Source organism: Mucilaginibacter sp. UR6-1 (genome assembly GCF_020880975.1).
GTDB lineage: Bacteria > Bacteroidota > Bacteroidia > Sphingobacteriales > Sphingobacteriaceae > Mucilaginibacter.
Genome location: NZ_JAJIWP010000008.1, coordinates 1 through 57,671, shown reverse-complemented (window position 1 = coordinate 57,671; position 57,671 = coordinate 1). Strand labels below are relative to the sequence as shown.

46 protein-coding genes and 2 tRNA genes (1 of these 48 running past the window's edge) are annotated in these 57,671 nt (G+C 44.3%); 30 read left to right on the top strand and 18 right to left on the bottom strand.

Annotation, left to right across the window (positions count from 1 at the left end; translation table 11 throughout):
- The 6 genes from metE to LJ707_RS19870 all read left to right on the top strand — a co-directional run.
- Positions 1 to 706, top strand: partial view of a 5-methyltetrahydropteroyltriglutamate--homocysteine S-methyltransferase gene (gene metE / locus LJ707_RS19895; protein ID WP_228954447.1) — the 3' end only. Its footprint begins 1,607 nt before the window's first position; the window shows 706 of its 2,313 coding nt (coding positions 1,608-2,313); its start codon lies beyond the left edge, outside the window; the stop codon is at positions 704 to 706.
- Positions 707 to 1,050: 344 nt separating this feature from the next.
- Positions 1,051 to 2,397 carry an acetylxylan esterase gene (locus LJ707_RS19890; protein WP_228954446.1) on the top strand — a complete coding sequence of 449 codons (1,347 nt, stop codon included), beginning with the start codon at positions 1,051 to 1,053 and terminating at the stop codon, positions 2,395 to 2,397.
- A 15-nt stretch (positions 2,398 to 2,412) separates the two neighbouring features.
- On the top strand, positions 2,413 to 3,264 hold the full coding sequence (locus LJ707_RS19885) for a hypothetical protein (RefSeq protein ID WP_228954445.1): 852 nt from the start codon (positions 2,413 to 2,415) through the stop codon (positions 3,262 to 3,264).
- Between the two features lie 12 nt (positions 3,265 to 3,276).
- Positions 3,277 to 4,098, top strand: coding sequence for a hypothetical protein (locus tag LJ707_RS19880; RefSeq protein ID WP_228954443.1), 822 nt, complete (start codon positions 3,277 to 3,279; stop codon positions 4,096 to 4,098).
- Between the two features lie 2 nt (positions 4,099 to 4,100).
- Complete coding sequence (locus tag LJ707_RS19875; protein WP_228954442.1) at positions 4,101 to 5,444, top strand: acetylxylan esterase; 1,344 nt, start codon at positions 4,101 to 4,103, stop codon at positions 5,442 to 5,444.
- A 35-nt stretch (positions 5,445 to 5,479) separates the two neighbouring features.
- Entirely contained in the window at positions 5,480 to 7,813 is a 2,334-nt protein-coding gene (locus LJ707_RS19870) for a tetratricopeptide repeat protein (RefSeq protein WP_228954439.1), read from the top strand.
- 32 nt (positions 7,814 to 7,845) lie between these two features.
- Here the strand turns inward: LJ707_RS19870 and LJ707_RS19865 are convergent, their stop codons facing one another.
- Both LJ707_RS19865 and LJ707_RS19860 read right to left on the bottom strand, forming a co-directional pair.
- Positions 7,846 to 8,064: a hypothetical protein gene (locus tag LJ707_RS19865; RefSeq protein WP_228954436.1), complete on the bottom strand. Its 219-nt coding sequence runs from the start codon at positions 8,062 to 8,064 to the stop codon at positions 7,846 to 7,848.
- A gap of 81 nt (positions 8,065 to 8,145) precedes the next feature.
- A complete protein-coding gene (locus LJ707_RS19860) occupies positions 8,146 to 9,243 on the bottom strand; it encodes a carboxypeptidase-like regulatory domain-containing protein (RefSeq protein WP_228954434.1) in 1,098 nt (365 codons plus the stop codon).
- A gap of 118 nt (positions 9,244 to 9,361) precedes the next feature.
- Between LJ707_RS19860 and LJ707_RS19855 the strand changes: the two genes are divergently transcribed.
- Complete coding sequence (locus LJ707_RS19855) at positions 9,362 to 9,772, top strand: hypothetical protein (RefSeq protein WP_228954432.1); 411 nt, start codon at positions 9,362 to 9,364, stop codon at positions 9,770 to 9,772.
- A 47-nt stretch (positions 9,773 to 9,819) separates the two neighbouring features.
- On the opposite strand, the gene LJ707_RS19850 is transcribed toward LJ707_RS19855, so the two are convergent.
- Positions 9,820 to 10,872, bottom strand: coding sequence for a TerC/Alx family metal homeostasis membrane protein (locus tag LJ707_RS19850; protein WP_228954429.1), 1,053 nt, complete (start codon positions 10,870 to 10,872; stop codon positions 9,820 to 9,822).
- The gene (locus LJ707_RS19845) at positions 10,872 to 11,843 is read right to left on the bottom strand and encodes a polyprenyl synthetase family protein (protein ID WP_228954427.1); all 972 of its coding nucleotides are present in this window, start codon (positions 11,841 to 11,843) and stop codon (positions 10,872 to 10,874) included. The genes LJ707_RS19850 and LJ707_RS19845 overlap by 1 nt, the downstream gene beginning before the upstream one ends.
- Before the next feature lie 285 nt (positions 11,844 to 12,128).
- Here LJ707_RS19845 and LJ707_RS19840 point away from each other — a divergent pair.
- From LJ707_RS19840 to LJ707_RS19825, 4 genes are all read left to right on the top strand, one after another.
- A tRNA-Ser gene (locus tag LJ707_RS19840) sits at positions 12,129 to 12,216 on the top strand.
- A gap of 582 nt (positions 12,217 to 12,798) precedes the next feature.
- On the top strand, positions 12,799 to 13,350 hold the full coding sequence (locus LJ707_RS19835; RefSeq protein WP_228954425.1) for a nuclear transport factor 2 family protein: 552 nt from the start codon (positions 12,799 to 12,801) through the stop codon (positions 13,348 to 13,350).
- A gap of 174 nt (positions 13,351 to 13,524) precedes the next feature.
- Entirely contained in the window at positions 13,525 to 14,292 is a 768-nt protein-coding gene (locus LJ707_RS19830) for an SDR family oxidoreductase (protein WP_228954422.1), read from the top strand.
- 322 nt (positions 14,293 to 14,614) lie between these two features.
- A complete protein-coding gene (locus LJ707_RS19825) occupies positions 14,615 to 15,229 on the top strand; it encodes a Crp/Fnr family transcriptional regulator (RefSeq protein ID WP_228954420.1) in 615 nt (204 codons plus the stop codon).
- Positions 15,230 to 15,471: 242 nt separating this feature from the next.
- Here the strand turns inward: LJ707_RS19825 and LJ707_RS19820 are convergent, their stop codons facing one another.
- The 3 genes from LJ707_RS19820 to LJ707_RS19810 form a co-directional block, all read right to left on the bottom strand.
- Entirely contained in the window at positions 15,472 to 17,883 is a 2,412-nt protein-coding gene (locus tag LJ707_RS19820; protein WP_228954418.1) for a TonB-dependent receptor domain-containing protein, read from the bottom strand.
- Positions 17,884 to 17,955: 72 nt separating this feature from the next.
- Entirely contained in the window at positions 17,956 to 19,200 is a 1,245-nt protein-coding gene (locus tag LJ707_RS19815) for a HAMP domain-containing sensor histidine kinase (protein ID WP_228954416.1), read from the bottom strand.
- Entirely contained in the window at positions 19,200 to 19,874 is a 675-nt protein-coding gene (locus tag LJ707_RS19810) for a response regulator transcription factor (RefSeq protein ID WP_228954413.1), read from the bottom strand. Before LJ707_RS19810 ends, LJ707_RS19815 begins: the two co-directional genes overlap by 1 nt.
- A 133-nt stretch (positions 19,875 to 20,007) precedes the next feature.
- Here LJ707_RS19810 and LJ707_RS19805 point away from each other — a divergent pair, with 133 nt between their 5' ends.
- From LJ707_RS19805 to LJ707_RS19760, 10 genes are all read left to right on the top strand, one after another.
- Entirely contained in the window at positions 20,008 to 21,087 is a 1,080-nt protein-coding gene (locus LJ707_RS19805; protein ID WP_228954411.1) for a DUF4856 domain-containing protein, read from the top strand.
- A 77-nt stretch (positions 21,088 to 21,164) separates the two neighbouring features.
- Positions 21,165 to 22,253, top strand: a complete 1,089-nt coding sequence (locus tag LJ707_RS19800; RefSeq protein ID WP_228954409.1) for an imelysin family protein — start codon at positions 21,165 to 21,167, stop codon at positions 22,251 to 22,253.
- A 12-nt stretch (positions 22,254 to 22,265) separates the two neighbouring features.
- On the top strand, positions 22,266 to 23,618 hold the full coding sequence (locus LJ707_RS19795) for an HTTM domain-containing protein (protein WP_228954407.1): 1,353 nt from the start codon (positions 22,266 to 22,268) through the stop codon (positions 23,616 to 23,618).
- Positions 23,615 to 26,038 (top strand): TonB-dependent receptor domain-containing protein, encoded by a 2,424-nt coding sequence (locus tag LJ707_RS19790; protein WP_228954404.1) that lies wholly within the window; start codon positions 23,615 to 23,617, stop codon positions 26,036 to 26,038. The genes LJ707_RS19795 and LJ707_RS19790 overlap by 4 nt, the downstream gene beginning before the upstream one ends.
- A gap of 78 nt (positions 26,039 to 26,116) precedes the next feature.
- Positions 26,117 to 26,794 (top strand): response regulator transcription factor, encoded by a 678-nt coding sequence (locus LJ707_RS19785; protein ID WP_228954402.1) that lies wholly within the window; start codon positions 26,117 to 26,119, stop codon positions 26,792 to 26,794.
- Positions 26,795 to 27,073: 279 nt separating this feature from the next.
- Positions 27,074 to 27,448 carry a hypothetical protein gene (locus LJ707_RS19780; protein WP_228954400.1) on the top strand — a complete coding sequence of 125 codons (375 nt, stop codon included), beginning with the start codon at positions 27,074 to 27,076 and terminating at the stop codon, positions 27,446 to 27,448.
- Between the two features lie 179 nt (positions 27,449 to 27,627).
- The gene (locus LJ707_RS19775) at positions 27,628 to 28,458 is read left to right on the top strand and encodes an MbnP family protein (RefSeq protein WP_228954398.1); all 831 of its coding nucleotides are present in this window, start codon (positions 27,628 to 27,630) and stop codon (positions 28,456 to 28,458) included.
- 8 nt (positions 28,459 to 28,466) lie between these two features.
- Complete coding sequence (locus tag LJ707_RS19770) at positions 28,467 to 29,519, top strand: cytochrome-c peroxidase (protein ID WP_228954395.1); 1,053 nt, start codon at positions 28,467 to 28,469, stop codon at positions 29,517 to 29,519.
- 13 nt (positions 29,520 to 29,532) lie between these two features.
- Positions 29,533 to 30,453 carry a transporter gene (locus LJ707_RS19765; RefSeq protein ID WP_228954394.1) on the top strand — a complete coding sequence of 307 codons (921 nt, stop codon included), beginning with the start codon at positions 29,533 to 29,535 and terminating at the stop codon, positions 30,451 to 30,453.
- Positions 30,454 to 30,470: 17 nt separating this feature from the next.
- Positions 30,471 to 30,959: a hypothetical protein gene (locus tag LJ707_RS19760; RefSeq protein ID WP_228954393.1), complete on the top strand. Its 489-nt coding sequence runs from the start codon at positions 30,471 to 30,473 to the stop codon at positions 30,957 to 30,959.
- Positions 30,960 to 31,041: 82 nt separating this feature from the next.
- On the opposite strand, the gene LJ707_RS19755 is transcribed toward LJ707_RS19760, so the two are convergent.
- The 5 genes from LJ707_RS19755 to LJ707_RS19735 all read right to left on the bottom strand — a co-directional run bounded on the left by LJ707_RS19755 (position 31,042) and on the right by LJ707_RS19735 (position 34,267).
- The gene (locus LJ707_RS19755; protein ID WP_228954392.1) at positions 31,042 to 32,016 is read right to left on the bottom strand and encodes a VOC family protein; all 975 of its coding nucleotides are present in this window, start codon (positions 32,014 to 32,016) and stop codon (positions 31,042 to 31,044) included.
- Positions 32,017 to 32,026: 10 nt separating this feature from the next.
- Positions 32,027 to 32,443: a nuclear transport factor 2 family protein gene (locus LJ707_RS19750; protein ID WP_228954386.1), complete on the bottom strand. Its 417-nt coding sequence runs from the start codon at positions 32,441 to 32,443 to the stop codon at positions 32,027 to 32,029.
- A gap of 58 nt (positions 32,444 to 32,501) precedes the next feature.
- A complete protein-coding gene (locus LJ707_RS19745) occupies positions 32,502 to 33,359 on the bottom strand; it encodes an SDR family oxidoreductase (RefSeq protein WP_228954379.1) in 858 nt (285 codons plus the stop codon).
- A gap of 174 nt (positions 33,360 to 33,533) precedes the next feature.
- A complete protein-coding gene (locus tag LJ707_RS19740; RefSeq protein ID WP_228954378.1) occupies positions 33,534 to 34,112 on the bottom strand; it encodes a Crp/Fnr family transcriptional regulator in 579 nt (192 codons plus the stop codon).
- 81 nt (positions 34,113 to 34,193) lie between these two features.
- Positions 34,194 to 34,267: transfer RNA gene (locus LJ707_RS19735), tRNA-Met, on the bottom strand.
- Positions 34,268 to 34,390: 123 nt separating this feature from the next.
- Here LJ707_RS19735 and LJ707_RS19730 point away from each other — a divergent pair.
- From LJ707_RS19730 to LJ707_RS19720, 3 genes are all read left to right on the top strand, one after another.
- Entirely contained in the window at positions 34,391 to 34,768 is a 378-nt protein-coding gene (locus LJ707_RS19730) for an START-like domain-containing protein (RefSeq protein ID WP_228954377.1), read from the top strand.
- A 101-nt stretch (positions 34,769 to 34,869) separates the two neighbouring features.
- Positions 34,870 to 36,294 (top strand): LptF/LptG family permease, encoded by a 1,425-nt coding sequence (locus LJ707_RS19725; RefSeq protein ID WP_228954376.1) that lies wholly within the window; start codon positions 34,870 to 34,872, stop codon positions 36,292 to 36,294.
- 91 nt (positions 36,295 to 36,385) lie between these two features.
- Positions 36,386 to 37,591, top strand: coding sequence for a bifunctional 3,4-dihydroxy-2-butanone-4-phosphate synthase/GTP cyclohydrolase II (locus tag LJ707_RS19720; protein WP_228954375.1), 1,206 nt, complete (start codon positions 36,386 to 36,388; stop codon positions 37,589 to 37,591).
- On the opposite strand, the gene LJ707_RS19715 is transcribed toward LJ707_RS19720, so the two are convergent.
- The gene (locus LJ707_RS19715) at positions 37,588 to 42,024 is read right to left on the bottom strand and encodes a translocation/assembly module TamB domain-containing protein (RefSeq protein WP_228954373.1); all 4,437 of its coding nucleotides are present in this window, start codon (positions 42,022 to 42,024) and stop codon (positions 37,588 to 37,590) included. The two genes, LJ707_RS19720 and LJ707_RS19715, sit on opposite strands and share 4 nt — an antisense overlap.
- A gap of 75 nt (positions 42,025 to 42,099) precedes the next feature.
- Between LJ707_RS19715 and tsaD the strand changes: the two genes are divergently transcribed.
- Complete coding sequence (gene tsaD, locus LJ707_RS19710) at positions 42,100 to 43,101, top strand: tRNA (adenosine(37)-N6)-threonylcarbamoyltransferase complex transferase subunit TsaD (RefSeq protein ID WP_228954371.1); 1,002 nt, start codon at positions 42,100 to 42,102, stop codon at positions 43,099 to 43,101.
- A 187-nt stretch (positions 43,102 to 43,288) separates the two neighbouring features.
- Positions 43,289 to 43,459 carry a hypothetical protein gene (locus LJ707_RS19705; RefSeq protein ID WP_228954369.1) on the top strand — a complete coding sequence of 57 codons (171 nt, stop codon included), beginning with the start codon at positions 43,289 to 43,291 and terminating at the stop codon, positions 43,457 to 43,459.
- Positions 43,460 to 43,465: 6 nt separating this feature from the next.
- Here the strand turns inward: LJ707_RS19705 and LJ707_RS19700 are convergent, their stop codons facing one another.
- From LJ707_RS19700 to LJ707_RS19690, 3 genes are read right to left on the bottom strand one after another with little or no spacing between them, the layout of a single operon-like run.
- On the bottom strand, positions 43,466 to 44,362 hold the full coding sequence (locus LJ707_RS19700; RefSeq protein ID WP_228954367.1) for a glutamate--tRNA ligase family protein: 897 nt from the start codon (positions 44,360 to 44,362) through the stop codon (positions 43,466 to 43,468).
- 55 nt (positions 44,363 to 44,417) lie between these two features.
- Positions 44,418 to 45,485 (bottom strand): glycoside hydrolase family 76 protein, encoded by a 1,068-nt coding sequence (locus LJ707_RS19695; RefSeq protein WP_228954365.1) that lies wholly within the window; start codon positions 45,483 to 45,485, stop codon positions 44,418 to 44,420.
- An 18-nt stretch (positions 45,486 to 45,503) separates the two neighbouring features.
- Positions 45,504 to 46,925 carry a glycoside hydrolase family 125 protein gene (locus tag LJ707_RS19690; protein WP_228954363.1) on the bottom strand — a complete coding sequence of 474 codons (1,422 nt, stop codon included), beginning with the start codon at positions 46,923 to 46,925 and terminating at the stop codon, positions 45,504 to 45,506.
- Between the two features lie 448 nt (positions 46,926 to 47,373).
- On the opposite strand from LJ707_RS19690, the gene LJ707_RS19685 reads away from it, so the two are divergent.
- Positions 47,374 to 48,843, top strand: coding sequence for an RICIN domain-containing protein (locus LJ707_RS19685; RefSeq protein WP_228954361.1), 1,470 nt, complete (start codon positions 47,374 to 47,376; stop codon positions 48,841 to 48,843).
- A gap of 75 nt (positions 48,844 to 48,918) precedes the next feature.
- On the opposite strand, the gene LJ707_RS19680 is transcribed toward LJ707_RS19685, so the two are convergent.
- Positions 48,919 to 51,198: a GH92 family glycosyl hydrolase gene (locus LJ707_RS19680; RefSeq protein ID WP_228954359.1), complete on the bottom strand. Its 2,280-nt coding sequence runs from the start codon at positions 51,196 to 51,198 to the stop codon at positions 48,919 to 48,921.
- 387 nt (positions 51,199 to 51,585) lie between these two features.
- Between LJ707_RS19680 and LJ707_RS19675 the strand changes: the two genes are divergently transcribed.
- From LJ707_RS19675 to LJ707_RS19665, 3 genes are all read left to right on the top strand, one after another.
- Positions 51,586 to 54,402 (top strand): outer membrane beta-barrel family protein, encoded by a 2,817-nt coding sequence (locus LJ707_RS19675; RefSeq protein ID WP_228954352.1) that lies wholly within the window; start codon positions 51,586 to 51,588, stop codon positions 54,400 to 54,402.
- A 7-nt stretch (positions 54,403 to 54,409) separates the two neighbouring features.
- Positions 54,410 to 55,192: a GLPGLI family protein gene (locus LJ707_RS19670; protein ID WP_228954350.1), complete on the top strand. Its 783-nt coding sequence runs from the start codon at positions 54,410 to 54,412 to the stop codon at positions 55,190 to 55,192.
- 67 nt (positions 55,193 to 55,259) lie between these two features.
- Positions 55,260 to 56,438, top strand: a complete 1,179-nt coding sequence (locus LJ707_RS19665; protein WP_228954348.1) for a PepSY domain-containing protein — start codon at positions 55,260 to 55,262, stop codon at positions 56,436 to 56,438.
- Here LJ707_RS19665 and LJ707_RS19660 read toward each other — a convergent pair.
- The gene (locus LJ707_RS19660; protein WP_228954345.1) at positions 56,435 to 57,229 is read right to left on the bottom strand and encodes a hypothetical protein; all 795 of its coding nucleotides are present in this window, start codon (positions 57,227 to 57,229) and stop codon (positions 56,435 to 56,437) included. The two genes, LJ707_RS19665 and LJ707_RS19660, sit on opposite strands and share 4 nt — an antisense overlap.
- Between the last annotated feature and the right edge of the window lie 442 nt (positions 57,230 to 57,671).

Below are 57,671 nucleotides of genomic sequence, written 5' to 3'. Positions count from 1 at the left end.
TACCCGCCCGGTGGATATGACCGTTAAGTGGAGCCGCTTTGCCGCGGCGCAAACCGATAAGCTGATGAAAGGGATGCTTACCGGACCGGTAACCATACTGCAATGGTCGTTTGTGCGGGATGACCAGCCACGCGAAATCACCACCAACCAGATAGCCCTGGCAATACGGGATGAGGTAGTTGCGCTTGAACAAAACGGCATAGGCATTATACAGATAGACGAACCGGCTATCCGCGAGGGCTTACCGCTGCGTAAGGCTAACCGCGCCGCTTACCTTGATTGGGCGGTAAAGGCCTTCCGTATATCGGCCAGTGGCGTTGCCGACCAAACGCAGATACATACGCATATGTGCTATAGCGAGTTTAACGATATTATTGAGCACATTGCCGCTATGGATGCCGATGTGATCACTATTGAAACCTCGCGCTCGCAAATGGAGTTGCTGGAAGCATTCGCCAACTTCAAATATCCTAACGAGATAGGGCCGGGCGTTTATGATATACATTCGCCGCGCGTACCAACCACTGCCGAGATGGTGGCCCTGCTTGAAAAAGCCGCCGAATTGTTGCCCGCCCGCAACCTTTGGGTAAACCCCGATTGCGGATTAAAAACCCGCAAATGGCCCGAAACCAAAACAGCACTGCAAAACATGGTAGCCGCCGCGCATGAAGCCAGGCAAAGGGTTAATGCCGAAACAATAGCTTAATATTTTAACGGGCAGGAAAATTTTTCTGCCCGTTTTTGCTCTACCTTAACCATCAACGCTAAAAAGCTACCTCCCTGTGGCCAATGTTAAAACCATCTGTTGGTATTGATTTTGCTTTTTAACAGGTACCGAAAATAACGATTAATTAATACTTAATATTTAAAGCCCATACATGAGCTTAATGTGACTCTGTTTCAAGCGGAACAGTTTCATAATAGCTTTTTGTTAAGGCTCTACAATATGGGGCATTGGGTAATTTTTTCCCTGATTTGGGTAAAATTATTCTTAATTGTTAATTACGGTACCTGATTAAAATACATTGACTATTGAATAATTGAGCCCAAATGAATAAAATTTTAGCTCTTATTTTTGCTTTATGCTTTAGCATATGCGCACCTGTGCTTGCTGTTTGCCAAACCAACGGGCATGAAGAAGCCGCTGAGGAGGAAGGTGAAGTATTTTTGGATATTACATCAAAAAGCAAGAACGCCATTTTCATTGATCCTGCTGATGTAGCTTATAATATCAAGATAAAAAGCACCTATAAAGAAGTACAGGAAGGCAAAGTAAGCTACGAACTTAAAACCGACTATGGCAAACATGTTTTTACTGATTCGGTAAAAGTAAAGATAGGCCCGGGTGGCAGCAAAAAACTAAGTTTTAAGATCCCTGCAAAAACGCCCGGCTTTTACGAGTTGAGTTTTCGTTTCAATCTTTCATTATATGATGATACCGTACGCCGCGTATTTGGTGTAAAGCCCGATCAGATAGTAGCGGAGAATAACCGCCCGGCTGATTTTGTATCGTTCTGGCAAAAAACCCGCGATTCGTTAAGCAAAGTTCCGCCTAAATATCGTGTGCTGGAGCGTAAGGACCTATCGACACCAAAGATCACCGTTTACCTGGTGGAGATGCGCTCATGGAACAACGCGCTGATTCGCGGCTGGCTTACCATACCTAAAAACCGCCCTAAAAAATTGCCGGTGCGTTACCGTGTGCCGGGTTACCTGGTAACCATGGAACCCAGCATGATGGAGGATGACTTTGCGGTATTCTCTATAAACGTGCGCGGTAACGGTAACAGTAAGGATGCCATCAATACCAAAGGCATCCAGTATAACCTCTACAATATTGGCGACAGGAATAACTATGTGTACCGTGCCGTGTATATGGATTGCCTTCGTGGAGTCGATTTTATCGCTTCGCACCCGGATATGGGGTTAGATACCTCTCGCATATCTATTGATGGCGGCAGCCAGGGCGGCGCTTTGGCTATTGTAGTGGCCGCGTTGGATAAACGCATAAAACTGGTAACTACCGAGGTACCGCTGTACAGCGATATCCATAATGCCGTGCGCATATCAAAAGCCATGCACCCAAATACGCAAACCCCGGTGTGGTACATGAATAATTATGTGAGCCAGAAAACCGGCTTTACCGAGCAGCGATTATTCAAAACATGGGATTATTTTGACCCGCTGAACTTTGCAGGCATGGTGCGCTGCCCGGTGCTGATGGGTATTGGTTTGCTTGACGAACTGTGCCCGCCAAGCTGCAGCATTGCCATGTACAACCGGCTGGCCACTCAAAAAAAGGAATTATGGATAACGCCCGACAAAGGCCACGAGGTTGACGGTAACTACTACCGCTTTCAATACCAGTGGCTGCGCGAATATTTTTTACTGCCTTAATAACCCTGAACCGGAATGAAAATTAAGATACAGATACTTTTAAGCGCATTGCTTATAACCTTAGCGCAGGCTATCCCGGCAAGGGCAGGCTGGCCGGTAGGCAAAAGGCATTATGTAATATCAACCACCATATCGTTCTACAAGGCTGATAAGGGTTGGAACAACGCAGGCAAGCTCGAAAATATTGACGGTAGTTTCCAGGCACAATCAATAGGTGTATATGCTGCTTACGGGCTTAGCCGTGGTTTAGATCTGATAGCTACCCTGCCTGCATCGTACCAAACAACTACTAACCAATACGGCACCTTTCACCAAAGTGGCGCGGGCGACTTGCAACTGGGTTTGAGTGGGGTGCTTAAACACTTTAATTACGCTAATTACATTACACTTTACGTAGGTGGCGTAGCCCCGTTGTATAAAAACACCGATATCAAAACATTCGGGCTTGGCAACACGGGCATGGTGGCAAGGCTGTCAAACTCCGGCCCGCTGGGTAAAAAAACGTATTACAATGTCGATCTGGGCGGCGGACAATACTTTGGCAACAACGCGCCCCGCCAGTTAACCTGGGATGGATTGTTGGGCTTTAAGCTGGATGATGCAAATCAGTTAAATTTTGGCTATGGCGGCATCTATTCGCAAAGCGATGATAAGGGACTTACGCTTAACGCTTTCGCTGCGCGCAATTATGCCTATCAGCGTGCTACAGCAGGTTTCGGGCATACTTTTTCAAAGCGCTTTACCATGAATTTAAGCGGCTTTTACATTATTACGGGGCGTAACACCGGCCAGGGTTACGGTGCTTCATTATCAGCATCCATGAAGTTGCCTTACTATGCCAAACATCACGCTAATTATTTAAGATAACAGGTTATCAATATGAAAATACTTTACAAAACAGCTATTGCCTTTATCATCGCGGCGCTACCGGCTACAGTTATGGCAGGTGGCTGGCCGGTAAAAAAGGGCAATTACCTGGTATCGGTAACGGCAAGTTACTTCAGGGCTTCGCAACTTTGGGATAAGGGCGGCAAGCTGGGCAGTTATGACCAGGGTGGCTACTTCGAGTCGCGCTCGCTATCGCTTTATGGCGAATATGGCATCAGCCGCAGGCTTACCGGTGTGGTATCATTACCTTACATCATCAACGAATTTAAACAACGTGATCTGCCCGCCGCAACTTCACAGGGCTTGGGCGATATGGAGTTTGGCGTTAGGTATTACCTCACCAACATCAACTTTAAATATTACTTTGCCATACAGGGTATGGCCATCGCGCCGCTTTACAGCAATACCGGGCTGGGCTTTTCATCAGGCGGGGCCGAGGTGAGGGCCATCGGTTCGGGCAGCGGCAAGATCGGCTCAAAAAATTATTATATGAACCTTGAAGTAGGCGGTCGCCAGTATTTTCAAAACGCGGGGCCGTTCCAGGTACGTTACACCGGTGCTTTCGGCCTGAACTTTGATAAACATAACCAGGTAGCTGTAGGCGTATCAGGCAACTACTCTACCAGTATCAACAAAACGCTCGATCAAAACCTCGTGTTAAATAAGGATTTTTCATATACCCAGGGCTCATTCAGCTATGCTTATATCGTTAATCCTAAGCTGTCGTTTTTCGCGGGAGTTAACCAGTTTTTAGTTGGCCGTTCAACCGGTAAGGGTACTACATTTTCGTTGTCGGTAATTACTAAGTTTTAATAATGTATAAGGTCAGGATACTATTTACGGCTATTTTAATGCTTGGGGCAACGCAGGCTTTTTGTGCCGTGAACAGTTTTTTGCAGCAACAGCAACACGAAGAGCAGGAAGGCCCGGAGCAAGAGGGCGAGTTTACTTTTGAGGCATCGCCCAAAAAGAAAGAAGGCATTTTTCAGCCCGGCGAAAAGGTAGAGTATGAGCTGAAGATCCATAACTCGTACAACGTAGTACAAGAGGGTACGCTAAGCTACCTGGTTACCGATTTGAAGGATAAAGAGCTTGGCTCCAAATCAATGCCGGTAAAGCTGGGCAAACATGCCAATGGCAAATACGCCTTTACCCTACCGCAGCAAAGGGAAGCGGGTTTTTACAAGGTATCATTCATGATCAACGTTACCGAATATGATGACACCCTGCGCCGCGTTTATGGCTTTAACACTAAACAAATAAAATCGACGGCCCAGCGCCCGGTTGATTTTGATGATTTTTGGTCGGATGCCCGCGCGGAGCTCAACGCCGTGAAGCCCAACTTCAAGGTAACAGAGCAGCCCGATATGGCACAGGGCGGCACCAGTGTTTACCTGGTAGAGGCACAATCATTAGGTAACCTGAAGGTACGGGGCTGGCTCACCATGCCTAAAAATATTAAGCCCGGTAAAAAACTACCGGTATGGCTGGTACTACCGGGCTATGGCGGCATTGGTGTTAAGCCGATATTCGGTAATTCTGAACTGGCTATCCTCTCCTTCAACGTACGGGGGCAAGGCAACAGTCGTGACATTGTGCATCCTACTAAAGATGGCTACCTGACCACCGACATCGAGAACAAAAAGAAATACATTTACCGCGGCGCGATAATGGATTGCATACGCGCGGTTGATTTTATATGCTCCCGCCCGGAGTTGGATTCAACCAACATCATCTGTTCGGGCGGTAGTATGGGTGGCTATTTAAGTATTGTTACCTGTAGTTTGGATAAGCGCGTTAAACTATGCTCGGCCAATAACCCGGTTTTTTGCGATTTCAGGGCTTTACAGGGCAACCCCGACTGGCCAATGAGCGCCATAGTTACCTACAGCAAAAATAAATATATCCCGCTTAACAAGCTGCTGGATAACCTGGATTATTACGATCTGAAAAATTTTTCAGGTAATTTGAATTGTAAGGCGCTTATTGGGGTGAGTTTGCTTGATAACCTGGCGCCGCCATATAATGAGTACACCATGCTCAACAATATTAAATCGAACCCTAAGGTGTTTGTTTACCCTGAGCTGGCACATGAGGTACCACCATCATTATTTACTTATTTAAGTAGCTGGATGATGGATGAATTCGGAATTTTTTAAGACTATTGTATCACCTAAACAGGTTTTGCATTTATATGAGATATTGTTTATTGTTGCTGTTATTCGTGTATGCCCCTTTTACCTTCGCTCAAACGAGCGATGCTTATGTGCAGCGCGGTAATACCAAGGCAAACGCAGGTAACCAGCAGGGCGCAATTGAGGAATTTACTAAAGCTATCGAGGTAAATCCGAAGAACGTGAACGCCTACTTTTACCGCGCCAATGCTAATGGTAACATGCAAAACTTTAAAGCGGCGATAGATGATTTTACATCAGTTATAGGCCTGAAGGACAATTACCCTAATGCCTACTTTTATCGCGCCAATGCTAAAAGCAACCTGAAGCAGTTTAAAGAAGCCATTGTTGATTTTGATAAGGCGGTGCTGCAAAACAGCCGCAATGCCGATATATTTCACTACCGCGCCAATGCCAAACTAAACATTGGCGATAATGCCGGCGCCATTACCGATTTTACCCGCGCTATAGGCATTAATCCTAAAAAATACGAGCTGTTCGAATACCGCGGCGTAGCCCGGGCCAACATTCGTGATTACAACGCCGCCGTGGCCGATTATACACAGGCTATTAAATTAAACCCACGTAATGCCGATGTGTACTACTATCGTGCAAACGCAAAAAGTAACCTTGCGGATTTTAAGGGCGCGATAGCTGATTTTGACAAAGCGCTGCAACTTAACCCACGCAATGCCGAAGCATTTTATTATCGCGGTAACGCAAAAAGTAATATAAATGACAATAAGGGCGCCATTGATGATTATAACATGGCCATTAAGCTTAACCCAAAGCTTACCGACCTGTATCATTACCTGGGCAACGCCCGCAGTAATAGCGCCGATAATAAAGGTGCCGTTGCCGATTACACTAAAGCGATTGAACTTAACCCGGTTAATGCTGAGTTGTACTTATACAGGGGCGTAGCCTATAAAAATTTAAGCGAGGCTGATTCGGCAATGGAGGATATTAACCGTGCCATCCGCCTTAACCCTAAATATGCTGAGGCCTACCTGAACCGTGCTTATCTGCATGTGGATAGCCTGCGATACGAGGCTGCGGTGATGGATGCCGATAGCGGCTTGCTTTACAGTCCCAAAAATGATAACCTTTTCGCGCTGCGTGGCAAGGCTAAATATTATATGAAGGATACCACTGCCGCGCTGGAAGATATTAACAAGGCACTGGAGCTGAATCCGCAAAGTGAAACCGCCTATAATACCCGCGCCGATCTGAAGGTGGATATGGGCCAGTATGCCGAAGCGATAAAGGATTACGACAAGATATTGGCCATCAATCCCGGCCGTACCGATATTTATACCAAGCGGGGCGATGCTAAGGCAGGTGCCGGTAATAATAAGGCGGCCATGCTCGATTATGAAAAGGCGCTTGAGCTTAACCCCAAAAATGAACAGGCTATGCTGAACCTTGGCATGGCGAAGGATGAACTAAGCGATTATAACGGCGCATTAAAATTGTACACCGCAGGCATTGCGCTTAATTCTAAAAACAAATTTTTTTACCTGCAGAGGGGCATAACCCGCAGCCATTTGGATGGATCGCGGGTGGCGTTGCTTGATTTTGATAAGGCGATAGCTATTGACAGCAATTTTGCGGAGGCATACGGTAACCGGGGATTGGAAAAACTACGCGATCGTGATAGCGAGGGCGGCTGGATCGATCTGAACCATGCCATACAGCTTAACCCTGCTCCTGAGAATTACCTGCTGCTTGGCGGCGCCAAAATGGAGCAGAAAGAATACCAGGGCGCACTGGATTATTACAGCTTAGCTATTGAAAAAGCCCCACGAAACATTAAGGCCTATATGATGCGGGGTATTGCCAAAAGTTTGCTGGCCGATACCGCCGGTTGTTTTGATGATTTTAATACCGCCTTTAAAATTGAGCCGCAAAACGAAAACATCTACATAGAAAGATCAAAAGCACGCCTAAACCTGCGCGATTCGATAGCCGCTGTAAAAGATTGTAATACCGCTATTGATCTTAACCCGCAAAACGCGTCGGCACATTTGCAACGGGGCGTGGCTAAGTTCGCCTTGAAAGATTCGCGCGGGGCTATACAAGATTATACCGAGGCGCTGCGTTTGCAGGACAATTTGAAATTGGCCTACATTCGCCGCGGTGAAGCAAAGGCGCGCCTGCGTAACTATGCCGATGCTATAGCCGATTATAATACCGCGCTTAATTTTAACGACAGGGATAAGCAGGCTTACTACCTGCGCGGCCTTGCGCGCATAGCCACAAAAGAAAAGGAGAATGGGTGCCTTGACCTGAGCAAATCCGGCGAGCTGGGACTGAAAGAAGCTTACGATGCCATACGCAAGTATTGCAACTAATACTTATCAGCAAAAAACAGAAAAAATTTTAATTAAAATTGCTGACGGCTGCGCTGTATCTGGCGCTTGCGGTCGGTAACGTTTTTGTAGGGGAAAAGGTTATCGGCAATAATAGAGTACAGCAAAACATTTACCGCCGGAATATAAAATACCGCCTGCACATCCGGATGGTCGCGATAAAAAACCACACACAAAATGAGGCTTAAAAAAGCTACCGCCAGATAAAAAATGTACTTACCAAATCGTTTCATTGCTTAGAGGCTGTAAAAATACGTAAAAGCCCTGATAATGAGAAAATAATCCCACCAAATTATATAAAAAAACTATCCCTTTTAATCGTCAATCGGCGGCTCATAATTTACGGGCAATAACTCCGCTATGCGCTGTGTAGCCCAGGTACCTTCGTTTATAACACTATGCGGATCGGTTATTACCCCGTTAAGATCAAAAACCGCGTACTCTTCCCTGATATCAATAATTGATGCCTCATGTTTGGGCGCCTCTTTCAGGTTCATGGCCCATTTATTTTCCTCTGAATTGCGCCTGCGCTTATACATTACATACAGGCAATCTTTAAACTGCAGCGCGAAGAGCGTGCGCTGGTCGGTATGCTTTATATAATCGGTTACGGCCAGCGGTTGCTTTACGAGGTATTGCACCCGGTTAAAGATGCCTTTGCCTTTAGTGGTATCGCGCACCAGCCTCAGCACTTCAAAATGTTCATCAGCAAGGCGGTTGCCAATGGCCGAGCGTAAAAAATGCACCTGCGAGCCCTCATAAACTTTGAGCCTGTTCTTCCTCCATTTCTTTTTTTGCGATGCCGTTCCCTTCATCTCCTGAAACAGGGTTGAACCGGCATAAAAAAGCATCCTGTTCCGGTTGTCACGTACAAACTCCTTGAGCAGGTACTTAATACGATAACCCAACTGCTCGTTCTCAATAATTAAAAAATCATCTGTTGATGCCTTTAATACCAGTTTATTATCGCTGTATTCCAGATCAAGTATCTCCGGGTTAAGTATTTTGCATTTTGATGCCAGTTTTGATGAACCTATAAACTCCCGCTTAAAAGCATCAAACTTGGCAAACCATTCCGCATCAGGCCGTACGTTAACCTCATTCAGTACTATAGACTTTGAAATTAGCTTTATATCTTTCAGATCAATATCGGCACCATCAATAAATACGTTGCCCATGTAAGCCTCATACCCTACTGCCGATATTACAATTTCGTACTTACCGCCCTTAACATTTACCAGACTGAAGCCGCCATTGGCAATGCTGGCCGTACCGATGGTGGTGTTGTTGAGTAACACACTTGCTTTATCAATAGGCTTATTATCAACAGCATTAAGCACCCTGCCTGTAATTTTATACTGGCCTATGCTACTTAAAGGCAACAACAATAAAAGGTACAATAAGGATCGCATTAAACTAAGTTATTAGTTATAAAGATATGCAACAACAGCTTATCTGCAAATATATTTACGCAAAAGGGTTAAACCTTTTGCGGCAAAATTGTTCTTACCCTTATAAAAACATTACAATATGAAAAGAATTTTGACCCTCGCACTGTTGTTCGGCATAGCACTATTTGCCTCATCATGCAAAAAAGAAGTTACCCAGGTTATACAGCCTAACCAAACCGTAGTATTCCCGGTTAGCTCATCAGCATGGCAGTATGACAGTGACCTTAACTCATGGTATGTAAATTTAGATATGCCCGAAATTGATGACTATATTCAAGAAAATGGGGGTGTATTAGTTTACATGAACCGTGAAGGAGATGGCTATGAGCAATTGCCATTTTTATATGACCAGGTAACCTATTCATACGTAACCTTTGCTGGAGGCATCCAGATAACCGCACAATATTATGATGCCAACGGAACTTCGGACACCCCTCCGCGTCCTACCTCATCAACGCTTAAAGTGGTTTTAATTGATTCGGTACGATAAGCATAATACATTATTTGCAAATGCCTTCGCTAACACGGAGGCATTTTTTATTTATGGCTTACTTGCTTTTTAGGGAACATTAGCGATGCCGCAATACTTAACGCCAGTATACCTACAATTACAAAAAGCGAGTGTATGGTATCAAAACCCCACTCCTCAAAATAATGGCCGGCAAGCATTTTTATACCGATAAATACCAGCAGTGCAGCCAAACCCACCTTGAGATAATGAAACTTTTCGATAATGTTCACCAACAAAAAGAACATGGAGCGCAAGCCTAAAATGGCGAATATATTGGAGAAGAAAACGATGTAAGGATCCTTAGTAACCGAAAATATGGCCGGTATGGAATCCACCGCGAATATCACATCGGTAAATTCAATAATCAGCAATACCAAAAACAGTGGTGTAAGCAGGCGTTTACCATCGCGTTTCACAAAAAACCGCCCTCCCTCAAAATGCGGGTGTATGCCAAAATAGCGCGAAGCGAATTTTACTACCTTATGGTTCTGCGGGTCTATCTTTTCATCCTGGTTACGGTTTATAAACATGGTAATACCTGTATAGATCAGGAATACACCGAAGATGTACAGTATCCAATGGAAATTTTCAATAAGCGCCGCACCTAAAAATATAAACACAAAGCGCATTACAATAGCGCCCAGTATACCCCAAACCAGTACTTTATGGTAGTATTTCTCCTCAACGCCAAAGGCCGAGAATATAAGCACCATCACAAAAATATTATCAACCGAGAGGGCATACTCCACCACATAACCGGTTATAAATTCAAGCCCGAGGTTTTTGCGGTACAGTGCAAGGCTGGCATCAAAATCTGCCGGGTTAAGCTTGAGCTTGTGCGCGTTATCAAGGTTCTTTTTTTGTAACTCGGCAAAATTGTCAATACCATGCAACAGGTGCCCGTATTGGGTAATAAGCCAGTAAAAACCCAGCGCCAGTATCACCCACACACCACTCATAATAGCAGCCTGGCGTGCGCTTACAGGCTTGTTCCTTTTGGCGAACATGCCCAGGTCAATAGCGAGCATCAACCCTATAAAAACTATAAAGCCAATAATAAAAACAAGCTCATTTGTCATTATTTGTTCCTTTCGGTAGTGTAGCGTACTAATTGTTCGAGCCCGGTACGCGCCTCACCCTCCGGAAAAGTGCGGAGGATATCAAACGCCCGTTCCTGATATTTTTTCATCTGCGTTTCGGCATATTCAAGTCCGCCGGCCTGTTTAACAAAAGCAATGATCTGCATGATTTTTTCAGGCTCGTCGTTATGATTTTTAACGAGGCTCATCATACGCTTTTTCTGTGCCGGGTCGGTATTTTTTAAGGCGTAGATCAATGGCAGGGTAACCTTTTTTTCTTTAATATCAATGCCAAGAGGTTTGCCTACATCATCGGTACCAAAATCAAACATGTCATCCTTTATCTGGAAAGCGATGCCGATGTTCTCGCCAAAGTCGTGCATTTTTTTAACCACCTCGTCACTCGCCCCGGCAGATGCCGCGCCGCAGGCACAGCAGGCCGCAATAAGCGATGCCGTTTTTTGGCGGATCACCTCGTAATAAACAGGCTCGTCCACATCCATACGGCGCACCTTTTCAACCTGCAGCAACTCGCCCTCGCTCATTTGCTTAACCGCTTCGGATACAATTTTGAGCAGTGTAAAATCGCCGTTATCAATAGAAAGCAACAGGCCTTTTGAGAGCAGGTAATCGCCCACCAAAACGGCTATCTTATTTTTCCATAAGGCGTTGATGGAGAAAAAGCCCCGGCGCTGGTAAGAGTTATCAACCACATCATCATGCACCAGCGTGGCGGTATGCAGCAGTTCAACCAATGCCGCGCCCCGGTGGGTGCTCTCATTTATACCCCCGCAAATACTGGCCGAAAAAAAAACGAACATGGGCCGTATCTGCTTGCCTTTGCGCTTAACTATATAATGCGTTATACGGTCAAGCAATGGCACCGAGCTTTGCATTGATGCTTTAAACTTGGCCTCGAACGCGTCAACATCGGCAGCAATGGGCTTTTTAATTTCGTTAATGCCGGGCATTTAAACTTGGTACAGATTGATTATTACTGACAGCAACAGGCTATCATCAGGCAAACATAAGCTAAAAATAAGCGATATGCACAAGGCTGTAAAAAAATTTAGATTGTGATTAAACTTTTGCACCTGCCCAGCATCTAACAACCAGAACGTAGATATAGTGGGTTTAGATTAGTTTTACTTTTATGTTTATTAGAGCGTAGCGAGATCGGTGTAATGGCCCGGTTTCGCTTTTTTGTTTAAAGATGCCTATAATGTATTACCTTTGCTGCCCCACAAGCATAAAAAGGAGAGGTGTCTGAGTGGTCGAAAGAGCACGCCTGGAAAGTGTGTATACGTCAAAAGCGTATCGAGGGTTCAAATCCCTCCCTCTCCGCTGATTTACATACCAAAATTCACTAAAAACCTGCAAATCAAAAATTTGCAGGTTTTCGTATTTTACTAAATTGATTCTTTTTTACGCTTTTTCGTGTAAAATGGTAATTAATTCATTAAAATACTGATCATCAAATAGTTAAAAAAATCAATATCTTGTCAGATGATGGCCGAAAGCTAATTTTGTTTAATCATTTAGTGAGTTACTATAAAGACAATTTGAATTGTTCTTTTCTACTTAAAAAGTCTAAGAAACTATTTATCCGTCCCTAAGCAACCGGCCGTTTAATTGTCCTTGCTCTCTATCTGTCGCCCGACAGAGGGGGCTCGAACCAAAACCTACCCGGACCAGATCGACCCGTGATAGTTAGTTTAACTGTAAAACGCGCCCACGCCTGAATTTTCAGTGTCTTTTAAAAAGCTAAACCACTATTTTTTAGATAGTTGTTTTCGTTAAAATTTTGATTGTTTAATGCACGTGTCAAAGATTTATTGACTTTAATCACATCGCTTTATTAACAAATATCAATCTCCCGCTCAGGCATCGAAGCTAATTTTGTCTTAAGTATAAAATTTAAAGAAAATGAAAAAAACAATGTTCATATCTGGTGTAGCTGTCCTATTGATAGCCGCCAGCAATCTAAATGTAAAGGGTGCTATTGTTGCCAATGTTAATCGCAACAGTTCACATATCAATTGCAGCATAAGTACCGCTGCACAGGCAGGCGTTCAGGATTCTGCAGCAATTAAAGCGGTAAACCACTTCTTTGACAGATTCAAATCCGGCGCCACACCTGAAGAATTAGCGGGCCTTTTTGCCGAAAATGGCGAACTGTCTATTCCAGGCGATACAAAGACTGTTCCCTGGATCGGTAAAAGGACAGGAAGAAAAGGGATCGCAGATAGCTTTAGGCTTCTTAAGGCAAATATTAAGCCTGTAAAATTAAATTTCACCGATATGTTAAGCAAAGGCGACAGGGTTGTAATTCTTGGCAATCTGGAATCCAAGATGATCAAAAACGGCAAAGTGATGAAATCGGATTTCTGTATTGATATTGTTGTGAAGGACGGACTCCTGACTTACTACCACATATTAGAGGATTCTTTCGAGGTATCTAATAAAGCTAAATTGTAAATACCTGCGTTCGGAAGTGGAGTTACACTCCCTTCTTGTTATACCAATACTGATATAACTGATTTCGGTTTTATCAGTATTAATTGACATTTATCACGCTGTATTTTTAACAAATCTCCTTTATCCCGGAGCGTGGAATGTCTCACTTTTGGTACGAAATAAATAATCAGGAAAATGAAATTAAAGAACAAAGTAGCCATTGTTACCGGTGGTAACAGCGGCATAGGATTTGGCATTGCAGAAGCCTTGATGAACGAAGGCGCAGTAGGCGCTATTACTGGAAGAAACCAGGCAACGTTAGACAGCTCGGGTAAAGAGCTTGGATCAGGATTCATCAGTATTAAGGCTGACGTAACCAACCTTGAGGAACTGGAAAATATATTCAGTAAGACCGCTGATAAATTCGGCAAGATCGACATCCTGGTCGTAAATGCGGGCGGAATAGTCGACGGTGTACCTATGCCAGGTATAGACGAAGTGACCGAAGAAAGCTATGACCGATACATGAATCTCAATTTGAAAAGCGCTTACTTTACGGTAAAAAAAGCGCTTCCGCATTTAAACGACGGAGCTTCGATCATACTGATCGGTTCAAGCGCCGCACATCGCGCAGCACCTGGTATGACCATCTATGCCGCTGCAAAAGCCGCTGTTATCTCTTTGGCAAAGGGATTGTCTCTCGACCTTTTGTCGAGAAAAATCAGGGTAAATGCACTTTCACCCGGCTCTATCGATACGCCTGTTTTTGGCAAAATTGTTCCTGAAGACAAGGTCGATTTTGTTAAACATCTATGGATAGACATCACACCAGTTGGCAGGCAGGGAACACCTTCAGATATCGGGAAAGCTGCTGTATTCCTGGCCTCGGATGATTCAGCCTTTATCGTCGGCACGGAAATTCTTTCTGATGGCGGATTGACCAACATCAGCTTGATGAAGTAGTAATAAAAGCGGGAGGAAGGAAACTACTTCCCGCTGCCTTTTATACGATGGAAAATAATAAGGCAACCATATCGGTCTTTTTGAAAAATGAAAAGCTGTATTTGACATTTTGTTGGCTGACAGGTTCGGCCCAGAATTCAATTAATTGTCCGGGTACTTTGTTGCGCGCATTGCATCATTGTTAATCGTGATAGCATTCAGGCAGATCAGTACTCATAGCGATGTCAAAGGATAGCTGCTGCCAGTCATTTTTAGAACATTTTCGTCCCAGCTCATCACAAAACCGGAGGCTTTTGAATAGCTTTGTTAAAAGCTATTTTAGATGTTCGACATTTTCATAAAATATCTTCAGGAAAAAGGAGGCTTTAGTCAAACCGAAACAGACACGATTCAAGGCGTTTCGGTAACGAAAAAGGTCCGCAAGGGTCAATATTTATTAGAAGAGGGGCAGGTCAGCAATTTTAGTGCTTTTGTTGTAAAGGGAAGCTTTCGGCTGTTCAGGGTTGGAGATGATGGGCAGGAACATATCATGAAATTTGCCATAGAGAACTGGTGGATCTCCGATTACACCAGTTTCATGAGTGGCCAGCCTTCCAATTGCTATATCGAGGCCCTGGAAAACAGCGAACTGATCATATTCACTAAAGAGAAATGGGAATATCTTATCGGTACAATTCCGGCTTTTAAACAGATGATCGAACATTTAACTGCCAGGAACTTCGAAGCGCATCAGAACCGGATCTACAGCAATATCAGCGAAACAGGGGAATTGAGATATGAAAATTTTGTTGCAGCATATCCAACCCTCTACAATCGTGTACCGTTATACATGATCGCATCGTTTCTTGGTTTAACAAGGGAAACACTTAGTCGTATCAGAAAGCAGTCTGTTAGAAAGCAGCCTCCGGTTACGCAACATCTTACAAAGCAACGATGATTACCAGCCTGAATATTTCCTGAAATTGTATAATCTTCTACTGATCAGTCCTCGTAATAATCTGTAAACACAATCATGCCAAAATTCAGGCTAAGAAAAAACAGTGAGTCTATAGGTAGTCAACTTTTTAAACCCGCCGTAAATTATTATACATCAATGTAATAATTGGATAGGTTTGAATCTATCCATCTCCGCTTACCTCCAAATAAAAAATTTGTCAGCAAATTAAACTGCTATCCCTATTAAAATTTATAACTATACCCCAGCCTGAAAACCTGGGTTTCATAATAATCATTGGTTATTAAACGAAAGCCATTGCCGTTTACTTCACGCTTTATATTTAACGTATTCAGCAGGTCGGTTGCGTTAAGGAATACTTCTCCCCTGCCTTTTTGTATCTGCTTCTTTAAGCCAAAATCAAGCGAAAAGCGTGAACCAATTTTTCCTTGCGGAATAATATCCGGTGCCAGATACATAGCTGTTAACTGTGCTTCAAGTTTTTGGGCAAATTTGAGCATGCCGTTAAATTTTACGTTGCCCGAAGTGAGCCTTTGCAAAGCCGATGTAAAAGTGGTTGGCACAGGGTATTTATTCTCAACCGTAAAGGCGTTAATGGTGTTACGGTAAATATTAACGTTAGTGTTAAAGGTAAACCATGGCGCAAGTTGCTGCTGAAATATCAGTTCGGTACCGGTATTGTAACTTCGTCCGGCGTTTTGAAAAATATTGTAGATGATCAGCTCGCCGGGTACCTGCGTAGCTATGCGGGTAATCGTAGCATCAGCAATGCGGTGATATGCTGCCGAATAAAAATACCCCTTACCCCATTGTGTTTTGTACCCTAACTCAAACGAACTGGTAAATTGCGGACGAAGCGCCGGGTTACCCACTTTTAATACCTCAGGCTCATCATATTTAGGGAAAATGCGGATATCTACCTCATTCGGCCGGTCTACACGGCGATTGTAGAATATGGATAGCTTATTATCACTGTTAAACTTATAGGCCAGCCTAAAACTCGGGAATGGCTGTGTGTATGAATAGCCATCGCTTTTATAAGTGTTATGACCGGGGTTAACCTCATAATCTACCTTTACATATTCCACACGTAAGCCTGCTTCCAGTTCAAGTTTTTCGCTTTCGAACACATAATTGCCGTAAACCGCCGGTATGGTTTCCTTATATTCGGCCCAGCCACCTGCATCAATGTCTATGGGCGAGTTCAGCCCCGGGAAAAACTGCATATTGGCAGGGATATTCCGCTTTCGTAGTTTTATGCCACCCTCTATCCGGCCATATTTTAACGGACGGATATAATCAAGTGTCAAATCAAACACCTGCTCGTCAGACAGTAGCTTGAACGAATCTTCACCTGTATAATCGGGCATAATATTGGTAAAAAAATACTTCTCGTCTTCACGGTGAAAAGTGTAATTGAACCCTGCATTCAGCACATGGCCCGGCTGTGTAAATTTATGTTGATATGATGCCGTTGCCGTAGCGGTATATTTAACCTCATCCTCTAAAAACTGCCACAGGCGGCGGCGTTCAGAAAGATCGGCATTGAAGTATGGTATATCCCCCCTGTCAATTATTTTTTCGCGGTTAAACAATCCTGAAACGGTGAGTGTGTTTTGGTCATTCATATTCCAGTCTACCCCGGTTTTAACGGTAGCATATGATGTATTGCGGTTACGTTTTATTTGCTGGCGAACAATGTCGCCACTGTCATAAATACGTTCGCCAAACTCGTTCCGGTTCAGCGTTTCGGTATACAGCCAGTCGCCCTGGAAAAAAATGTTCACTTTATTTTTACGATAGTTTAGCGATACCGAAGGATTGAATTTGGGCGTACGCTTATATTGCGGACGGATGCCGGGCAGATTTGCCTGCTTTTCCCACAACGCACCTAAGCCGCCGGTAAAACCTACTTTACCATTAAAACCCTGCTGCTTATTTTTTTTGTAGATGATGTTGATGATACCTGCATTGCCGTTCGAATCAAACTTTGCTGATGGGTTGTTAATGATTTCGATACGCTCAACAGCGGATGCAGGGATATTGTCAAGCCCGGTTTGGTTGCCAAAACCGGTAAGCGCGGTTTGCTTACCATCAACCAATACGGCTACCTTGTCGCTGCCTCGAAGTTCAATTTTCCCGTCTTGAGTGGTGGTAACACCCGGCAGATTTTTCATAGCCTGTAGTACCGAGCCACCAATTTGGCTTACATTATCAGCAACCGAATAGGTTTTTTTATCCATTTTGCTGTGCAGTCCCTCGGCCTGCTGTGCAGTGATCTGCACTTCTTTTAGCTGTCGTGTATCAGGCTGAAACGCTATAGCGCCCAAATCTAAAAACGGGCTAAGGTTACCCATCAACACCTGCTTTGTTTTGGTTTGATATCCCATAGATGATATCACGAGGATGTATTTTCCCGGTGTAACATCGGCCATGGTAAACCGCCCCTCATCATTGCTAACGGTGCCTGTTTTAAATGTGCTGTCTTTGTCGGTTTTAAGTACAATGCTAACAAAAGGCACCCCTGTTTTAGTATCGGGTTCAGTAATTTGCCCTGATAGCGTAACTGCTGTGCTTTGCGCCTTTACCATAAATGGCATAATCAGTAGCACTACTACATATCGTATTTGCAGCATAATTTTTATTGTTATGCAGGCAAAGTTGAAATACGATTTAAAAGATTTTCTTAACCGATACTAAAGGAATTCTTAATTATTATTGAACCACACCGTGAAGTTATGCCTGCCCCCGGTGTATTGATAAGTCACCCTCCATTTATGTACAAGACATATCTGGTTAATTATCGAGAGCCCAAGGCCAACACCTGCCGATGGCTGATGATTTTTTTTGAACCTGGCAAACAGCTCCTTTTCGGCGAAGGGTAGCGGTTCGCCTTCATTGGTAAAGTTAAGCTTGTCGCTGTCAAGCACTATAGCTACAAACCCCTCGCGGTTGGCGTGTTTTAGTATGTTTGATAAAAAGTTTGCTATCAGGATATCAAATAAGTGCGGACTTGCCTTAACTGATATTTTTTGAATATCCTGCTGAAGCTTTAACCCCCGGCTTTCAAAAAGTTCTTCAAGCTGAACAATTTGCCCGGTAAGTATGGCCGATACCGGTAATGCCTGCTGATCTGGAAAATTATCGTGCGTAAGCTTGGCAAGCAATAACAGGCCCTTATTTACTTTGCTTAGCCTGTCTAAAGCCTGTTTCGCGTCACTTACGTAGTTTACAGCCTCATTTGTTAAAGGCAGTTGGCTCATACCCTCCAGTCTTGCACGGATAATGCTTATAGGCGTTTGTAATTCGTGCGAAGCGTTTTCGGTAAATTCTTGCAAACCCGTGTATTCTTTCCGGTTGCGGTCGGCATATTCATGCAGTACGGCGTTCAATTGCTCAAACTCATCAATGTCCGATTTTTCCAATGCCAAATCGGTACGGGCTTGCACCGAGTGCTCTTTTAATATGGATAAATTATTAAGGAATGGCCGCCATATATTTTTGCTGATAAAGTAATTAACCACAATACCCGCGGTAACCAACAAAAATGTTAGCCCTAAAAATATTAAACTGATGGTTTTGAGATACTCGTTCCAGCCTATATAGGTGGTCATTACCTTAATGTTGTAAGGCTTATTGTTGATTATCTTAGTTTCGCTCAGATAATAATAACCTTCATGCTCATCCTGCAGATGATCATAAATAAGGGTATCCTTAAAAACTGATGGAGCTATCGTTTTGGCCGATAGTTCTTTTAACTCAACCAGTGGAAAAATAACCTGGTGCCCTTTTTCAACTTCCTGCGAAATCATGTCAACCTGCAGTTCAAGCTGTTCACGTATTTCTGAAGATATATTATCTCTTAAAACCAGGTAAAAGATAGCACCCGTAGCAAGCAGTATAGATAGGCTGAGCCACAGGTAATGCAAACTGGTTTTAACAATAAGTTTCATTAACAGCTAAATTTATAACCCATGCCGTAAACGGTTTTAATATAATCGTGCTGGGCGGCCTGGTTAAGTTTTTTACGTAGATTGGTAAGGTGTACATATACCGCGTCAAAGTTATCTGCCTGGTCAAAATTATCGCCCCAAATATGCTCCGCAATTGCCGACTTGCTCACCACCCGGTTTTTGTTCACTACAAAGTACATCAATAACTGGTATTCTTTTTTTGTAAGCTGTATCTCTTCATCTTTATAATACAACTCTTTCAACTGCGGGTCTATCATAAAGTCGGCAAACTTTAAATTTTCCGAGGTTTTCAGGGTTTTACGGCGATAAATGGCGTTTACCCTCGCGCTTAGTTCCTCTACGTAAAAAGGCTTGGTGAGGTAATCATCAGCGCCTGAGTTAAGCCCCTCAAGTTTATCATTAAGCGAATTATTTGCGGTAAGTATAATAATACCTGTTTCCGGCGATTTATTTAGTATCAACGGTATAAGGTCAAGGCCCGAGCCGTCGGGTAACTTAACATCAAGTACTGCTATATCATAAGCATATGTTTCAACCTTACCCAATGACTGAAAAAATGTTGTGGCCTGTTCACACACATATCCCTGTGATGAAAAATAGACTGTCATTTCTTCCATCAGCACGGGTTCGTCTTCAACAAATAATATTTTCATATAAGGGCTGCATTTAAAAAAAGTGAAATAAAACATCATTTCTTAAGAATTTCTTTAGAAAGTGATTTCATATTTGCCACCAGTTAGCACTATTTAGACTTATTAAAAATAACAACTGAACACCGCAAAGATCATGAAAAATTATTTACACTACCCATTGGCTATATTAGCTGTTGCAATACTGGCAACAGCTTGTTCAAAAGATGAAAGTGAGGATACTATACCGCAATACGATGTACCTGCTACTTACAACTTTGAGGGCGCCAACTACCTTACATCTACCCAAAGGGTTAAAATGGCTTTAGAGTTGAACGCATATTTAGGTTCAGCCAATACAACTGACATTACTGCTGCAAAAGCAAACGACTATTTTAACAATACCAACGCGCCGTTTGCTGACGCTACTTTAAATACATCGGGCATTAACCTGGCTGCAAAAACCGCTAATGGCGATACCTTTAAAGGCTATTTTACACAACGTGCTGCAAACAGTCTTGTAAGAGCAACCCCTGCGGCCCCCGGTGTAGCCGGTTTTTACGGCAACAGGCTGGTAGATGGTAAGGGAATTGAATTTAATCAGGCCGTGGCAAAAGGTATGATGGGTGCGCTTTTCTTTAAAGAAGCGGTTAACATCCTGAACAACGTTGCCAATGCCGATAACAACACCGTTACTAATGGTACTACTGCAATGCAGCGCCAATGGGACGAAGCATTCGGTTACCTGAGCGTGCCAAACGATTATGATACTGCAAAGGTTTATGCCAATACTGATCCTATCCGCCCGCTTTTATGGGGTGGTTACCTTGCCGAACGCGGTAAAGGTATACAAGCAGGCGGCGTTATTTTTAATGCATTTTTAAAAGGCCGTGCAGCAATTGGCGCTAAAGATTATGTAGTAGTTAAAGAGCAGGCTGCAATTATCCAGGATAAATGGGAACAGCTTATTGCTGCCGCGGCTTTGGCTTACACCACTATTCCTACACAATCAGTAAACGTTGGCAACCTGGCTACCCAGTTCCATGCTTTGTCTGAAGGTTTTGGTTTTATCTCTTGCTTTGAATACCGTTCGGCACGTACTAAACTGTCAAATGCCGACTTCCAAACGCTTAAAACCATTATTGGTACTGACTTTTATATACTGATAAATGAGCCGGGCTTTGCCAAACTTGTTCAGGCTCAAAATATTCTGAAAGCCACTTACGGCTTACAATAACAATTTTTTTGTATAAAAAGCTCCTGGTAGTACGCCAGGAGCTTTCATTGTTTAATATACCTTTTAATAATTTCATCATGAAAACAGATCGTATCAAGGCTGGCCTTTTAATAACAGTTTTGGCAGCTACCTTTTTCATTATTGCCTGCTCAAAAAAATCAGGAACAGATAACGGCCCGGTTGCTACAAATTTTGATAAGGGCGCAATGCTCACCAATTACGCCGATAACCTTATTATACCGGCTTATACCGATCTGCAAACACAAATAGCCGCACTTGAAACCGCTGCCAATACTTTTTTGGCTACACCGAATGCGGACAACCAACTGACATTAAAAGTTGCTTTTAGAAGTGCTTACCTACAATACCAACATGTATCGGTAAACCAATTTGGCCCGGCAGAGAGTGTTTTGCTGAATAATTTTTTAAACACCTTCCCTACTGATAATGCTGTAATTGACGGCAACATAACCAAGGGTACCTATAATCTTGCACAAAACTCGTCTATAGACCAGCAGGGTTTCCCGGCACTTGATTATGTTTTGTTTTCGCCGGGCGCGGTAGCTAAATTTAATGGCACCGAGGCTGCAAAGCGTAAAAAATATACCGAAGACCTGCTTGCCCGCATGAAAACACTGACAAAAACTGTGCTTGACAACTGGAACAACACCTATCGTGCGCAGTTTACAGGCAATACCCGTTCAGATGCTGGTAGTCCGATAGCCTTCCTTATTAACCAGTTTGCTTTTGAAATGGACCAGATGAAAGGCCCGCGTATAGGCTGGCCATTTGGCAAACAATCAGGCGGTACACAGTTTCCTGAAAATACCGAAGGGTACAATGCGGGCATATCTGTGGCGCTGGCGGTTGAAAACCTTACCAACTTAAAACGCATGTTTACCGGCAACAACAGCGGTAAAGGCACGTCTGACTATCTGGTTGCTCTAAATCAAAAGCCGCTTAATGATGATGTGTTAAGCCAGTTTGATAAAGCCATCAATAGCTTAAAAGCCATTCCCGACCCGCTATCGACCGCGCTTACCAATAACAAAACAGAAATTGAAGCGGCATACCGCGAGGTGCAGTTATTGCTTACATTGATAAAAACTGATGTGGCATCAGCAACAGGTGTGCGCATTACTTACCAGGATACCGACGGTGATTAAACATTAAACATAATGCCGCTTATCAGTTTTTTCACCCGTTTTCAACGCCCTGTATCCATTGCACCACTGGTAATATTCAGGGTGCTTTTTGGCTTGATGATGCTGGCCGGGACATTACGTTTCTGGCTTAACGGCTGGATAACCGACCTGTACGTTAAACCAAAGTTTTACTTTACCTACTGGGGTTTTGAATGGGTACGCCCGCTTGGCGATACGGGTATGCACCTGCTGTTCTTATGCGTAGGCGTATCAGCATTACTTATTGCCACCGGACTGTTTTATCGTATTGCGGCCGTACTGTTCTTTTTATCATTTACTTACATCGAGCTTATTGATGTTACCAACTATCTTAACCATTATTACTTCATCAGCCTTACGGCTTTGCTGATGATTTTTCTGCCCGCCAACAGGTATTTTTCGGTTGATGTAAAACTGTGGCCAAGTATTAAAAAAGCTTATGTACCCTTGTGGGCGATAGGCGCTATAAGGCTGCAAATAGGTATCATCTACTTTTTTGCCGGATTGGCAAAACTTAATGCCGACTGGCTGCTGAACGCCATGCCCATGAAACTGTGGCTGCCTGCCAAAAGCCACCTGCCTGTTATAGGCAACCTGATGTATCAAAGCTGGGTGGCCTACTTTTTTAGCTGGTTTGGCGCGGTGTATGATCTCCTGATAGCTTTTTTCTTAACAAACTATCGTACCCGACCTGTAGCTTATGTATTTGTTTTAGGATTTCACCTGGCAACCGCCTTGTTTTTCCCGGGTATAGGCATGTTTCCTTATGTGATGATAATTTGCAGCTTTGCCTTCTTTAGTTCGGCTTTGCAGCAAAGGCTGCTTAACCGCATTGGCAATACAAGCTTTTTACCAGCCAGCACCTTTAATAGCTACCATGTTCCGGTCCGTTTAAAAAGTGTTTTAACCGGTGCTGCCATAGTATATTTTACATTGCAGGTTGTTGTTCCCCTGCGGTTTTTGCTTTACCCGGGCAATTTATTTTGGTATGAAGAAGGATACCGCTTTTCGTGGCGGGTTATGCTGATGGAAAAATCAGGCAATACCTTTTTTTATGTAAAGGAACCATCTACAAAAAAAGCCTATGAGGTAAATAATGCCGAATTTTTAACACCCCTGCAAGAAAAAATGATGAGCACACAGCCCGATATGATGCTGCGTTATGCCCATTACCTTGCCGGAGTTTACGCGCAACGCGGCATAAAAAAACCGGCAGTTTATGCTGAATGTTATGTAGCCCTTAACGGCCGCCGCTCAACCCTTTTTACCGATACTACTATTGATTTATCCAGGCAGCCGCTAAGCTGGCAGCACTACAACTGGATATTACCCTATGTTAAAAAATGAAAAATAAGCTTTTGTCAAAAACACTTCTTTTTATACTACTGAACGTTAATTGCTATTACGCATTTGCACAAGATTTTACGATTAACGGCATCGTAAAACAAAACGGTGAAGTTGCGGCGAGTGCTGCCATTACATTAAACCCTGCCAACCGCACTACTTCAGTAAATGAGCGTGGCTACTTTGAATTTAAAGGTGTAGCTGCCGGCAGTTATGAGCTTGTTATTAAATACATTGGCGCAAAAGAATATCATGAAAACATCAAGGTATATAAAGATATCACCTTAAACATCAGCCTGTCAAACGCTGATAGTAAATTGCTGAACGAGGTAAGCGTTAACGACAGCAGCCAGCGTATGGCATCGGGCAATTTACGGCAGGTTGAAGGAACAGCCATTTATGCCGGTAAAAAAACAGAGGTAATAAATGTGGGCAATCTTAATGTCAACCTGGCAACAAATAATACCCGCCAAATATACAGCCGGGTAGCAGGTATAAACATTATTGAATATGATGGCGGAGGCCTGCAATTAGGCATTGGCGGGCGTGGCTTAAACCCAAGCCGTGTATCAAACTTCAATACCCGGCAAAATGGTTACGATATAAGCGCCGACGCGCTGGGCTATCCCGAAAGTTATTACACGCCGCCTGCCGAAGCGCTGGAGCGTATCGAGATCATCCGTGGAGCGGCAAGCCTGCAGTACGGCACACAATTTGGCGGCCTCATTAATTTCCAACTAAAAAAAGGCCCGGCAAACAAGGCATTTGAATTTACCAGCAGACAAACGGCAGGTTCGTTCGGCTTCTTTAACACGTTTAACAGCGTAGGCGGAACGGTTAAAAAACTAAATTACTATGCCTACTATCAATACAAACGCGGCGACGGCTGGCGGCCAAACAGTCATTTCGACCAGCACGGCGCATATATACATCTCGATTACCAGCTAACACCCAAACTAAAAGTAACCGGCGAATATACCTTTATGAATTACCTGGCCCAACTGGCCGGCGGTTTAACCGATGCTGATTTTGCAGTTGATCCATCACAGTCAGTCCGTTCACGCAACTGGTTTAAAGTGAATTGGAACCTTGCTAATATCACCTTTGACTATCAGCTTAACCAAAGCACAAAAATTAACTGGCGTACCTATAATTTACGGGGCGGCAGAGAGGCGCTGGGTATATTAAATTATATAGACAGGCCCGATCCGGGCGGCCCGCGCGATCTGCTTGACGATACTTTTAAAAATTATGGCTCAGAGTTACGCTTACTGCACCAGTACAAACTGGCCGGCAAACAGGTAAGCACTTTTTTGCTTGGTGCGCGGGTGTATAAAGGTTTAACGCTGCGTAACCAGGGCAATGCCGATGACGGCAGCGGCCCAACGTTTAATTATACAGGCGATTTTCCCAGCGGTTCGGGTTATCGTTTCCCGGGTACCAACGTGGCGTTGTTTACCGAGAATATTTTTCAACTCACAGAAAAATGGAGTGTAACACCGGGTGCCCGTTTCGAATATATTTCAACCAAAGCCGATGGTTATTATACCGTACGCTCAAGCCCTTATGATGATTTTTACTACATACAGCGGCCCGAGCATAAAACCAATAACCGCTCTTTTGTTTTCTTCGGCCTGGGTACATCTTACAAGCCGGTTAACGGTATGGAGGTGTATGCTAACATCTCGCAAAACTACCGCAGTGTAAACTTTAATGATATCAGGGTGATCAACCCGAATGCAAGAGTTGACTCATTACTTACCGACGAAAAAGGCTACACCGCTGACGCGGGCATACGTGGTACAATAGGCGAATGGATGCGGTATGACCTTAGCGTATTCTACCTTAAATATAATCGGCGCATTGGCTCAGTTAATACCAAAAGCCCGGATGGGCTTGAAACCTATCGCCTGCGTAAAAACATCGGCGACAGCAGGAACATCGGTTTTGAAAGTTTAATTGAGGCGGATATTTTAAAAGCTGTTACCCAGGGCGCAAGCAAGTACAGACTATCCATATACACCAATTTTGCCCTGATAGATGCCCGCTACATAAACAGCCTGGATGCTTCTGTACATAAAGATAATTTAGTGGAATTTGTGCCGCCGGTACTTTTTCGCACCGGATTGTCATTTGGTAACGAGAGGTTTGATATTACTTACCAATTTTCGCATGTCGGCAAGCAATATTCCGACGCGACAAATGCCGAGTTTTCACCGCGCGCTATTGATGGCATTGTACCCGCCTACCAGGTAATGGACCTCAGCGCGAGTTATACCTGGAGATGGTTCAAGCTTTCGGGAAGCGTAAATAACCTTGCCAATAAAAAGTATTTTACACGCCGTGCCGATGGTTACCCCGGCCCGGGCATTTTACCGTCTGACCCAAGAGGATATTACCTGACCCTGCAATTCAAATATTAACAAAAATAATGTAGCAAGGCAACCATGTATAAAAATCTGTCGTACGGTTTATAGGAGGCATGCTTCCTGTTAGCCTATATGAAGATACTTATTGTTGATAGTGAGTTACTACCGGCCAGAAGGATGGCCGGTTTTTTTGTGAACAAAGGCTTTATTTGTGAGCATGCTACCGATTACAACGCCGCTTCGAGAAAAATTGATGCCTACCTGTATGACATTGTTATTTTAGACACTGATATAAACAACGGCCGGGGAATACAACTCATAACTCAAATTACTAATAAAGATGCAGGAACAGGTATCATCGTTTCAACAATGCGCCAATCATTACCGGAAAAGCTGGAGTGTTTTGAGCTTGGTGCCGACGACTACCTGGTAAAACCGCCTGTTATTGAAGAACTTTACGCACGTGTAAAAGCACTTTACAGGCGCCGGGTTTTTAGAGGAGCCAAACATATCCGGTTTGATGATTTTGCCATTGATACCCAGCAAAAAAAGCTCACGTACCACAATCGCGAAATTGAGCTTACGCCTAAAGAGTATCAGCTACTGGCATACTTTGTGGCTAACCGTAACAAAGTGCTTAACAAGTTGGCCATTGCCGAATATATATGGGGAGACCATGCCGATCAAATTGATTCATTTGATGCCGTGTATGTGCACTTAACTAATCTCCGTAAAAAACTAAACCGTGGTAAAGGCCATGACTATATCAAGACTATTTATGGCACCGGCTATAAATTTGTTGTAAATTGATATAGGTAATATTGAATATAAACTATAATAAGCACTAAGTGCTGCAAACAGTGCAGATAGATAGTCCGCCTTATTTAATTAGTTATAACGGCCAATATATAGCTCTAATCTAAGTCAATGCTGCAGGCCTCTACGTTGGCTAATAAGCAACCAAAATGCAGCAAAAAATACGCCGGTAGTTTTTAATAAGCTTTTTAGCTTTCTCGCCATAAACAATATACTCAGCAATTTGCATATTCAACTTGTTTTCATAAATGCTTTATACCTACCTTTGCGGCAATGTTAAACCGGTGTTTGGCCATAATGCTGCTCATTGCCTTGGTAAGTTCCAACTTCTCCAGGTTTTTTGTGTATGCCGGTTTTCAGGTAAATCAAAATTACATAGCATCCACCCTGTGCGAGAACAAAGCACGCCCCTGGATGAACTGTAACGGCCGCTGTTACCTCATGAAAAAGCTGAAACAGGCCGAGGAAAAAGAAAAAAAACAGGAACGCGAAGACAAGCGTAACCAATACCAGGAAGCGCTGCCTGCATCACCTGCTTTGTTCTCACTGCTAAAAAAACCTGTTCAACGCAAAGCATTTCCACACCTGCCGCCCCCCGGTACGGTTGACAGGCCGTTATCTATTTTCCAGCCCCCTAAAATAGCCTGATCTGTTTTAAGCCATTGAATTCCTGTGTAAAGGATTTACAAGGCAAGCTACATGCCGGAGGTGCTAACCTACGTTTGCCCAGCCGTGTACATAGCGCATTATTTCGTGCATTAAACAATCAACATTTTTAATTGAATGGCGGGGCTTATATGCCTGCGCCAGGGCTATTTATATATTCCATGAAAAAAATTTTATTCGCAGTGGCCGCAATGGCCATATTTGCCTCTTGCAGCAAAAACAATGATAACATTGAACCTGACTATAACGAAAACAACCTTGCCACACTTTCGGTAGAGTTTGATAACATAGTAGGTGAGCGTACACTGGTGCTCAACAATACAGCAAGCCCTTACACCAACGCCGCGGGCGAAAAGTTTACCATCTCTAAAGTGCAATACTTTATCAGCAACATTAAGGTGAGTAAGGCCGATGGTACTACCTATACCGTAAACCAGGACAGCAGCTATTTTTTAATTAACGGTGCCGACAAAGCCACCCGTTTTGCCACAGTAAAAGTGCCCGAGGGAGATTATACCAAACTTACCTTTACCGTAGGTGTTGACAGTTTGCGCAGCACCATGGATATCAGTAAACGCACCGGCGTGCTCGATCCATCAGGCAGCATGGAGGATGGCATGTACTGGGGCTGGAACTCCGGCTACATCTTTTTTAAGATGGAGGGCAACTCGGATGTTATCTCAAACGATACTAATGGCGACCCAACCGGCAAAAAGCAGTTCAAATATCACATTGGTGGTTTTGGCGGTTACTCGGCACCAACCATCAACAATATTAAAACCGTTACGGTTGACCTGACTACCGGAGGTATAGCCCGCGTACGTAAAGATCGCGAGAGCAATATACATATGCTGGTTGACCTGGTTAAGGTATTTAACGGCACCAACAGCTTTAGTATAGCGGCGCACCCAAGCGTAATGTTTGGCGATTTCAGCACCAGCATTGCCGGTAATTTTGCCGGTATGTTTAAGCATGACCATACCGAAAACTAAGCATCGCCATGAAAAAAAGAGCATTATGGATAGTGCTGCTGTGTTTCGGGGTGATGCTTTATGCCTGTAAAAAAGAAGACGCGATAAAAGATACCGTTAATGAATTCCTGGGCTTTAAAAAGCCCGGGAATTTTCCGGAACCTGAGTACAAGCTGGCCAATAACCCGGTTACCGAAGCCGGATTTATATTAGGCCGCACCCTGTTTTATGAGCCCCGGCTATCGCGCAACAATACCATTTCATGCGGATCATGCCACATACAATCATCGGCATTTACACAGCATGGGCACGATGTAAGCCATGGTATTGATGACAGGCTGGGTACACGTAACTCGCCACCCATCATGAACCTGGCCTGGAACAAGGCCTTTATGTGGGGCGGCGGTATCTTCGATCTCGACCTGCAACCCATAGCACCCATTACCACGCATGAGGAGATGGACGAGAGCGTGGAAAATGTAATGGCGAAACTACGCCTGGTAAATAAATATCCTGCCTTGTTCAAGGCAGCTTTCGGTACGGAGGAGATTACTACCGCACGGTTTATGAAGGCATTGTCGCAATTTATGGTGATGTGCATCAGCGCTAACTCAAAGTATGATAAGGTGATGCGCAAGGAGGACGGTATGAGTTTTACTGCCGATGAACAGGCTGGCTACGAACTTTTTAAAGCCAAATGCGCAAGTTGCCACAGCGAACCCCTGTTTACCGATGGCTCATTTCGCAATAACGGCCTCGCGCCAAGTCCGGTTAATGACCAGGGTTTATATAACGCCACGTTACAGGCAACGGACCGTTATAAGTTTAAGGTGCCGAGTTTACGCAACCTTACCTATACCGCCCCCTACATGCACGATGGCCGTTTTCTGACCTTGAACGGCGTGTTTGACCATTATACCGGCGAGGTGCAGGCAACGCCAAATCTCGACCCCCTGTTGCAGCAGGCTGACGGCAACCGTGGCATCGCCCTTTCAACAGACGAGCGCGGCAAACTAACGGCATTCCTGAAAACGCTGGACGATGTGGATTTTATAAACCGCAAGGACCTGTCAGAACAATAAAAGAAAGATTTATATGAAAAAATATATCATCATTATACTGTTAAGCGCGCTTAGTTTCCCGGCGCTGCCCTGCGATATATGCGGCTGCGGCGTGGGCAGTTATTACTTAGGCATACTGCCCGAGTATAACAAGCGCTTTATAGGCCTGCGCTATCAGCATAAAACGCTGGTTACGCACCTCGGCCCTTTTGGCGAACGCTCTCCCCTTACATCCGACGAAACTTACCAAACCATGGAGGTTTGGGGCGGCTGGAACATCGGTAAAAAATTCCGTGTACTGGCCTTTGTACCCTACAATTTTAACGAGCGTACGGCACAAACCGGCGATGGTTATAAGGATGGCCTGGGCGATGTTGCCGTAATGGGCTATTACAACCTGCTGAGCAAGCGCGGTATGGTTGGTGAACAACTCATTGTACACTCGTTATGGGTGGGTGCCGGCATAAAAGCGCCTACCGGTAAGTATGAGCCTACCGAGCGTACCCCGGGCAGCGAATCGCCCAACAACTTTCAGTTGGGTACCGCCAGTACCGATTTTACACTCAATGCAGCCTATGATGTGCGGCTGATGGATCTGGGCTTAAATGTTAACGCCAATTACAAGATCAACACAGCCAATAAGTACGATTACCGTTACGGCAATAAATTCACGGCCAATGCACTGCTATACTATAAGTTTCGCTTTTTTAAAAAGCTAACCGTTGCCCCCAACGCGGGTGTACTTTATGAAACATCGCAGCAGGATGTGGAAGATAAAAAATATACGGTTGATGTTTCGGGCGGGCATGTGCTTTCGGTAGTTGGCGGCCTGGAAGCTAACTATGGCCGCTACTCCGCAGGGGCCAACTACCAGGATGTAGCCACACAGCAATTAGCCAATAACCGTGTAAACGCGGGCAACAGGTTAATGGTACATTTATCTGTCGCATTTTGATCAATTAAATAGAACGCATGAAAAATTTAAAAATAATAATACCGGTACTCAGCACATTGCTGATGCAGGCGTGCCAGCAAGAGGTAAGCTATAAACAAGTGCGCGACGAAGTAATTACCGTGCACGATAAACTGATGGCCGATGATGAAAAACTAATGAGTAACAAAATGAAGCTGGATACCCTTGCAACGCCGGCTTACCTGCTTACCGTTAAAACCGAAAAGCCCGAAACGGATACAGCCGCGCTGCACCATGAGGTTGATAAACTCAGGACTGAATTAACCCTGGCGGGAAACCGAATGAGCGAATGGATGCAAAAATTTGAACCCGAGCAGGATGGCAGATCAAATGCCGAAGCGGTGGCTTATTTTGAAGGCGAGAAGCAAAAAGTAATTAAGCTGGATAGTTTATACCGCTCGCTGTTACAACAATCAGGCACTTATCTTAAAACGTTCAACCTAAAAGCCGATACGGCGATGAAAGGGCATCACCACATGAAGATGTAACAAGCTTCAGCTATATAAAACAATGGACGATCTGATTTGAAGGTCGTCCATTGTTATTTTAAGAAGTTTATTAAGGCTATTTTTATTTACCATCAACAAACACGTATAGCTTTTTAATTTTGCCGTGCTGTATAACAAACATATCCATACCCGTTACAACGTTTGGTTTAGATGCCGAACCGAATTGCCAGTAAAGGCGTGCAATATTATGATGAATGTCAACAGGTTTTCGTAGCTTGAATTGATACGTGGGGTCTTTTTGTTGCAAGCCTTTTACAAAGCGCTCAACATCCGCGTAACCATTGGCAACAAAGTGGCGGTCAATCATTTCAATATCAGCCGCGTAAGCGGTGGTTAGCAATACTTTACGCTTGCTATCACTTTTTTCGTTCCAGATTAATAAGTGCTTTTGAACTAAAGTTTTAACACCGTCTGCCGAAGTTGTATCGGCACTTGCTGTAAAATTTTTAGGTGACCATAATAAAGTACCGGGATTTGTTTTTTCATAACCTTTTCCTTCCGGATAAGAAACCAATTCCATTTTTGAGCCCCAGGGTGTTTCAAAATATACCCATGTTTCGCCTGCAGTATCTCCGGATGGCATTGTAAAGGGATCGCCAAGCACTTTTATGCCTTTAGCTTTCAGGTAAGCTACCGCTGTTTTTATATCGGGCGTGTAAAAGGCTATATGTGTTGCCCCGGCATCATCGCCGCCCGGCTGCTGGCTGCTGCCCTTGTTGGCATCGAACCAAAAAAGTTCAATATTAGCGCCAGTACCCGCGCGCACCATTTTTATGGTTACAGGCCCGGTACCAGCCTGCATATGGTTTGTATTTTTCCAGGCACTATCTAACGGCACCGGGCCTATTTGTGTAACCGGCTTAAAGCCCATAACATCAGTAAAAAACTGTATGGCCTGCTTTAAGTCGGGCACGTTAATGCCTATATGGTCAACACCAGCTACCTGCAGTGATTGCGCTATTGTGGTTTGCATTGAAGTGAAAATAGCCAGAGCTGTTATTACCGCCCTTAAACCGGCTTTTATATAAGATTTCATTTTTTAATAATTATTTAGTGTTAAGATCCTGAATACCGTTGGGGTATAAACTTTTGGCAACGGCTGCCATGTTCATGGCTTCGCGAATAAGTTTTATCTTCCCGTTTTCGGCAACCAGCTTGCCCATGTAGTTTTGATGATAAGGGCGGCCTGTTTTGGCAGCTATAACATCTACCTCGTACTCGGCAAAAACCTGGCTTGGCGTATCAATATGTATTTTGATGTTTTTGAAGCTAAACCCCGGGAATGATTGCGGCAGGTTTTTAAAAAAGCCATGCAATACTTGTTTGCCTTCCCAGCGCCATGGCATATTAACGCTTTCCAGATAAGGTAATTCAATAGCCCCATCTTCGGCAAACAGATCAATAAGCTTGTCGGCATTGCCAATATTTTCAAGATAAGTCAGTAACAGTTCTTTAGCAGTCATGATATTGTGTTATTAATTGCTGTGAATAAGCACCCGTTTGCACGGGTGCCTGAAAAAATTAATTGCTGTAAGCAGCCAGCCATTTTGCCTTAATATCGGCACGGGCCTGTATAAACTCTTTGTCCGTTCCCTGGGCAATGGCATCCAGCGGAAAGCGCAGCGGGCGGGTTGATTTTTTCATGTTAACCAGTTCAAGTATGCCATCGGCAATAGTTTGCGGATCCATGTTGAACTGCTCCATTTTACCGAACAGCGCGCTGCCCAAGGCATTGAATCTATCGGTCGCGGCATCGCCATAAGCGGCAATTATATCGGCCTTATCAGCATTTATACCGGTTTTAACGCCTGTATTCATCTCTGTTGGGTACACCCCGGGCTGAATGCTTACATTTTCGATACCGAATTCGGCAAGTTCATCCTGGGCACCTTCGGTTATGCTTTCAACTACAAACTTTGATGCCAGGTAAGGTACCATGAACGGAAGCGTGTGGCCGCTTGCGCCCGAGGTAAGGTTGATGATAAGGCCATTCCTTTCTTTACGCATGGCGGGCAATACAGCCTGGTAGGTACGCAATACTCCGTAAACGTTTACCTCGAACATCCGGCGTACCTGATCAAGCGAGTAAGCCTCAAGTAAACCAAAGCCGCTAACAGCCGCGTTGTTAATAAGTACATCAATTTTGCCGTATTTGGTTAATACGCTTTCAAAAGCCTGTTTTACCGAATCGTCACTGGTAATATCTATTTCAACTACCTCTATATTGGCTATTGCAGCCAGCTCCTGCGCGGCGACGGCATTTTTGCCGTTAACGTTGCGCATACCCGCTATAACTGAATGGCCTGCATTTGCTAAAGTGATGGCGGTAAGTTTGCCAAATCCTGTACTTGTACCAGTGATGAAAATGTTTTTTGACATGATTTCTATTTTTTAAGTTTTGTAATGTTTTGTTTGAACATTACAAAGGTGCAGCACTGGCCAAACCTGCACATTGATATGGAATAAGAAAGGAATTGATATAGATCAAGTAAATTACCCTGCGGTATGCATCACAAAAAAAGGAGCCCTTGTGAGCTCCTTTAATGTAATTTATTATTTACGTGCCGTTTGTGTACGTATGCGGCTTAGGGTTTCGGGTGTCATGCCGAGGTATGAGGCAATCATGCTTTGGGGAATGCGCATGGCAAAGCCCGGGTATTTTTTAACAAAGTTGATATACTTTTCTTCGGCGGTGTAGCTTAAAGCGGCTTGTATGCGGTTTTGCGCGGTAACAAAACTCTTTTGCAAAATGGCATTCACCATATTGTTAAACGCCGGTATCTGCCGGCAAATCAGCTCAAAATTAGGATGGGTGAACAGCACCAGCTCCGTATCTTCAATAGCATCAATATTAAAACGTGAGGGCTCGCCGGATAGCAGGCTTTCACGGTCGCCCGTCCACCAGTTCTCAATACTGAAACTGATAACATGCTCGTTGCCTTTTTCATCAACAGAGTAAGTGCGCACACAGCCCCGGGTTATAAAAGCATCATATTTCCAAACATCACCATCCTGTAACAAATATTGTTTTTTGCGGAGTTTTTTAATAACAGCTAATGACCGGATATAATGTGCCTCATCAGGCGTGAGCATTATTTTGCTATCAATATATTGCTGGAAAACTTCATACATATATGGCTTAAAGTTAGCAAACTGATATAAAAGCCCACAAAAAAAGCCTCAAATCTTTCGAGTTGAGGCTTTTAACTTATGTAGCGGGGAGCAGGATCGAACTGCCGACCTTAGGGTTATGAATCCTACGCTCTAACCATCTGAGCTACCCCGCCATAATTATTTAATTGTGCGCCTTTGTAAAAAGGTTTGCAAATATAGTAGAAAATAGTTTTCTTTAGAAAAATTGTTCAACTTTTACAGCCGGCACCTTATCCAGCTGTGCTACAACCCTGATTATGCCCGACAAGAAGAAATTCAACCTGGAATATGAGATCAAATCATCTCCACGAATCTTATACAGTTTTTTAAGCGAACCCAATGGTCTTTCGCAATGGTTTGCTGACGATGTTAACGTGCGCGATCAGATATACACCTTTACCTGGGACGACGAGCAGCACCGTGCAAAACTGGTTAATGCCAAAGAGAATAAACTGGTACGCTTTAAGTGGCTTGATGATGAGCCTTACTATTTTGAGCTTGAAGTAGTGCAGGATGAACTGACCAACGATGTTGCCCTGGCCATTACTGATTTTGCTGCCGAGGATGCTATTGCCGAGCGAAGGCTGATATGGGATAATCAGATAGATTACCTCATTAGCGTACTTGGGGCTTAACATACCGCATAGCTATACTACTAAGCATTTTATAACGTTTACTTTGCACAACAGGCACAGGTACGCCCGCCTGCGGAATTTTATTTCCTTATTTTTGCAGTGTGAAAAAGATCCACCTACTATTACTTAAATCGTTCATCAGGCCGTTCGTGGTTACATTTTTTATTGTAATGTTCGTGCTGCTGATGCTTTTTTTGTTTAAGTATATTGATGACCTGGTAGGCAAAGGCTTTGAGTGGTATATTATTGCCGAGTTAATGATGTATGCCTCGGCTACCAACGTGGCCATGGCCTTGCCGCTATCGGTACTGCTCTCCTCCATCATGACGTATGGCGCCCTGGGCGAAAACTATGAGCTGGTAGCCATTAAATCGGCAGGCATATCCTTACGCCGGGCCATGTACCCCATGTTCATCGTGGTGGCCATACTGGCTATAAGCGCTTTTATATTTTCAGATTATATGCTGCCGGTGGCCAACCTTAAATACTACTCGCTGTTGTATGACGTTCGCCAGCAAAAATCAGCCAAGTTACTGCCCGAAGGCGTTTTTACCAATAACTTTCCGGGTGCTGCCATACGCGTAATGCGTAAGGGCAAGGACGGGCAAACGCTGCATGATATCATCATCTATAAAAAAGATGATCAAACCAATAACATAAGCGTTATGCTGGCAAAAGAAGGCAGCATGTACCGCACCCCCGGCGATAAATTTTTAGTGCTGAAATTAAAAGACGGCATCAGCTATGCTGAAAAACGCAGCGACAATGGTTTTGACCCCAGGCAGGTACTGGTAAGGCAACGGTTTAAGGAAACTGAGATCAAGCTTGATATGTCGAGCTTCGCTATAAAACGCACCAACCAGGATGAGTTCCGCTCAGCTTTTGTGATGATGAACCTCAAACAGTTGCGCCACTATCGCGATTCTACAGAAAAACAGATGGATAGCACGGTTACCCAAACCTATCAAATGATATCGCCATATGTAAAGTATTTTACGCTGCCTAAAAAGTCCGCCTCGGTTAAGCATTATGTTACGCCAAAAAACAATGATGTGATGGACGGGCTTGATATTAACGAGCGCATCAGCACCGTATCAGCCGCCATGAGCGAGGTACGCTCTATACAGGATATGATAAAGCAGCGCGAAACCAATTCCAAGGAAACCCTGAAAAGCATCCGCCGTTCCGTTGTTGAGTATCAAAAAAAGTTCACGCTATCCGTTGCCTGTTTGGTTCTGTTCCTTATCGGCGCGCCGCTGGGGGCCATCATCCGCAAGGGTGGCCTGGGCATGCCGGTGGTTATTTCGGTAGTGTTCTTTTTGTTGTACCACATTATATCAACCATTGGCGAAAAAGGCGTTAAGGATGGTGCCATCCCTCCTTTTATCGGTATGTGGATAGCCATCTTCGTACTCTCGCCGGTAGGTATGTTCTTGTCATACAAAGCCGCTACCGATTCGGCGTTATTTGATATGGAGGCTTATAAACGCTTTTTCAATCGTATATTTAAACGAAAGGCAGCCTAAGCTACGCAGCCACGGTATATTTTACACAATGCCGACCCTATTGATACGTCCTTAATGTAACTTTGTTACTGTACACTGAATCTTTTAAAAGATGCTTAATACCATACCCGAAGCCATTGAAGCACTTAAAAATGGCGAGATAATTATAGTTGTTGATGATGAGGACCGCGAAAACGAAGGCGACTTTTTAACCGCCGCCCGCAATGCCACGCCCGAGGCCATCAATTTTATGGCACGTTATGGCCGCGGCCTGATCTGCGCCCCTATAACCGCCAGCCGCGCGCAGGAACTGGAGCTTGACCTGATGGTTACCCGCAACACTACCTCGCACGAAACTAATTTTACCGTATCGGTTGATTTGTTGGGGCATGGCTGTACCACGGGTATTTCAGCATCCGACCGTTCAAAAACCTGCCTGGCATTAATTGACCCAACCATAAAGGCTGCCGATTTGGGCAGACCCGGACACATATTCCCGCTGATAGCTAAAGATGGCGGCGTGCTGCGCCGTGCCGGCCATACCGAAGCTACGGTTGACCTGGCCGTAATGGCAGGCTTTGAACCCGCGGGCGTTATTTGCGAGATAATGACCGAGGACGGCGAAATGGCCCGTGTGCCTGAGCTGATGAAGATAGCCGAGGAATTTAAACTGAAAATAATTTCGATAAAAGATCTGATCGCCTATCGCCTGAGTACCGAAACTTTGGTAACCAAAGAAATATCAGTAAAAATGCCTACCCAATGGGGTGATTTTGATATGATAGCCTATACCCAGGTTGATACCGGCGAAAACCACATGGCCTTAATAAAAGGCACCTGGGAACCTGACGAACCGATATTGGTACGCGTGCATAGCTCATGCGTAACCGGCGATATATTCGGCTCGTGCCGCTGCGATTGCGGCCCGCAACTGCATAAAGCTATGGAGATGATAGAGCGTGAAGGCAAAGGCGTTATTATTTATATGAACCAGGAGGGCCGCGGTATTGGCCTCATCAACAAGCTCAAAGCATATCACTTACAGGAGAACGGGCTTGATACCGTTGAAGCCAACCTTGAGCTGGGTTTCAAGATGGATCACCGCGATTATGGTATCGGCGCGCAGATCATCCGCAGCCTGGGTATTACAAAAATGCGCCTGATGAGCAACAATCCTAAAAAACGCGCGGGCTTAATTGGCTACGGACTTGAAGTGGTTGAAAATGTACCTATTGAAATACCGGCCAACAAGCATAACGAGCATTACCTGCGTACCAAAAGAGATAAGATGGATCACGCCATTATGCGCGATCATTAATCTTCATCATCCCTTAACTTATAATTTATAACAGGCGCCGGTGTCGGGTTTACCGGTGCCGGCGTTGTTGCTGGTATACTGCGCCTTCCTCGTCTGAATATATTGCGCAAAAACTCACCTACACTGTCAAAATCGCGCTGGTAAACCAAACCAATACCGTTTACATACTGCACATCAAGCGGGTTAAAGGTACTCAAGGCTGTACCGCTTAACACCCTGTATGAGTAGCGGGCAGTAAGGTTACCATCCTTACGTATGCGGTATAGTGCCTCAAAATCCTTGGTAAGGTTGCTAAAGTTGGCGTTAAACAGGTTGGTATTGTTATAAAACAGGTTATTACTGCCCGTATTGGTAAATAAACTTCCGTTAAGTATCAGCCTGTCGCTAAACAAACGGATGGATGCACTCGCTTCGTTGAATGAGCGTATGTTAATATCAATATTTTTAATGTTTGATTGCGAAATAAAGCTGTTTAACTGGTTAAAGGCAAACTCGCTCACCGCATCACTCGCGGTGCTTAATACCTGCTCATTAAGGTTACCGCCGCCTGTACCGGCCGTAAAGTTACGGCGCACAATAATGCTCAGCGCTTGCTGGCTGCGGTTGGTATTGTCTGACAGGTAGGTGGCTACATCCTCCTTAATGGTTGGCTCGGTCGGGAAGGTAAAATCAAAATCAATAGTTGGCAGTAACAGTGATTTGGTAAGCAGCAATTGCGCCTGTACCAGTACCTGCTGGTTACCCCGTGGCGATGTAAAGCCCGCCGCGGTATATAATGGCGCAATGTTGGTACGCACCTCATATATAGCGTTCAGGTTGATTTCGGCATTGGCGGGGTCGCCAGTCCAACGGATGGTACCGCCCTGGTTCACCTGGAAATTTTTACTGATAAAGTTCTTAGCCGTAAACTCAAACTTACCTGATGAGATTAGAAAATCACCAAACATCTCAAAATCGCCCAGGCTATTAATATTCAGTTTAAGGTTACGTGTTACCCCGTTACCTTCCAGCTTACCGTAATCAGTAACAATTTTTACGGTTGTGCCTTCATCGGCTGTAAGGTCAAAGTTCAGGGTAACGCCATTAAATTTCTTTGATATATCCTCGGCTTCCTTTTTAGTAGTATCGCTATGGCTAACAAACCTTATAAAATCATAATCACTGGCGGTGGATGATGCGTTAAGCGGAATATTAAATACCGTACCCGTTTGTGTGGCGGCCTTAATATCTATCTTCATATTATCAATAGGCCCGGTAAAGCTAAAGTCGCCGCTGCCGTAGGCCGTACCATAATACAGGTGATTATCCTTAAACGTAGTATTAAGCGCAAGCAGGTTAGTAGCTTCAATTTTTATGTCGAGCGTAGGGTTTGATATATTGTTCAGGTCAACCGAGCCATTAACTACACCCTGCCCTTTTCTGTTATCCTTCAACACCATCTTATTGATCTTCACCACGCTGTTCTCCACCTCAAGCCTGTCATTCAGCGTGTAAGGCGTTTTCAGGTAGTTTACCGTCATGCCTGTATTATTGAGGGTTATAAAGCCATTAAGCTGCGGCTTTTGCAGCGAGCCGGTGAGCTTAATACTGGTTGATAGCGTACCTTTAACATCTGATACCAGGTTACTTATGAACGGCGTGAATATGATCGCTTCGGTCTGGTTCATGTTAATATCAAAATCAAGCGCGTTCTCATCATCTTTCAACAGTGAGTAAGCGCCTTCAATATCCATTGTTTCCAGGCCGCGGTTCAGTATATTCAATCTCACAATAGCTTTTTTACGCTCATTATCCAGGTTTGAGATGATCTTTACATTACCTACCTGTGTATTGTTCATTACCAGCGTATCAATACCCAGGTCGGCATCCATACCCGGCGATTTTAATATCGAACTTAATATCACCTCGCCATTAAGTGCACCGCGTAAGGCTATGCCCGATGGTTTGGTAAGCGGGTTAAGCGTACCCATCCTGAATTGTTTAAATATCACGTTGAGCTTATCTTCAGACTTGTCAGATATAAAGCCATCAATACTTACCATCTGCTCGCCATTGCTCAACTCAAAGTTTGATATCTGCGTTTTGCCATTCAAAAACCTGATGCGCACCTGCTCCTCCAGTTTCCATTGCTCCCTGTCCAAAATAACATCTGATGGCAGCAGTTTTAACTTGGCCGTGGTATCCCGTCCAAACTCAACCAGGCCGTAAAGATCGAGCTGGTTGGTGGCATTCTTGTCAGACAGCTTGATGTTGAAATTCAGGCTGTCGCGATTCAGGAAGTTGGTTATATTCACATCCTTTACATACAAACTGTCGCTCAGGTCAACCTTACTTAATGATATGTTGGCGTTGAGGTATTGGGCGGCCGTGTTCTCGTCAATGATCAGGTCGTGCAGGATGATCTTATTATATTGGATGGTTTTGATGTATCCCGTAAGCGTGGCTGTTTGATCGGCTGAATTAAATTTACCGATCAATGTACCCTGGTCAGGAATTTTAAGGCCGGGCATAAACACCGCCAGCAGCGGATCAACATCCTTTAGCTTAAAATTAAAATCAAAGTCCTGAGATTTGAATGGCTTTATATCCGTTTTTAACGATGGAATGTATTTTTTTACGATGCTCTTAAAATAATCGGGCAGGGTTGACAGGCTGTAATTACCCGTGATACTACCATTTGCCGCGTCTGATTGAAATTCCAGCAGCCTTTGCCTGCCGCTGCCACTGGCCGCCAGGTAAAGCGAGTCAACCACGTAATTTGTACGTGGATTAACTAAGCGTGTGTTTGCCAGAAAGATATTACCGCTGATGTTATCGAGGTTAGTGCCCGAAAAATCAGCATCAAGCGTAGTACTTACGGTGATGGTATCCTTCATCAGGTTCAGCTTATTGAGGTGTGCATTCTCAACGCTGGCTGTAAAATCATACACCGGCAATTTCGGTTTCATATCAATGGTACCATCCAGAGATAGCTTGATATTACGGTCGTTTATCTTCAGTAAACCATCTATAAATTTACGTTTAAATGTGCCGTTAAACGCTATATTACTATAAGTATATCCTTTAAACTGAAAGGTTTTCAGTTTGGCATTCGCAGCGATATTCAGGTTCTTTAACTCATCGCCGCTGCCTTTTACCTGCGCTGTAAATGAGGTACGGCCAATGGTATTGTTATCTATCAGCGTACCCAGCGCAAATTGGTTGGTGGTAAGCTTGCCGCTGTATGATGGTATGCCGTTTTTACCTATTTTTAAGTTTATATCCGTATCAAAACGGCCAAGCCTGGTCTTAAATGTTCCGTAGGCCACAAAATCATTTTGCAGGCCGCTAAAGTTACCGCTAAAGTTTACGTTACCAAACTTGCCTACAATGGCCGGTATCATTTGCCTGGTGCTGCCTGTAAAGCGTTTAACCAGGTAATCCAGGTCCTTTTTATTGGTGGCTATCTGTTCAATATCCATATCCATAAAGGTGTTCTCCCAATCGGGCAAACCCTTCATCCTGAAATTGCCTTTTATATAAGTGCTTTGCCCGGCTGTAACCAGCAGGTTTGATGCCCGCAGGTTATTAACCCTGCCGCGTATGCGCCCGTTTACGCCAAGCTCAAACTGGGTTTTGTCTAAACTGCTGGTAAAGTAAGCCACATCTTTTGATGACAGGTGCGCGTTCTTAAAATCGGCATCCATGTTTACGCGGCGCTCAAAATCGCTAAAATCATCAAAGGAGTTAAAGCTCATTTTAAAATGATCGCGCAGGGAGGAATTAGGCGTTTGCAAAAAAAGCTGCTGCAGCAAAATCTGGTTGGTATCAACCGTGGTTTGCGCGGTAAGGTTCTTCAAATAAAAACCACTCTTCTCCTTAAAGGTAAGTTTGTATACCGATGCCTTGAACAGGTGGTTCTTTAGATCGAGGTTACGTACCACTGTGCTGAACGCCCGCACATCAACATCATCAAAGTTAACGCCCTTCACCAGCGAATCGTTCAATTGATTTTTGTACCTGAAACGCAGGTTATTTATGCCAATGCGCTCAAAATTAAGCGTCCAGGGTTTACTTGCTTTTTTGGTGGTATCGCCCGAGCTGAAATAATCAATAATAAACTTCAGGTTAGTTGTACTGTCGCGCTGTTTTTTCAGGTAGAACGAGCCGTTATCCAACTGTACCGAGGTAAAATCAATATACCGCTGTTTTATGCTGTTAAATATGGAGAAGCCATTGATCTCTACCGTTAGCTTTGGTGTACTTAGCAAAGTATCCTTTTGCTTATCCAGCACATAAAGCCCCTCCAGTACTACAGACGAGAAAGGTTTAATATAAAGGCTTTTTATATCAATTTTTGTATTTAATTCTTTTGACAGGTAAGCAGTGGCCTTTTTTGCGGCCCATGTTTGTACAGGTTTGTATTGAAAAGCCAACAATAGGATGCTAACCATTAATACAATCAGCAATACTATGCTTAGCGTTATTTTGAGTACTTTTTTAATAACTTTGCTTTTTAAAAGATAATTGTGCCTGTAATTTTAGCCATAGAGTCCTCGTGCGACGAAACCTCGGCAGCAGTATGCGCTGACGGTAACATCCTAAGCAATATTATTGCCAATCAAACCATACATGAAGCTTACGGAGGCGTTGTGCCCGAGCTTGCCTCGCGTGTGCATCAGCAAAATATCGTTCCCGCTGTTCAACAGGCATTATTAAACGCAAAAGTAAGCAAAAATGATATTGATGCGGTGGCTTTTACACGCGGCCCCGGACTTTTAGGCTCACTTTTAGTTGGCGTATCATTCGCCAAGGCTTTTGCGCTGGCAAAAAACATCCCGCTGATAGAGGTTAACCACATGCAGGCGCATGTTTTGGCCCATTTTATTGGCGATAATAAACCGGCATTCCCTTTTCTGTGCCTTACCGTTTCGGGCGGGCATACGCAAATTGTGCTGGTGAAGGATTATTTTGACATGGAGATCATCGGCCAAACGCTTGACGATGCCGCCGGTGAAGCCATGGATAAAACGAGCAAGATATTAGGCCTGCCTTATCCCGGCGGCCCGCTGATTGACAGACATGCCCGCAACGGTAACCCCGATGCGTACAAATTCCCCGAGCCGCAGATACCGGGTTTTGATTTTAGCTTTAGCGGATTAAAAACCTCTATCCTGTACTTCATCCGGGATAATGTTGCCGCCAACCCCAATTTTATTGAGGAAAACATAAATGATATATGCGCCTCGGTTGAAAAACGAATTGCCACCATTTTACTGAACAAGCTACGTAAAGCTGCCGAGCAGTATGGCATTACCGATATTGCCTTAGCAGGTGGTGTATCAGCCAATACCGGCTTGCGCCAGGGCTTACAGCAATTAGGCGAAAAACTGGGCTGGCGTACCTTTATCCCCAAAATGGAATACTGTACTGACAATGCCGCCATGATAGCCATTGCCGGTTACCATAAATACCTGAAAGGTGAATTTATTGGGCAGGATGTGGCGCCATTAGCGCGGATGCCGTTTTAAGGAAGTCAGGAAGTCGGAAAGACCGAAAGTCAGGAAGAAGAAATACCCGTATGGGACAAGTCTGAAGCACAACTTTCGGACTCGCGGACTTTCCCGACTTTCGGACTTGCAGACTAAAAAAAATCTATATTTGCAAACACTTCCGGACTTACGGTTTTTGCCTGACTGCCGGACTCAATACAAAAACATGAGTATCCCTTCGCTTATATTCTGGTTAATATTTGTTATACCGCTGGTAGTTTTGTTAATATGGATAATGCGCCAGGATAAACGCCGCGGTGTAGCAGGCCTGCTGATTCTGCTTGTTATAGTAGCCGTTGGTGTGATTTACATGTACCTGAAAACCGGCGGACAGTAAACTAATTTACCCCCGTCTTAATTTAAGTTTTTCATATAGCTGCCGCCATTCACTCACCGGCTCTTTTATTCCGGCTTGCTTGGCGATAGTGTTTAATACTTGCACGGTTGATAGCCCTTGCTCGCGCAAATATTTGATAGAAGCAGCGCCTGCTGATTTAGATAGTTTGGCACCATCGCTGCCTAACAATAAGGGGTGATGATGAAAGGTGACCTCACCAAAAGGCAAACCCAACCTTTGCGACAGGTACAATTGCGCCAGTGTTGATGCCCACAAGTCCTGCCCACGCACAATGAGGTCAACGCCAAAATGCACATCATCTACAACTGATGATAACTGGTAAGCCGGATAACCATCTTTTTTGCGTACTACAAAATCAGTCATTTCAGTGGGCAGGTACCCGGTAATATTACCGTTCAGGGTTTTTACGCTGATAGTTGCCCGTTCGGTTTTGAAACGCCAGCTTACATCGGGTGCATCCAACGGAATATTTTTATAGCGACAGGTACCAGGATAAGCCGCATGCCCTTTTAACTGCGACCGGCTGCAATTGCAGGCAAATACCTGTCCGCTTTGCCGTAGTTGCCCTAAAGCGTCATGATACTTATCCAGCCTTAATATTTGCGACCATTGCTCCTGATAATCCTGCAAATCCAGCGGCCCCTGCTGCCAGGGTATATCTAAAAATTGCAGGATATCGAAAACATCCTGCACGTAGCGCTTATCGGCACGGTCACGATCCATATCATCAATACGCAAAAGTATTTGGGCGCCGGTTTCGGCAGCCAAACCGACGGTAATAATAAACGATAACGCATTGCCCACATGCAGATAGCCGCTGGGCGTGGGTGCTATACGTGTACGTTTATAAACCGGTGGTGCATCCATAAAAAAGCCATTCATCCTAACCTTAATATATGGCTGGCTGAATGGCTAATATAGTAATTTAAGCAATTCGCTATTTGAGGCTGGCCAGCCTGCCGTAGATCTCGATCATTGCGGCCTGGTCAATTAACGCTTTTTCTTTACGCTTGCCTACCAGGTTACCCTCGCGTTCGGTATTCCAGATGGCGTTGGCATCGTCAATAATAAATTGCAGGCGGGTTTTATCCTTTTCCACCTTGTACAGCTCCATGTAACCACGTATCAGCACCGCGTTGAACCAGTAATTGCCCGGCAAACGTCCGTTACGAAAAAAATGCGCTTTTGATGCATCGGCAATACGCTTGGCCTCGGTCAAATATTTCTGATCCTTAGTAATGTTATATAGCAGCACGTTAGCCTGCAGCATGGTACCCGCGTTATAAGTATAAGTGGCTTTATCTACATTTAACGATGGTATCTTGATGTTATCATAAAATACCCCCGATGGTGCCTGCAGGTTTTTATTTGTCCAGTTGTAGATCAGCATCGCCGTATCCAGGTACTTTTTCTCTTTGGTTATCTTATACAATTGCAGGGCGATCAATACCGCCGGGCCGTTTGAGCAGGTATTTTTGGTGGTACGCTCATCCTCTTTCCAGTACAAACCGCCGCCGGCTTTATCATCATACGCCGTTAACTGAAAGCGATGGATCAGCTTGCCCAGCTCCAGGTATTTTTGGGTTTTAGTACGGTTATAAGCATCTAAAGCGGCAATACCTATCCATTGGTTGTCATCGTAAAAACGAGAATCCTTCTCATCATGCACCACCATAGCCTGGTAACCCGGCGCGGGTGGCGTAGCACGGTAATATTGCTGGATAGCCGCCAATACCGTATCAATACGATGTTTTTTGGGCTCCAGTTTATCCATTTCATCGGCACCCTGCACCAGCGCGCAAAGCGGCCACAGGTACGAGTGGCGCTTTTTTGATTCGGGCTTGGTATCCTCATAATATAAACCGGCGGCAGCATCATGTAAATGCTGCTGCACACCGCTGTATAAAGTATTGATACGTTGCTGATACTCGGCCCTGGTTTGCGCGCCTGCCTTAAAGGCGAACGCGCTACACAGGCCTATAGCTACTATTATTCTTAATTTCATAGGCTGATGATTTTGCGGTTAGGCCTGCAAAAGCTGCGGCTTGGTTTGATAGGTTTCCCACAATAACTCGCCAAACAGCGTATTTGCCCACGCAAACCACGCGCGACTAAACTTTTTAGGATTATCCTTATGAAAAGTTTCGTGCATAAAGCCGGTATCGCCATGGGTTCTTTTCAGCACCTGTATACACTCTTTAATTTCGGCATCATCATTACTTGTAAGCGCGCGCATAATGATCGCCATTGGCCATATCATATCCTTACCTACGTGCGGCCCGCCAATACCTTCGGCCGCGGTACCTTTGTAGAAGAAAGGATTATCCAGCGAAAGGATCATCTTACGGGTATTGATATATACTGGATCGGTATTCGGCATAGCGCCAAGATATGGCAGTGACAGCAGGCTTGGTACGTTGGCATCATCCATCAGGTTATAGCTGCCATAGCCGTTCACCTCAAAGGCATACACCTTACCATATTTAGGTACATCGATAACGGCATGCTCTTTTAAAGCAGCGTCAACCTCGGTAGCCAGGGCCGTTAATTGCGATGCCAAAGCATCATCTTTTAACAACGTTTTAACCATCTCGGCAGCTTGTTTAAGGCTGGTAACCGCGAAAAAGTTTGACGGGATGAGAAATGAATATACCGTAGCATCATCGCTCGGCCTGAAGGCTGAACAAATTAAACCTACAGGTTTAACAGGGTAGCCGTAACCGCTCATCGGCACCGTATCGGTAGCAAACTGGGTGGTACGCTGAAAATGGTATGGTCCGTCGCCATCCTTGCGCTGCTGCTCAATAAATGTTTTCAGTATGGTTTCGATAGATTTTTTCCAGGTAGCATCAAACGGCTTGGTATCGCCGGTTAATTTCCAGTACTGGTACGCCAGCCTGATGGGGTAACAAAGCGAGTCGATCTCCCATTTACGCTCGTGCAGGCCGGGTTTCATATCAGTATGATCTGTTTTCCATTCGCCTACCTTTGCCGCGTCATCATAAAACGCGTTGGCATATGGGTCGCGCAGTACGTTTGTTGCCTGGCGGTTAATTACCCCGGCAATCAGGTCCTGCAACGCTTTATCTTTTTTGATCAGGTGAAAGTACGGCCAAACCTGCGCGCTGCTGTCACGCAGCCACATGGCATCAATATCGCCGGTAATTACATAAGTATCCGGGCGGCCATCCTTTTGTTTGTAAGTAACCGTTGTATCTAATGTGTTCGGGAAACAGTTTTCAAACAGCCAGCCCAGCTCCTTATCTTTTACTTTTTGTTTAAACTCCTTAATGGCCGCCTCTACTGCTTTGCTGGTAAAGTTACGCTTGGCCGCCGCCACCCGCACAACCGGGTAATCAGCCAGTGAGCCCGCAACTGATAGCTTGCCGGCCAATACGCCCGCACCTAACATAGCGGTGCTGGCAATGAATTTTCTTCTTTCCATAGTTTAATTTATTCCGATACCGGGCTTAAGGCCCGCTTATTTGATTTATATTTTGGCATCAGCATAACGTTAATATTTGGTACAATTGTACACGCCCTTATCAACATAAACGTTTTAGCAAACCGCAAATACTTTCCATTATCAGTATGGCACATTAGCGCCGGTTAAATAAAAGACAGGTACAGAAACAGGTTACTAATTGGCTGATATATTTGTGCCGGCCTAAAACTAATGAAAATACATAGTTAAATGCAAACAAAAATACCCCCGGGCAAGGCCTTTCTATGTAACTTATACATTATCAAATAAAGTATCCGGATCGCTATTTTATCCGTTACTCCCTTGAATTCTATCCGTTTACCCCTCACCTGCATTAAAAAAAAACACCGATTTTCGTATCAATTATAGATCTACTAACCAATAGTTCATCACTTCTTAACCTTAAATTATGAAAAGAAAGACACTTATGTTGCTTGGCTTACTGGCTTTGCTATGGTCAAGCTGTTCAAAAGAGAAACAAGCAGACATTAAACCGCCCGAAAACCACACGGATACGCAAACGCTGGCCGTTGGCGCGGCCTCCATAGCCGGTGTTAACTGGGCTGATGGGCGCGATAACTTTGTGGATGGATGGGTGATCCCTTCGGGCCTTGACGCTGGCGACAGTTATACTACGGTTTCTGACAAGGCGAACGCTATTTTAACCGGCTTTCAAACCAATATGCCCGGTGTAAATACCGTTAGGCTACCTATCAATCCGCCAAGTGTGCTTGAGTCATGGTGGGGCTCATACACCGGCGCTATTGACCGCGCCCTCAACAAAAACATGAAGGTAATACTGGCCTGCTGGGAAGCAGCCTCATCCCGCGACGGTATTATTGATAATACCACCCAGTTTTGGGATATGTGGCAAACCGTGGTTACCAAATACCAGGGCAACGCCAATGTGTATTTTGAGGTATTTAACGAGCCGCACGGTTACACCCAGGCACAGCTTACCACCATTTACGCCGAATGGCTTACCCGTTACCCCAATGTTCCGCGTAACAGGATTTTGCTTGGCGGTACCGGTTACTCCGAAAATGTGACCGGTATTGGAGCCGACAGCCGCTTTACCAATTGCCTGCTCTCGCTGCACAACTATGCCTTTTGGGCTACCCGCACACTCAGCGGCTGGGAATCCGACTGGCGCAGCCGCTTTGGCAGCTATGCCAGCCGCACCGTGGTAACTGAATACGGTGCCGCCATGACTACCAGCAAAAATTATACCGGTGCCGTAGGCAGCGATAACGAGATAGCTTATATAGTTGGCTCAACAAACGTTTTCAGAGCTGATGGCATTGCCAGCGTTTACTGGCCCGGCCTGCGCGATGGCGACAGTTACAGCATACAAACCCGTGGCGGCAGTGGTACCAACATTACGCTTACTACCACCAATGCATCAGGTTTGGTGCGTATACGTTATGGCTGGGGTGAGGGCAGCACCTTTAACTCAACAGCCTACTACCGTATTAATAACCGTAACAGCGGCAAGGCGCTCGACGTTAACGGCGGCTCAACCAGCAACGGTGCCAACATTATACAATGGCCATGGAATGGCGGCAACAACCAGCAGTGGCAAATTATTGATAATGGCGGCGGTTATTACCGTATCATCAACCGCAATAGCGGTAAGGCGCTTGAAGTTAACGGCGGATCGACCACCAATGGCGCGGGTATTACACAATCAACCTGGAGCGGAAGCAACAGCCAGCAATGGCAGGTGGTTGATAATGGCGGCGGCTATTACCGCATCATCAACCGCAACAGCGGCCAGGCGCTTGATGTTAACGGCAGCTCAACCGCTGACGGTGCAAACATTATTCAATGGCCGTGGAATGGCGGCAACAACCAGCAATGGCAAATTGTGCAGCAGTAAAAAAGTTGACAGATAGCATAAAAAGGGGCTGTATTTTTCAATACAGCCCCTTTTTTATATCATAATAATCAGCTATTACTTCTCAGTATCCGACAACGAGTACGGTGCATCTGCCGCGCCTGTACCACGTGTTTTGTTTGGCTGTGCCGACATGTTAAAGTTAATAACACCACCTTTTTGCAGTGCCGTGTGGCTTAACCAGTTATGGGTGTATGGTTTTCCATCAACTGTAACGGTATTAACGTAGCGGGTTGCTTTGCTGTTATTAGCGGCGTTAATAGTAACAGTTTTGCCATTCTCCAGCTTTAATGTTACCTTTTTAAACAGTGGCGAACCAATAACATACTGATTAACCGCCGGGCATACCGGGTAGAAACCCATTGCCGAGAATACATACCATGCCGATGTTTGGCCGTTATCCTCATCACCGCAGTAACCATCAGGGGTTGGTTTGTACAGCTTATCCATTACCTCACGTACGTGGTACTGGCTCTTCCACGGCTCGGCAGCGTAATTGTACAGGTAAGTCATGTGTTGTATGGGCTGGTTACCATGCGCGTACTGGCCCATGTTCACAATCTGCATCTCGCGGATCTCGTGGATAACACCGCCATAGTAGCTGTCATCAAATACCGGTGGCATGATGAACACCGAATCCAACTTGTTAGCGAATTGCTTGTTGCCGCCATACAGGTTTATCAAACCTTTAATATCATGAAAAACGCTCCAGGTATAGTGCCAGCTATTACCTTCGGTAAAGGCATCACCCCATTTAAGCGGGCTGAATGGCGAAGCAAACGTACCATCCTGGTTTTTACCGCGCATAAAACCTGTTGATTTATCAAACAGGTTGCGGTAATTACGGCTGCGTTTTTTGTAGATAGCGATCTCCGACTCAGGTTTGCCTAACGCTTTACCCAGGCTGTAGATGGCAAAGTCATCATAAGCGTACTCTAATGTACGGGCAGCGTTCTCGTTTATCTTAACATCGTAAGGTACATAGCCTAAGTCGTTATAATACTTAACACCACGACGACCGATTGATGAATTCTTAGCATCCTCGTTATTAGCGCCATGTATCACGGCATCCCAAAGGGTATTGATATCATAACCACGGCCACCTTTTATATAGGCATCAGCAACTACCGAGGCTGAGTTATTACCGATCATAATATCGGCATAACCCGGGCTTGACCACTCAGGCAACCAGCCGCCTTCCTTGTAATCACTGATCAGGCCTTGCTGCATCTCTTTGTTGATAGATGGGTAAACCAGGTTCAGGAATGGATATAATGCCCTAAAGGTATCCCAAAAACCGGTACCTGCGAATTTGTAACCAGGCTCGGTTTTGCCGGTGTGCGGGCTGTAGTGAACAATTTTGTTGTTCGCGTCAATCTCGTACAATTTGTTCGGGAAGAACAGCATGCGGTATAAGCACGAGTAAAAAGTACGTTGCTGCTCGTCGGTACCACCTTCAACCGTTAAACGGCCAAGGGTTTTATTCCAGATGGTGTGCGCTTTTTCTTTAGTTTGATCAAAGCTGTCACCTGCAAGCTCACGTTTAAGGTTCAAATCAGCCTGCTCAATGCTCACAAATGATGAAGCTACACGCAGGTTCACTTTTTCGCCTTTTACGGTTTTGAAACCAATAACGGCCAGCGCGTGTTTATCATCAACCTCAAGGCCGTTGTTCTCTACAGTATCTTTGTAAGTTTTGGCAACAGTTATCGGTTTATCTACATAAATAACAAAAAAGTTTTTAAAGTTTTTAAGCGGGCCGCGCGCATATTTGGTTGAGTAACCTACTATCTTTTTTTGCTCCGGATATACTTTGATGTATGAGCCACGATCCAGCGCGTCAATCACAATAAATGACTCATCACTCTTAGGGTAAGTGAAACGAAACTGCGCCGCACGCTCGGTAGGGGTGATCTCGGTAGCTATATCATGATCAGCCAGGTAAACGCTGTAGTAATAAGGTTTGGTAACCTCGGCCTTGTGCGAGAACCAACTGGCCCTTGCATCCTGGTTTACCTTGCCTTTGCCTACAACCGGCATTATGGCAAACTGGCCATAATCATTCATCCATGGTGATGGCTGGTGGGTTTGTTTAAAGCCGCGTATCTTGTGCGCATCGTAGGTGTACATCCACCCGTCGCCCATTTTACCGGTTTGTGCCGACCAAAAGTTCATGCCCCATGGCACAGCTATAGCCGGATAAGTATTACCGTTCGACAGATCGTACTGCGAATCGGTACCCATCAGCGGGTTCACCAGGGCGGCCAAGTCAGTTTGCTGACCGTACGACCTGAAGATGATGGTTAATAAAAAAGTAATAGTTAATAATTTTTTCATTTGGTTGGTTTTGTATGGGTTTTTCCAAAGCTGCTAATATATGGCTTTTTGATTTTGCTAAAAGGTATTATCAAATTTTTTACGCTTGATAATAAACAGTATAGCTTTTTTGAATTTACGCTACAATTGCCTGCTTTAGCAAAATGCCGTTATAAGGCGTTATGGCTAATTTTTATCCAATTTTTTAACATACAGAACGTAAGGTATTTGCAGCTTAACCGCCGGTTTATTTTTTAATTATTGTAACACAATACTTTATAATACTGTCTTATCTACGGCTATTACGTAACAATACTGTTAAAAAGTGTTAAAAAAAGTTAATAGCCAACAACTCCGTTTTTATTACCTAAAAATTTAGTTATCATTGCTCAAACCTATACTCTTTATATGAAGTACACAATTACGGCTCTTGTTATGTTACTGATAAGCAGCCTGTCGGTGTTCGCACAAACACCATCCCCCACCAATTACACGGCAAAAGGTATTGTTGCTGATACCGCGTCAAATGTAAAGCTCGAGAACGCGTCAGTAAGTATCCTTCAGGCTAAGGACTCAGTACTGGTTACGTATGCCCGTGCCGCGCAGGATGGCTCGTTCCACTTTCCCAAACTGGCCGCAGGCAGTTACATACTGCTGGTAGCTTACCCTGAGTATGCCGACTATGTGGAGCAGTTTAAACTGGAAGGCACTAAAACAGATTACAATTTTAATACGGTAAAGCTCAGCCTAAAGTCAAGATTGTTGCAGGAAGTAATGGTTAAGGGCACCGCGGCACAAATCAAGATAAAAGGCGACACTACCGAATACGATGCCAAAACCTATAGCATACAACCCAACGCCAAGGTTGAAGACCTGCTAAAACAACTGCAAGGCATACAGGTTGATAAGGACGGCAAGATAACCGCCCAGGGCGAAACCGTAAGCAAGGTATTGGTTGATGGCGAAGAGTTTTTTGGCGATGACCCTACCCTGGTTACTAAAAACCTGCGTGCCGATATGGTTGACAAGGTGCAGCTTTACGATAAAAAGAGCGACCAGGCTACGTTTACAGGTATTGATGACGGCCAAAAAACCAAGACACTCAACATTAAACTTAAAGAGGATAAAAAAAGCGGATCGTTCGGCAAGGCGCAGGCGGCCGTAGGTACGCGCGGTTTTAACCAAAGCGAACTGATGTTCAATACCTTTAAAGGCAAGCAAAAATTTTCGGCATACGGCACGCTGAGCAATACCGGCAAAACCGGGCTTGGGTGGACTGATAACGATAAATACGGCGGCGGATCAGACAATGTTACCTATGGGGATGATGGCAGTGTATCCATCTTTTTTAGCGGCGGCGGTGATGATCTGGACTCATTTGATGGCCGTTACAGCGGCCAGGGCTTGCCGACAGCCCGTACCGGTGGTTTGCATTATGATACCAAGTGGAATGATGATAAGGAATCTATCAATGGCAATTATAAAATTGGTTCGATCGAGGTTGAAGGCACCAACAATTCCATCAATGTTAACAACCTATCGCCAACGCTTAGCCAAACCACGCTTTCCGATCAGAAATTCGATAACTACCTGTTCAGACAAAAACTCGATGGTACTTATAACCTGAAAATTGATACCACATCAAACCTTAAACTAACCTTTGGCGGTACGTTAAAAGAAAGCGATACCCGCCAAAACTTCAACTCTGTGAGCAGACGTAACGATACCTTACAGAACGATAACGTGCGTGAACTAACCACTGATGGCAGCCAAAAACTATTCAACGCGTCTATCTTTTACAACAAAAAGTTAAAGAAAAAAGGCCGTACTTTCTCAGTAAACATAGCACCATCGGTAACCCGTAACAATGCCGACGGCTTCCTGAAATCAATTATTAATTATTACGACAGAACCGGCGCGCTTGACAGTACGACCAATATTGACCAGTATAAGGTAAATGACCTGGAAAGCGTGGTGCTGAATTCAAACATCACCTATACCGAGCCCATCACCAAAGATTTTTCGGTTGTGGTTAATTATGGTGTAAATATTAATAACGCTACTGCCAACAGGCGCACATTTGAACAAACGCTTGGCAACGGCAGTTACAACCGCCAGATAGACTCATTAAGCAGTGATTTTAAACTAAATCAGCTATCAAACCAGGCGGGGGCAATGTTTAACTATAAAAAAGGCAAAACCACGTTAAACTTTGGTACACGCGCTGCAATTGTGAATTTTGAACAGGTTAACCGCATTAACAACATGCGGTTTGACAGGAACTTTACCAACTGGTTTCCGCAGGCTACCTGGCAATATCGTTTTTCGCAGCAAAAATCGCTCAGGTTATCATACAATGGTAACACCACTCAGCCAACTATTGATCAGGTACAACCTATCCGCATCAATAATGACCCTTTGAACATTACCCTGGGTAACCCTGATCTTGATCCTTCATTCACCCATCGCTTTAATTTTAGCGCCAACTCATACAAAGTACTGGCCGATGAATGGATGAATTTGTACGGATCGTACTCATTAACTACTAACCCTATAGTTACCAATGTACTTACCGATACCATAACCGGCAGAAGCGTTATCCAATCATTTAATCTACCAAACCGTAAAACCAACAATTTTTACGGCGGGCTGTGGTATAACCGTAAAATTTTCTGGGGCTTAAATGCCGGTTTGAACGGAAATATTAACGGCCAGACTTATTACAACATGGTGAATAATCAGGAGAATCGTACCAAAGCTTACTCGTATTCTTTAGGCGTATCACTATCTAAATATGCTACTAAAAAATACGATGTAAGGGTTGATTTCCGTCCGTCATACAATACCAATGAAACATCATTGAACCCCGATCTGAACAGCAATGGCAGAGCCTATAACTTATCGGGTAGTTTTAACGTTTATCTGCCTTTTAAATTTCAAGTCGGCTCGGATATAGAGCATGAGTACCAGGCAGCAACACAAACATTCGCCGATCCGTTTCGCCGTACTATATGGAATGCGTCAATCGCAAAAACTTTTATGAAACAGGATAATCTGCGACTATCATTAACTGTAAACGATTTGCTAAACCAAAACACCGGTTTCAGCCGTAGCGCCAATAATAACGTTATCTACCAAAATACTTACACCACCATACGCAGGTATTTTATGTTCTCAATTAGTTATGATTTTAACCACATGGGCGGCGGCGTTGCCAAAAACTAATATCACAATGAAAACCATATATAAAAAACTTACAGCACTTACCGTGCTCATTATATTAAGTGCTGGCAGCTTGTATGCGCAAAACAAACACTTTACCAAATCGGGTACCATCGAGTTTGAAAAATCGGCCAATATGTACGCGCTCATCCGCAAGGAGATCAACCCGCAAAACGAGAGCTACATGAACGGCATGTATGATGCCTATAAAAAAAATAACCCCCAATTTAAAAAGCTTAAAAGCACTTTAACCTTTGGTGATAACAAAACGCTTTTTACACCCATCCCCGAAGAAAACAACCCGCAGTATTGGGGCAACCGCGCTATTGTAGGGCAAAATAATACTGTATTTACTGATTTGAGCACCAGCAAAATTATTGCTCAGAAAAAAGTATTTGAAGAAACTTTTTTATTGAAAGACAGTACCCGCCAGATAAAATGGAAAATAACCAGCGAAACCCGCAACATTGCCGGTTATGAATGCCGCCGCGCCAATGCCCTGGTAATGGATTCTATTTATGTGGTAGCTTTTTATACTGATGAGATACCGGTTTCCGGCGGCCCCGAATCATTCACCGGTTTACCGGGCATGATATTGGGTGTAGCCCTTCCGCATGATAACGTAACCTGGTTTGCTACCAAGGTAACTGATACCAGTGTACCTGCCGCAGCATTAAACGCCCCGGCTAAAGGCAAAACGGTTGACCGTAAAACCTTTGTGAACACTGTAAAAAGCGCCATGAAGGATTGGGGTGAATACGCGCAAGGCGTGTTAAAAGCGGTTATGCTGTAAAGAATTTATTTGTAATCAATCTTAATAAAGATATTTTTCGCATTTTTGTCATTCAATTGTACTTGTAATGGCAGCGAAAAAAAACTTTAAATACTGGATCGGAAGACTTCACCTTTGGCTCGGCCTTGCGTCGGGCCTTTTGGTTTGTTTTTTGGGCATAACTGGCTGCATACTTGCCTTTGAGCGAGAGATTGAAAATGTTACGCAGCCTTATCGCTTTGCCGCCGTACAAAACAAACCAGTACTGCCACCATCAAAATTGCGTGAGATAGCTAATAAACAATACCCGGGTAAGGAGCCGCATAGCATCAACTACGAGCCCGGCAAAGCCGCAATGGCAGTTTATTACGGATATGAGCCATCGTATTACCTGATTGTTTTTATGAACCCTTATACCGGAGAGGTATTGAAGGCTAAAGACATGAACCAGGATTTTTTCAGGATAGTGATTGACGGGCATTTTTACCTGTGGCTGCCGCCCAAAATCGGGCAGCCTATAGTAGCTACCGGCACTTTAATGTTCTTATTTCTGCTTATCTCGGGCATTGTATTGTGGTGGCCAAAAAACAAGGCTGCCTCCAGGCAACGCTTTAGCATAAAATGGAATGCCAAATGGCGCAGGGTAAATTACGATCTGCATAACGTATTAGGCTTTTACATGACCTGGGTGATCATTTTTATTGCCATTACAGGCTTGGTTTGGGGTTTTCAGTGGTTTGCAAAATCAGTATACTGGGTAACCTCGGGCGGTAAAGCGCAGGTAGAGTTTGCCGAGTCGGTGTCTGACACGACCAAGATCCATCTAAAAGATAACAATGCACCTGCCACTGACATACTTTGGGCACGAACAAATGATACACTCAGAAACTTTAAAGGCAGTATAGATGTACATTTCCCTGAAAACAACAAGGCTGCTATTGAGATAGCTGTAAATCCTGACACATATACTTACTGGCAGGCCGATTATCGTTTTTACGATCAATACACACTGAAAGAAATACCTGTTAAACACGTTTATGGCCGGTTAGCAAAGGCCAGTACTGCCGACAAAATTGCCCGCATGAATTATGATATACACGTAGGTGCCATTGCCGGCCTGGCGGGCAAAGTAGCCGCATTTTTTGGCAGCCTGATATGTGCCAGCATGCCGGTAACAGGTTTTATTATATGGTGGGGCAGGCGCAAAAAAACAGCCAGACCGAGATTGGCCAAAACATCTCGAAGGGTACAAATGGCACAGGCTTAGTCGCTCCCGCAGCCACTGCAACCGGAATTAGAACAACCGCTGCTGCAACCGCTATCGCCCGAATGATGTGAACTATCAGACGTGTGATGGTTAGAATGCCATGAGCTATTTTCTCCGCCGCAACCGGCCGTACAGTCGGTACCATTGTCGCCTTTTTTATTTATCTCACTGCCACGTTTTCTGTATACCGCGATAACAATGAATATAACGATCAAACCCAGTACGGGTATGATCGTTAATTCCGCAGCCTGCACAAACAATATATTTGCTGCGAAGATTGAAAGTAATATTATGTGTTGCTTAGCGATCTCTGGCTTTTTGATAACCCAGTTACTGCGCAAATTAATTCGCTGAAAATTAATGTCTGTAAACCGTTTATCGCTGTTATGCCAAATATCAGCAGGTGGTACTGTGCCGAAATATTGCTGGTATAAGCTGTCAGAAGAAGTATAATAGTGCTTAAAACGAACTGCTTCTTTCTCGCCACCGTTGGTTGGATTATGATGTATTGGTTTGCCAAGCGTATCCTGACAAAGATATATCCAATAAGAACGTGTATACGTTAAATGCAGATGCCATGCCTGGTCAACCGGATCAGATGGTGTAACTCCGGTTGTTGATACGCAACAAAGAAATATAAATTTCTTATATTCATCTATAACCCGGTGGGTGTATTGTGCTGACCATCCATTTTCCCGCGCCAATCGATCAGAAAATTTAAAAGATACGCCTGGATCATCAATTCGAAATAGTCTGATTTTTTTCCAAAGTGCAGTTTCTGCTGCATTCATGCTGTTAAGGTTTAATGCAGGCAATATACTGAGTTTTATTTTGCAGGGATAGTAGCTAATAGAATTCTTGAGGATAACTGCTCATATTATGCTATTCCCTAACCTACCGCAGGAGGGAATAATGGCGCAGTTAACTTACGTTTCATAAAGAGGTATGTGTTGACTTTAAAGCCAGGCGAATTTTGCAATAGCTAAAAACTAAATGCAGACCTGATATTCATTTGCTATTTAAGGTTCTTGTCTGCTTTTGAGTACCGGGAGGCACACTATCCATTGCTGTTGCGAAACGAGATGTTCGGTTTAGCTGATCAAAAAAGTCCAATGTATAAAAAAAGCCCCGATCATTACTGAAGGGGGCTGATTGTAAAGTTTGGCACCGACCTACTCTCCCACGTTTTACCGCAGTACCATCGGCTCTGGCGGGCTTAACTTCTCTGTTCGG

Bases quoted from the DNA above. Each gene is read 5' to 3' on its own strand.
- LJ707_RS19890 (WP_228954446.1), top strand. From the start codon at position 1,051: ATGAATAAAATTTTAGCTCTTATTTTTGCTTTATGCTTTAGCATATGC.
- LJ707_RS19885 (WP_228954445.1), top strand. From the start codon at position 2,413: ATGAAAATTAAGATACAGATACTTTTAAGCGCATTGCTTATAACCTTA.
- LJ707_RS19880 (WP_228954443.1), top strand. From the start codon at position 3,277: ATGAAAATACTTTACAAAACAGCTATTGCCTTTATCATCGCGGCGCTA.
- LJ707_RS19875 (WP_228954442.1), top strand. From the start codon at position 4,101: ATGTATAAGGTCAGGATACTATTTACGGCTATTTTAATGCTTGGGGCA.
- LJ707_RS19870 (WP_228954439.1), top strand. From the start codon at position 5,480: ATGAGATATTGTTTATTGTTGCTGTTATTCGTGTATGCCCCTTTTACC.
- LJ707_RS19865 (WP_228954436.1), bottom strand. From the start codon at position 8,064: ATGAAACGATTTGGTAAGTACATTTTTTATCTGGCGGTAGCTTTTTTA.
- LJ707_RS19860 (WP_228954434.1), bottom strand. From the start codon at position 9,243: ATGCGATCCTTATTGTACCTTTTATTGTTGTTGCCTTTAAGTAGCATA.
- LJ707_RS19855 (WP_228954432.1), top strand. From the start codon at position 9,362: ATGAAAAGAATTTTGACCCTCGCACTGTTGTTCGGCATAGCACTATTT.
- LJ707_RS19850 (WP_228954429.1), bottom strand. From the start codon at position 10,872: ATGACAAATGAGCTTGTTTTTATTATTGGCTTTATAGTTTTTATAGGG.
- LJ707_RS19845 (WP_228954427.1), bottom strand. From the start codon at position 11,843: ATGCCCGGCATTAACGAAATTAAAAAGCCCATTGCTGCCGATGTTGAC.
- LJ707_RS19835 (WP_228954425.1), top strand. From the start codon at position 12,799: ATGAAAAAAACAATGTTCATATCTGGTGTAGCTGTCCTATTGATAGCC.
- LJ707_RS19830 (WP_228954422.1), top strand. From the start codon at position 13,525: ATGAAATTAAAGAACAAAGTAGCCATTGTTACCGGTGGTAACAGCGGC.
- LJ707_RS19825 (WP_228954420.1), top strand. From the start codon at position 14,615: ATGTTCGACATTTTCATAAAATATCTTCAGGAAAAAGGAGGCTTTAGT.
- LJ707_RS19820 (WP_228954418.1), bottom strand. From the start codon at position 17,883: ATGCTGCAAATACGATATGTAGTAGTGCTACTGATTATGCCATTTATG.
- LJ707_RS19815 (WP_228954416.1), bottom strand. From the start codon at position 19,200: ATGAAACTTATTGTTAAAACCAGTTTGCATTACCTGTGGCTCAGCCTA.
- LJ707_RS19810 (WP_228954413.1), bottom strand. From the start codon at position 19,874: ATGAAAATATTATTTGTTGAAGACGAACCCGTGCTGATGGAAGAAATG.
- LJ707_RS19805 (WP_228954411.1), top strand. From the start codon at position 20,008: ATGAAAAATTATTTACACTACCCATTGGCTATATTAGCTGTTGCAATA.
- LJ707_RS19800 (WP_228954409.1), top strand. From the start codon at position 21,165: ATGAAAACAGATCGTATCAAGGCTGGCCTTTTAATAACAGTTTTGGCA.
- LJ707_RS19795 (WP_228954407.1), top strand. From the start codon at position 22,266: ATGCCGCTTATCAGTTTTTTCACCCGTTTTCAACGCCCTGTATCCATT.
- LJ707_RS19790 (WP_228954404.1), top strand. From the start codon at position 23,615: ATGAAAAATAAGCTTTTGTCAAAAACACTTCTTTTTATACTACTGAAC.
- LJ707_RS19785 (WP_228954402.1), top strand. From the start codon at position 26,117: ATGAAGATACTTATTGTTGATAGTGAGTTACTACCGGCCAGAAGGATG.
- LJ707_RS19780 (WP_228954400.1), top strand. From the start codon at position 27,074: ATGTTAAACCGGTGTTTGGCCATAATGCTGCTCATTGCCTTGGTAAGT.
- LJ707_RS19775 (WP_228954398.1), top strand. From the start codon at position 27,628: ATGAAAAAAATTTTATTCGCAGTGGCCGCAATGGCCATATTTGCCTCT.
- LJ707_RS19770 (WP_228954395.1), top strand. From the start codon at position 28,467: ATGAAAAAAAGAGCATTATGGATAGTGCTGCTGTGTTTCGGGGTGATG.
- LJ707_RS19765 (WP_228954394.1), top strand. From the start codon at position 29,533: ATGAAAAAATATATCATCATTATACTGTTAAGCGCGCTTAGTTTCCCG.
- LJ707_RS19760 (WP_228954393.1), top strand. From the start codon at position 30,471: ATGAAAAATTTAAAAATAATAATACCGGTACTCAGCACATTGCTGATG.
- LJ707_RS19755 (WP_228954392.1), bottom strand. From the start codon at position 32,016: ATGAAATCTTATATAAAAGCCGGTTTAAGGGCGGTAATAACAGCTCTG.
- LJ707_RS19750 (WP_228954386.1), bottom strand. From the start codon at position 32,443: ATGACTGCTAAAGAACTGTTACTGACTTATCTTGAAAATATTGGCAAT.
- LJ707_RS19745 (WP_228954379.1), bottom strand. From the start codon at position 33,359: ATGTCAAAAAACATTTTCATCACTGGTACAAGTACAGGATTTGGCAAA.
- LJ707_RS19740 (WP_228954378.1), bottom strand. From the start codon at position 34,112: ATGTATGAAGTTTTCCAGCAATATATTGATAGCAAAATAATGCTCACG.
- LJ707_RS19730 (WP_228954377.1), top strand. From the start codon at position 34,391: ATGCCCGACAAGAAGAAATTCAACCTGGAATATGAGATCAAATCATCT.
- LJ707_RS19720 (WP_228954375.1), top strand. From the start codon at position 36,386: ATGCTTAATACCATACCCGAAGCCATTGAAGCACTTAAAAATGGCGAG.
- LJ707_RS19715 (WP_228954373.1), bottom strand. From the start codon at position 42,024: ATGGTTAGCATCCTATTGTTGGCTTTTCAATACAAACCTGTACAAACA.
- LJ707_RS19705 (WP_228954369.1), top strand. From the start codon at position 43,289: ATGAGTATCCCTTCGCTTATATTCTGGTTAATATTTGTTATACCGCTG.
- LJ707_RS19700 (WP_228954367.1), bottom strand. From the start codon at position 44,362: ATGAATGGCTTTTTTATGGATGCACCACCGGTTTATAAACGTACACGT.
- LJ707_RS19695 (WP_228954365.1), bottom strand. From the start codon at position 45,485: ATGAAATTAAGAATAATAGTAGCTATAGGCCTGTGTAGCGCGTTCGCC.
- LJ707_RS19690 (WP_228954363.1), bottom strand. From the start codon at position 46,925: ATGGAAAGAAGAAAATTCATTGCCAGCACCGCTATGTTAGGTGCGGGC.
- LJ707_RS19685 (WP_228954361.1), top strand. From the start codon at position 47,374: ATGAAAAGAAAGACACTTATGTTGCTTGGCTTACTGGCTTTGCTATGG.
- LJ707_RS19680 (WP_228954359.1), bottom strand. From the start codon at position 51,198: ATGAAAAAATTATTAACTATTACTTTTTTATTAACCATCATCTTCAGG.
- LJ707_RS19675 (WP_228954352.1), top strand. From the start codon at position 51,586: ATGAAGTACACAATTACGGCTCTTGTTATGTTACTGATAAGCAGCCTG.
- LJ707_RS19670 (WP_228954350.1), top strand. From the start codon at position 54,410: ATGAAAACCATATATAAAAAACTTACAGCACTTACCGTGCTCATTATA.
- LJ707_RS19665 (WP_228954348.1), top strand. From the start codon at position 55,260: ATGGCAGCGAAAAAAAACTTTAAATACTGGATCGGAAGACTTCACCTT.
- LJ707_RS19660 (WP_228954345.1), bottom strand. From the start codon at position 57,229: ATGAATGCAGCAGAAACTGCACTTTGGAAAAAAATCAGACTATTTCGA.